Source organism: Pseudomonas acericola (SeqCode), from assembly GCF_053456465.1.
Window position 1 is genome coordinate 115,344 of record NZ_JBRFJB010000011.1, and the last position, 45,471, is coordinate 160,814.

The window sequence follows — 45,471 nt, forward strand, 5'->3', positions numbered from 1 at the left end:
CAGTCGCCAATGTGGCGACTGGCCAGCGCACCCGCCAAGCCTTGTCTACACTCCACTGCACCTACGGAGAGTAAGCGCTAAAGGAGTGCTCGATGTCTCCCCGACTTCGTTCCAGGCAGCGTGGTGCGATTGGCTTGACGGCGGCCCTGACCCTCGGGTTGGCGCTGGTCTTCCTGTTGTTGGTCATCGACAGCGGGCGGCTGTACCTGGAGAAGCGCAAGTTGCAAGGCATTGCCGATATGGCCGCGCTGGAAGCGGTGCAGCGCAATGGCAACTGCATCCCCGCCACCAACACCGCGCCGGTCTATGCGGGCGCCAGCGCCACGCGCAACGGCTATGTCATCCCCCCCGGCAATGCCCTGAACGTGAACTGCGGCACGCTGACCACCAACGCCAGCAATCTGCGCGTGTTCAGTGCCGATGCGACCAAGACCGACGCCATCCAGGTGGTCGCCTCGCGCCCGGTGTTGACCAGTGTCGCCGGCGGCGTGTGGTCGCTGTTCAATGGCAACGCCTACAACCTGACGACGCAGTTGACGGCCAAGGCGGTTGCCGCGCCGAAGATCCTGCCGCCGCAGGCGCAGTTGACGATCAAATCAACGGTGCTGACGGTTGATAGCACCAACTCGGCCGCGCTGGACCTATTGTTCGGCAAATTGCTGGGCGGCAGCTTGTCGCTGGGGGTTGTTGGCTATCAGGGGTTGGTGGGTAGCGATATCAACCTGCTCAGCTACCTGAACCAGCTGGCGTTGAACGTGAACGTGCAAGCGGGCAATTACGACGAGTTGCTGGCCAAGAATCTCAAGATCGGCCAACTGATCGATGCCGCCGTCACGGTGTTGCAGGCCGGTGGGAGCACCGCCTCAGTGGCCGCGGCGACAGCGCTGGGCAAGATCAGCGCATTGGTGGGGACCGCCGACGTGACCTTGGGCACCCTCCTGCAATTGCAGACAGGGGCGGTGTCGTCGGGGCTCAACACCACGGTGAATGCGTTCCAGTTGGCGCAAGCCTTCGTGCAACTGGCCAACAAGATGAACGGTGTGGTGGCCGACATTCCGGTGACGATCCCGGGGGTCAATGTGAACGTCAAGGTCAAAGTCATTCAGCCACCGCAGCTGTCGTCGATTGGCGACCCCACGTACGCCAAGAATAAAACCGATGCGACCACCCGCATCTATGTGCGCACCGCGCAGGTCAGCGTGGGCCTGACGGTGACCTTGCCGGTGCTTGGAACACCTTTGGTCAATACGGCCTTGAACGGCTTGGTCAGCCCGCTTTCCGACGTGCTGAACAATTTGCTCAGCCTGAACCTGGCTGGGACGCTCAGTTCAGTCTTCTGCGCTATTGGCGGCACCCCTTGTCAGAGCACTGACTTGAAGCTGCTGTCGTCCGCGACCAACCCATCGGTGCCCAGTGTGGATGTGATCCTCGAACTGGGTAGCGCTGAAAGCTATGTCACTGGGTTCACCTGCGCCAGCGACGCGACCAAAACACTGACCACCCAAACCAACACGTCGCTGGTGACGATCAAGATAGGCCAGAGCCCTACGCTCATTAATTCGTTGGGCGCGAGCCCGCCATTGTCCCCGGTGCCACCGCTGCCGGTGCTCGACATCGGTGCGATTACCTGTCTCAAACCGCTGCTGGGGCTTGGCCCAACGACCTGTGATCAAAGCTCTCGCAAGCCGTTTTATGGCGGAGGGATAGGCGTTCTTATCGACCCAAGCGTGGGGACACAACCTGTGTCCGGTGCCGCCTACACCTTCCCCCAGCCACCGGAGATCAAGCAGCCACCGCAGTATCATCCGCTGTTGACCACCAACCTGGTGGCGTCCATCGGCACAGCGTTGAAAACCGGGTTGAAATTCCAGGTCTACCAACCCACAGGGTTCAACCTGCTGGGTAACCTGTTGGTCACCGGTGGCACGTTGCTCAATGACTTGACCACGACGCTGGGCGGGGTGATTGGCAACGTGCTCAGCCCGATTGTCGATCCATTGGCCAATGGTTTGCTCATGACTCTGGGCATCAATCTGAACCAGGTCGAAGTCGGCGCCAACCTCAGTTGCAAGCCCCACGGCCAGGCGGCACTGGTGAACTAGGCCAGCGGCAACTCCACGCAGAACTGCGCGCCGTGCTCGCCGTTGCTGACGCTCAGGCGTCCGCCCATGTTCTCCACAATGCCGTAGCTCACCGACAAGCCCAGCCCGGTGCCCACGCCAATCGGCTTGGTGGTGAAGAACGGCTCGAAGATCCGCTCCAGCAAACGCGGGTCGATGCCGCCACCGTTGTCTTCGACCCAGATGCGCACGTGGCTGGCGTCATGCTCGCTGTGCACGGCGATCCAGGGGCGCAGCTGCGGCTGTTTTTCCCGTTGGCTGAGCAGCGCGTCGCGGGCGTTGACCATCAGGTTGATCAGCACCTGTTCCAGCTGATCGACGTAACCTTTGACCTGCACCGTGAAGCCCGCCGGGGTCAGGCGCACATCCACGCCCTTGCCGCGCAGGCCTTCGCTGAGCAGGGACAAGGTGCCTTCCACCGCCTGTGCCGGGTCGAAGGGTTGTTGCTCGATTTCCGAGCGCCGGCCGAACACGCGCATATGGTCCACCACCCGCGCAGCACGCTGCACCTGGGTGTCGATGCGCTGGAGTTTTTCGCTCAGGTAATCGATCTGCACCTCGCCACTGCTCAGGCGCTTGAGCACATTGGCGATGGCCATGCGCATTACGTTCAGCGGCTGGTTGATCTCGTGGGCCAGGCCCGTGGCCATTTCGCCGAGCGTGGCCATTTTCGCGCTTTGCGTCAGTTGCTGCTGGGAGCGGCGCACTTCGGTGTTGTCGCGGCCCACGGCCTGCACTTCCACCAGCGTGCCGTTTTCATCGAAGACGCCACGGTCCGACCACACCCACCAGGCATGCGCGCGCCCCGGCAGTTGCAGGCTGATTTCGGCGGTGCTGACCGGGAACTCCGGGGTCAGTTGGCCGATGCGCTGCACGAAGCTTGCGCGTTGCTCATCCGACAACCAATCCGCCAGGTTCAGCCCGGGCAATTGTTCGGGTTGGCACTCCAGGTAATTGGCCAGCGGGGTGTTGCCGAAGGTCAGGGTCAAGTCCGGGCGGTAGCGGCAAATCATCGCCGGCGAATCCTCCACGAGGATGCGGTAGCGCTCCTCGCTTTGCTTGACCTGCTCGGTTGCCAGGGTCGCCTCGGTGACGTCCAGCCACAGGCCCACGGCTTCCACCGGCAGGCCGAGGTCGTCTCGCAGCAACTTGGCTTCGTCGAGCAACCAGTGATAGTTGCCGAGTTTGTCCTGGACCCGATAGCGACTGCGCACGCTGCCTTCGCGCAGCAATTGGCGGGTGCGTTCGAAGTACAGGTCGCGGTCGTCGGGGTGCAGCCATTCGATCAGGCTGGCCGGGGTGCATTCGGCCAGGGTGCGACCAAGCAAGGGCAGCAGGCTGTCGCTGAAAAACAGCGGTTGCAGGGTGCCTTCGACATAGCGCTGCACGTAGATGATCGCGGGCGCGCTGGCGATCAGGTTGTCCAATCGCGCATGGGCGGCGGCGGCTTGTTGCTGCTGGTTCTTGATGTCGCTGATGTCCAGCATGAAGCCGATCAGCCGGCGGTTGTTGCCCATGCCCAGCGCCTGGCCCTGCACGCGATACCACACCGGGTTTTGTGCCGCGTCGAGGCGGTGCAGGCGCACGCTGGTGGACAGCGGTTTGCTCAGGGTCTGCAAGTCTTGCAGGCGGCTGGCGAGTTCCTGGCGGTCGGCGGGGTGGAACAGCAGCAGCCAGTCGGCCACGGCCAGGCGTGTGGCCGGGGCGTCAGGGTCGAGATGTTGCTGCAGTTGCGGGGCCAGCTGGATGTCTTCGCTGTGGTTGGGCAACTCCCACCAACCGGTGCCGAGCAAACTTTGCAGGGCTTCCAGGCGATCCAGTTGTTGTTGATGGCGCTGTTCGCGCAGCCGGCTGAGCAGGGGCGCGGCGAGGGCGGCGGCCAGTTGCAGCCAGTCGCGCGCAAAGGTGTCCTCGGCCTGGAAGAAGCCACACAGCAGCCACGCGGCGACACCATGATCATCGCGATAGGGCACCAGGAAACCTTCGGCATTGCCGAAAATTCCTTGCAGGCGTGGATGCTCGCTGTGGCCGTGGTTGCGGGTCAGGTGCACGGGTGCGGTGCCACCGAGGCTATCCAGGGCGCCGCCGAGGAGCTGGCCGTCGCGCCACAGCAGCGGGGCGTCAAAGGCGCGGTACTGGCTGTGGACTTGCCAGCCCTGGTCGTGTTCGTCGAGCAGGGCGATGGCGACGCAGGGCACCTGGAAGTGCTGGGCGATGCTTTGCAGGTTGTCCTGCACCACCTCCGGCAGGCGGGTCAGGCTGCACACGCGCAGGCGTTCGCTGATCTGCGCGCTGAGCAACTGGTGGCGCTCGCGGGTGTCGGCGTGCTGGCGGTGGGCGAGCAGGTCGCCGATATCCAGCAGCTGCAAGCGCCAGCCATCGCCGTGGGGTTGCAGCCAGCCACGGGTGTGCAGGGGGCTGGCGGCAAACCCGTGGAAGTCCAGGTCAAGGATCTGCCCCTGCCAGTCGGCGGGGCGGCCTTCGATGACCACGCCACTGTGGGCACACAGGTAGTCCAGCAATGGGACGGGTTGTTGCGTGGTGGTGTGTTTGACCAGGCGATGGCGCAGGGCGCCGTGGATGTGCAGGACGCGGCCAAGCGGGTCCAGGTCGATCTGCAAATCGGCGCCGGCGCTCACCAGGGCCGGCGGTACAGGGACCTCGGGCGGCCGGCCGAGGAGGCGATCGAAGAACTTTTCCCCCGAGGTCAAAATTGCAGGCTCGCTTGGGCTGTGAGCGTGGTTGGCAGGTTGGGCACGGTGCCAAAGCCCGGCAGCACAAGGAACGGCAGCACGTTTTTGAGGTTACTGGAGGGGTAGTTGATCTGTACGGTCAGCAGGTTGGCCGTGAAGCTCGTGGTGATGTAGGCCGGCACGAAGTTGAACGCAGGTGGCAGCCACTGCAATTGGGCCTGGGCACCCGCCACGGCGCGGGCTTGCACGGCGGCGGCGTAACCGGGGGTGGTGGGGTCCAGCGCGACGCTGCGCCGAACGCCTTCGGCGGTTGCCTGGTTGAACGACTGCAACAGCAGTAACGGCAGGCTATAGCTGACCAGGCCATAGAACACGGCGAAAAAGATCATGAACACCAGCGCGAATTCAATCGCGGCGGCACCTTTCTGTTTTCTAGGAAGGCCCTTTCTCATGACTGCGTCTACCCTGACTACCACTACCTGATATCAGCATAGAATCATTCAGCAAAAAGGGATTTTTTTTACGTGATTCAGAGCCTCTTTCTGTTCGCCTGGCTGGCGCTGTGCGCGGTGCAAGATATCCGCCAACGCCAGATCGCCAACTCCCTGACGCTCGGCGCTTTCCTGCTGGCCCTGGCCTATCTGCTGTGGAGCGGCACCACCTGGCTGGGCGCTACGCCGGCCGAGGGAGGCTGGGCGTTTGCCCTCGCGGTTCTGTTCACCTTGCCTGGTTATGCGTTGGGGCGCTTGGGCGCTGCGGACGTAAAACTGCTGGCGGCCCTCGCGCTGGCGACCAATTGTGAGTACTTGCTAGGCACCTTTATCGGTGCCGGGTTGGCCAGTGCCACCTGGTTGCTGCTGGCGCCAAAAGTGTGGCCGCTGATGAATCAAGGGGTTAGGGACACACTTCACTACCTGGGCCCCGAGCAGTCAAAAAAACAACCCTTCGCTCCGTTTTTACTGGTCGGATTTACCCTGGCTTGGCTTTGGATCCCTTTAGTCGCGACGTAGGTTAGCGCTATGTACATAGTAGGAAAGTGCGTCTACGTTTATAGCTATGGTGTGCGAAATAGACGCTGTTGGCACGGATTGATCAGACTTTGGCTTGCCCAGGCATGGAGTAGCGCGTGAACAAGCTTACCCCGCAAATGAAAGTGCTCGTGGTCGACGATCAGCCCTTGATCGTGGAAGAGTTGTGCGAATTCCTCGAAAGCAACGGTTACCGTTGCGTGCCTTGCCATTCCAGCCCTCAAGCCGTTGCACGGTTTAGTGAAGACGCCGAGATCGGCCTGGTGCTGTGCGATCTGCACATGCCGGACATGGACGGCATCGAGCTGGTCCAGGAACTGCAACGCATCGCCGGCAAACAGCGCGCCTTCGAGGCGATCATGCTGACCGGTCGCGCCGACAAACAGGACGTGATCAAGGCATTGCGTGCCGGGATTGCCGATTACTATCAAAAACCGATCAACCTCGACGAACTGCTCGAAGGCCTGCAACGCCAGGAGACGGCGTTGCGTGAGCGGCAAAAGGGTGTGGAGCTGGGGCAACTGAATCAGAAGCTGCAGTTTCTGTCGGCCTCCATCGATGACCTGTACCACGACCTCGACAAAGTGCGCAGCAGCCCGCAGTCAACCGGCCACGATGCGCCGGACGACCTGGCCGACGCCGACAGCACGGAAATGCCTGCCATTTTCAAACAGCTGTCGCCGCGCCAATTGGACGTGGCGCGCCTGGTCGGCAAAGGCCAGACCAACTATCAGATCGCCTGTGAGCTGGGCATCACCGAGAACACGGTCAAACTCTACGTGTCCCAGGTGCTGCGCCTGACCCATATGCACAACCGCACGCAACTGGCGCTGGCGCTGTCACCGAGCAATTCGTCGATACGCCAGCGCGTGACTGCCCACTAGTTACTGCTGCCCTTCGCGGCACCGCCCTGTTTCTGGTCGAAGTATTCGGGAATGGGGTGTTTGTAACTTTCGATCAAACGTTGCATGGCCTGCTCGCGCTCAGCCGGGGAGGCTTTTTGCGGTGTGGTCGTCGCCAACTGCCCTTTGATCTGCAATTGCAGCCAGCCTTCGGTCTGCCGCTGGTACACCGATGACGGCCCGGGCTCGATCGCCAGCGCGGTCAGGGGCAGGGTGGCCAAGAGCAGATGGGCGAGGGGTTTGAGTTTCATCGGGACACTCCCTTATTGGACGGTCGCCACTTGACCCTTGGCGCGGGTTGCCAAGCCCTTGAGCTGCTCGGCGCGGGTCTGGGCCTGGTTGAACTGCTCGGGGCTCAAGTTGAAGCGGCTGACGAACTGCGACGCCTGTTTCCAGTTGTTCTGGTAGATCAGCAAGGTGACCATGTTCACCGCCGCCAGTGAGTTGCTCTGGTTGAGTTCCATTGCCGTGAGGAATTCGAAGCGGGCGTCTTCCATGCGCAGCTGGTTGAGGTAGACCACCCCCAGGTCGTTGCGGATTTTTTCATCGGTGGGCGACAGTTTGGCGGCCCGTTGCAAGTGCTCCAGGGCTTGGCCGTTATCGCCCCTGGCCACCGCCAGTTGGCCCAGGCCATGTTCGCCCTCGGCGGCCAGGCAGGTGCCCAGCAGGCTACGGTACATCGGCTCGGCCTCGCTGCGCCCGAGCAGCCGGTACACCTTGGCCTTGCGCAGGCGTACCTGGGGCAGGTTGTCCGCCAGGTTTTGCAGGTTGGCCAGGCTGGCGTGCAGCTTGCCGTCATTGGCCAGGTCATCGGCGAGGTTCAGTGACAACTCCTGGTCCGAACTGGGCTTGGAGCAACTGCTGGCGCCAGCGACGCCGGACCAGGGCGTCTGGCCCATGTTCGCGCAACCGCTCATCAACAACACGCTGCAGGCGGCAATCAGTAATTTCATGGTGCGTCCTCTCAAGGCCCCATGGCCTTGGAAATGGCGATAAACCCAGGGCCGGCCAACACAATCAGCAGCGCGGGAAACAGAAAAACCATCATCACGACCGACATCTTGGCCGACATCTTGGAAATGTATTCCTGCATGCGGGTCAGGCGCCGGTCATCCAGCAGTTGCTTGAGTGCCTGCAGCGATTTCATCGCGCCGCCGCCCTGATACAACAGCTGTTGCAGGATCGCGCAGGTGTCGCTGAACTCATCCACGCTGAGCATCAGACTGGTCTTGGTGAGCTCTTCGCCCAGCTCCAGGCCCGAGTCCACCCGTGCCAGCACCAGGCGCAGTTCCGAGGTCAGTACCGGCAGCAACTGCTGGGCTTCGTTGGACATGACCCGCAGGGTTTGCTCCACGGCCATGCCCGACTCGAACAGGATGCGCAGCAGCGGGATAAAGGTCGAAACTTCCTGGGATATTTGTTCCTGGCGCCGCTTGGCCATGGACGCCAGCACGCGCTTGGGCAGCAGGTAGCCGGTGGCAAAGCCCAGGAACGGCGCGGGCCAGGCATGGGCGACATCCGGGAAAAACAGGCTTTGCAGCAGGATTGTCAGCCCGAGGAACAGGATTGGCGCGCCTACCTGGCAGGCGGCAAACAGTGAGCGTTGGCTGGCTTTTCTCCAGCCGATGCGGTTGAGCAGGACCTGGGTTTCGTTGTCCAGGCTGATGGTGCGTTGGCCGATCCGCGTGTTGCCCAGTTGGCGCAGCAAGTACCGGACTTTGTCGTCGCGCTGGGTGTCGCCCTGGAGTCGTTGGGTCACCAGGCGTTGCTGGCGGCGCTGGCCGATCAGGTTGACGGCCACCAGGGCGAGTGCGGCGAGAAACAGCGCAACACTGATCAGCACGGCCATCTCAGATGCTCCTCAGCATGCGCCACAGCGCCACGCAACCGATGATCTGCATGCTGAAGGCGCCGATCAGCAGCAACTGGCCGCTGCCATCGGCCCACATGCCCACCAGGTACGTCGGGTTGGTCAGCAGGAAGTAGCCGGCCACGCTGACCGGCAGCAGCGCCAGCACCACGGCGGTGACGCGGGTTTCGCCGGTCATGGCGCGCAGTTGGCGCGCGCCCTGGTCACGCTCGCGGATCATTTTGATCAGGTTTTCCAGCAGCTCGCTGGCGTTGCCGCCATAGCGATGGTTGACCTTCAAGCCGAGGGCAAACAGGCGCAGCTCATCCTGTTCATACAGCTCGGCGAAGTCGTGCGCCGCTTCCGGCAGGCTGACCCCCAGCAACACGTTGCGCTTGATGCGGCCCATGGCAGTCTGCAACGGGTCTTCGCTGGCATCGATGGCGCCGAGCACCGCATCGGCCAGGGTGCGTCCGGACTTGAGGCTGCGTACGGCGTGGTCGAGCAATTGCGGCAGTTGTTCGATCATGCGGCGCAACCGCCGTTGATAACGTAGCGAGATGTAGAAGCGCAGCACCAGCGGCGGCGTCAGCAGCATCACCAGCAACCCCAGCCATTCGAAGGCGAGCAAGCCCAGCACCGCGCCCAGCGCCCACAGGGTCAGCCACAGGCCCAGGCGCTCGGTCGGCTTGCCCAGGCCGGCGCGCATGAAGGTGCGTTCCAGGCTGGTCAGTACCGGATTGTTCTCCGGGCTGTCGGGCTGCCCGTGGGCCAGGCGTTCCAGCACGCGGTCGGTCTGCGCCTGACGCACGCCACGGCGCATCAGTTGCAGGCCGAGCAACAGCATGGCCAGGGACATCAGCGCGAGCAGGATCGGAGCAAGCATGGGCGGCACCTCCTACTGCGGCAGGTGGCTTTCGCGGCGAAGTTTGTCGCCGGCGGGGTTGATGGCTTCGCGCAAAAAACCGTAGCCGGTGCGTTTGTCGAGGCGGAACAGGGTATTGGTGACATACACGTCATCGCGCACGCCGACCACTTCCACCACCTCGGTGACGCAGCGGCGGCCGTCGGGCATGCGCGACAATTGGATGATCACATCGAGGGCCGCACAGATCATCTGTCGCAGGGTTTTTTCCGCGACCGTGCGCCCGGTCAGGCCCACCAGGGTCTCCAGCCGCAGCAGCGCATCCTGGGCGTTGTTGGCGTGTACGGTGCTCATGGAGCCGTCGTGGCCGGTGTTCATCGCGGTGAGCACGTCGAGCACCTCCACGCCACGGATCTCGCCGAGGATGATGCGGTCGGGGCGCATCCGCAGGGCGTTGCGGATCAGGTCGCTGGCCTTCACTTCACCGTGCCCCTCGGCATTCGGCGGGCGGGTTTCCAGGCGCACCACGTGGGGGTGGCCCAGTTGCAACTCGGCCACGTCTTCGATGGTGACCAGGCGTTCGTGGGGGTTGATCAGTTGGCTGAGAATGTTCAGCAGCGTGGTTTTACCGGTGCCGGTACCGCCGCTGATCAGGATGTTGCAGCGCTTGCCCACGGCCTCCTGGAAGAACTCGAAGATCGGTTGGTCGATGGTCTGCATGGCCACCAGGTCGCTGCTCTTGAGCATGTCCTTGCGGAATTTCCGAATCGACAGGCACGGCCCGTCGAGGGCAATCGGCGGGATGATCGCGTTGACCCGGCTGCCATCGGGCAAGCGCGCATCGACCATCGGCGAGGATTCGTCCAGGCGCCGCCCCAAGGGCGCGAGGATGCGTTGCATGACGCGCTCCACATGGTGGTCGTCGATAAAACGCAGGTCACTTTGATGCAGCAAGCCATCGCGCTCGACGAACACCCGGTGCGGGCCGTTGACCAGGATTTCCGTCACGGAGGCATCGCGCAGCAGTACTTCCAGCGGGCCGAAGCCGGTGAGTTCGTCGACGATCTCTTCGGCCAGGCGCTCCATCTCATAGCGGGAAATCGCCAGGTGCATGCGGGTGATGTATTCGTTGACCTTGTCGATCACAAACTGCGCGAGGGACTGGCGTGTGCCTTCCAGCAGGTTTTTCCCCGACTCCTCGATGGCGTCGATGATGTAGCGGTGCAGCACCAGCTTGAGGCCGTCGTGATCGGTATTGCCGACCGCGCCGCGCGCGCCCGCACCGGGCACACCGAACAGCTTTTCGCCGCTCACTTGGGCCCCCACAGGCGGGTGAGCCAGTTGGCGGTGGGTTTCTCAAGGCCTTCGGAACGTTTGGCCAGGCGCTCGCCGAGTACCCGCAAGCCTTGGGTCAAGGGTTCGCGCGGGGCCAGGGTGAACAGGCTCTGGCCCTGGTTCTTCGCGTTCAGGCGCAGTTCTGCGGCCAGGGGCAACACGGCGATGACTTCCAGGCCAAAGGTTTTGCCCAGGGCTTCGGCCTCGGGTGCGGCGCCTTTGATGTAGCGGTCGATCAGTAACCGGCCGTGTTCCAGTTTCATGCCTTTTTCGCGCCAGCGATTGAGCACTGCCAGGTTGCGCCGGCAGTCCAGCACGCTTTGGTCGGTGCACCACAAAAGCTTGTCGCAATGGCTGACAAAGGTGCGCAGGGCTTCGCTGTCGGGTTGCCCGGTGAGGTTCACCACGATGTGCTGGAAGTGCTGGCGCAAGGCGCTGAGCAACATGTACAGCTCGGCGGCGCTGGTGTGTTCCAGGGGCTCGTCGCTGTCGGTGTAGGCGAGGATGCGCAAGCCCGCTTCGGTGGCGGTGAAGGCGCTGTTGATCAGGGTGGCGTCGAGGCGGCGCAGGTGACGCAAGGCGTCGCCAAAGTGAAACGAGCTTTCCAGGCCCAGCAGCGCCAGGCTGTCGCCCCGGGGCAGGCCGAGGTCGAGGACCAGGGTTTGCTGGCCGCTTTTCTGCACCACGTGCGCCAGGTGCCCGGCCAACATGGCGCCGTCGGTGCCGCACTGGGTGCCATACAACACGGTAAGGCCGCCCAAGTGGCTGGTGTGAGCCACGGCCGGCAGGCGTTTGCTCAGGCGGCGCACCAGCCCCGCGACTTCGCTGGAGCGCGAGCCGTAGGCGACAAAATCCCGCGCGCCGGCGCGCATCGCATTCAGCACAAGCTGATTGTCCATGCCGTCGCCCAGGGCCACGATCGCCAGCATCGGCTTGGCCTCCAGGGCGCCTTCGATCAGCGCGCACTGGTTGGTGACGTTTTCGCGGTCGAGGCCGATGAACACCAGGTTGGCGAAGGTCACGTCCACCAAGGCGAGCAGCTCGTCGAGGCTGCCGCTGCCGGCGCTGACCACTTGGCCCAGAGGCGCGAGGGCACCTTGCAGCCATTCCAGGTCGGTGCTGTTGCGGGTGATTGCCAGGAAGGTCTGGCTCAGGCTTTCGCTCATTGGGAGAGTCCTGTGCGTCGGTCGAAGTTGCCGTTTTCGAGGAAGAACAGGCGGTACCAGTTCGGGTCGTAGCTGCGCAGGTTTTCCCCCGGCAGGGACGGCAGTTGCGCATTGGCGGCGAGGGGTTGGACCAGGTGCGGCGTGACGATCATCAGCAGCTCTTTTTCTTCGCGGCTGATGTTGGAGTCACGAAAGAACGCGCCGAGGATCGGGATGTCGCCCAGGCCGGGAAACTTGGCGATGGTGGAGCGGTTGTTGGTGCTGATCAGGCCGCTGATCACGAAGCTCTCGCCATCGGCCAGGGACACGCTGGTGTCGGTGCGGCGCACGGTGAGCGCGGGCACCTGGATGCCCTGGATCGCGATGGCGTTGCTGTAGTCCAGCTCGCTGACTTCCGGCGCGACCTTGAGGGTGATGCGGTTGCGGTCGATCACTGTGGGGGTGAGGGTCAGGCGAATGCCGAACTCCTTGTACTCGATGGTGATGGTGTCGCTGCCGGCGCTGGGCACCGGGATCGGCACTTCGCCGCCAGCAAGGAAGGTCGCGCTCTGGCCGCTCAGGGCCACCAGGCTGGGACGCGCCAGGGTGTAGGCGAAGCCGCTGCTTTCCAGGGCGTTGATCATCGCCTTGACGCGGCCGCCGCCAAAGCCGACGTTGAAGTTATCGGTGCTTACCGGCAGTTTGAACACGCTCTCTGAGGGGGACAGGATGTTCGGGCTGCTGAGGAAAAAGTTGGTGCCAACCCCGAGAAACTTGGTGCTCGCTTCCTTGAGCTTGGTGCGGCTGACTTCGACAAAACGGATATCGGTCTGCACCTGGCTGGGCAGCGACGGGTCTTCCGACGGCGACAACGACAGGCTGGTCAAGGCGGAGGTGGCCTTGCCCTTGACGAACACCATGCTCTGGCGCGGGCTGGGCGAACAGGCCGTCCAGATCATCAGGCTGGTGGCGCCGGACGAGACGCCGGTGAGCAGGAAGGCCTGGTTGCCGTTGACGTGGACGTCGGCGATTTTCGGGTCGCCGACCGCCAGCCGGGTAATGGCCACCGGGGACTGGATAGCCTGTTGCAGGCCTTCACCGACCTCAAGCGTCGCCGGCAACTGCCCCAGACTGGCGCAATTGCCCGGTGCCGCCTGTGCCGCGCCGACGGGCAGGGCGAGGGTGACAAGGGCGCAGAACACTCGCGAAAACTTCGGCATGGAACGACTGCTCATTCAAGGCATCCTTAGCGCTATCAGGGCGTTTGTTGAGTGACCTGGTTACCGCGTATCACCTCGACACCCGAACGACGCGGGGCGGCATTTTTAGTGGCTGTCGGGTTGAAGTTGCTGATCGGCGGCGCGGTTTGCGCCAGTTGGTTGAACTGGTAGAGGTCGCGCTTGGCGTTGTCCAGGTTCTGCGCAGAGTCGCTGTCGCCAGCCCAGTAGTGGCTCAGGCGCTGTTCGTCGGCGCTGCGCACGGCCAGGCGCAGGCTGCCGGCTTGCACGGCGAGGACCAGGCGGCTCATCAACTGCTCGGGGACTGCCAGCAACACCGTGCGCGCGGTGGCACGGCCTTGTTGCTGCTTGGCTTTGTCTTCGGCGGTGATGGCCACCGGAGAGCCGGGCATGCCGTCGTTGGTCAGGCCCAGTTGATCGCCCACCCCCAGCAGGCGTAGCGCCGGCACGACGGTTTGTGCGGAGGGTTGCGGGTTGCCGTTCTCCGAGCGCAGATACAGCATCACATCGACATAGTCGCCAGGGTTCAATTGGCCACCGGCGCCGGTCACTTCATCCACCGCAACCGCCAGTGCTCGCTCATCGGCGCGGATCATGCGCGACAGGTTGCCACCGGCATTGAAGCTTTCTTCGGTCAGCCAGGTGCCGGCTTGCAGGGCGCGCCATGGCGTGCGGCCGACGGCCTGGTCCAGTGAGGTGAGGCTGCCGGCGGGGACGGTCTTGAGCTTCTCCACCGTCAGGTCGGCGGCGGTGAGGGCGACGAAGGGCGGCACGTCATGGGCCAGCACGACCACGGGTTGGCGGGTCGGGTCTTCGATGGCAGCGACAGGGGCGTTATTAATGACAGGTGGCGCGACGGCGGCAACCGGCTCCGGGCGGCTGAGAACCAGGCCCCAGTACCCGGCAATCAACGCTCCCAGCAACAGTACCCCGGCCAGAATCATGCTGATACGACTGCTCATGAAGGCTCTCCCTTTCCTACTGCCAGACCTTTCGACGGGTCCATCCAGCGACTACGCAATCAGTTCGTTCTGGGTATTCAACTATTTCGCTATTGGAAGGTAGTTCAGCTAGGACGAAATGCCATTACTGCATGGAAATATTGTGTATCGCGGCGCAAACATTGGTGCTTTGGCGCCAAGGTTCTGACTAATACTTTGTGATTAGTCGCTTATTACACTTGTTGGGAGTGAATTTGCCGACAATGCTCTAGTGGCATAGCGAGATCATGTTGCAAGCCCGCTACATCCGCGCTCTCAGCGCAAAGGAGAAGTCATATGTTCCTTGATGCCATTCGTAAAGTGTTTATCAAAATCCAGATTCTGTCTTACGGAAGAGAGGGGGCCTCCGGTATTGAATATGCGATTGTCGCGGCGATGTGTGCGGCGGTGATCGGGGCGTTCATGTCGCCGATCAGCACTAAAGTGAAGTCCATTTTTACCTCGATTCAAACCGGTATCGGCACTTGATTTTTTAGCGAAACGCTTTCTCCTCTTTTGACGGAGCTCTACATGCAAATCGAAGAAAGCATTCGTTTTATCTACTTCAAAATGCTGGTAATGGTGAGCGCCAGGGACGGCGCCTCGGGCATTGAATACGCCATTGTGGCGGCGATGTGCGCGGCAGTGATCGGGATCTTCATGACTCCGATAAGTGACCGTGTGAAGGTGCTGTTCAACCTGATCGAAGCGAGCATTGCATCGACTTGATCAATCCCGCGACACGACTAACCTGAGTAGATTCTTAGTGTCTGGATCTTTCGCCATGAGTCCCTCTGCGCCTGCTTCACGGCAACAACTTCTCCTGGTGGACGACGAAGAGGACGCCCTGATTGAACTGGCCGAATCCCTCTCCAATGAGGGATTTGTGTGTTTTACCGCCACCTCCGTGACCGACGCGTTGCAGGAATTGACCCTCAACCCGGATATCGCACTGATCATCACCGACCTGCGCATGCCTGAAGAAAGCGGTATCTCCCTGATCAAGCGCCTGCGCGAACACACGTCTCGCCAGCATCTGCCGGTGATCGTGATGTCGGGCCATGCCGAGATGGATGACGTCAGCGACATGCTGCGCTTGCAGGTGTTGGACCTGTTTCGCAAGCCGATCTACCTGGTGCGGTTGATCGATACTCTCAACAGTTTGTTTCCCCTGCAGAAGCGCCAGTTCTAGCGGCCAGTTGGGCTCACTGTGGGAGCTTGCTTTTGTGGGAGCTGGCTTGCCTGCGATAGCTATGTGTTAGGCGCTGAGGCTTTTTGGTCGGAGTACATATCCGTTATTGAGGTAACGGCTGATTAGGGTTCCGCCCTTACGGCGGGTCACTTTTGGAAAAGAGCCCCAAAAGTAACCAAAAGGGCTCTTGCCCCACCACTCGGCACCTCGCCTAGGCTCGGTGTGCCCGAACGCAGGCTTGAATCCGTGGGCCGCCGTCATGGGCCATCCTTGGCCCAGGACGGCTAACCCGGCGTCCTGCCGGGTTACCCACGGATTCAAGCCTGCGTTCGGCCAGCGTGGTTAACGGGGCGCCTAAGATCAAGATCAAAAGCTGAAAAGCCAGAGCCAGAGCCAGAGCTTCGAGTTTTGTCAGGTCCAGTCGTTGTGTCGATACATATGGCTATCGCAGGCAAGCCAGCTCCCACAGAGGTCCTCCTACACACATCGGCCTGATCAGAGTTGGTAACTGAAACTCAGCGTATACCGCGGCCGCCGGTCAAAGCTGTCCAGCGCGACGTCCGACAGCGGTTTGGCCGCCTCCAGCGCGATGTTGTAGTACTGGCTGTCGCCAAAGCGCAGGCCCACGGCGGCGGATGACAGGTCGTTGCCCCTGATCGGCAGTACGTTGAACCAGGTCTTGGCGCGGTCGAACACCACGTACGGTTGCAGGATGCGCACCCAGTCGCCGGCACGGTTGTAGCTGTAGTTGATCTCGTAGGCCAGCCCCCAGCCCTTGTCGCCCGAGCCCTGATCGTCGGGGTAGCCACGGGCGAAATTCTGCCCGCCGAAGGTGGCGCGTTCGCTGTCGGGCAGGGTGTCGTCACTCCAGTAGAACGCCCCGGAAAGCACGCCCTGGAAGTTGCTGCCGAACAGCTTGTTGCTTTGCACGCCGGACAGGCGCAGGCGGAAGAAATCCAGGTCGGGTTTTACCCCGTCGAAGTCGCTGTGGGTCTTGGCGCCCATGCCATTGATGCCTTGATACAGGCCGGCGCTGAGGATGCGCAGTTGGTCGGTGTCGGCCTTGCGCCAATCGCCTTCGAAGGCCAGGGCGCGCAGATTGGTTTCCAAGTCGAAGCGGTTGGGGAAACCCACCAGTTGATAGCGGGTTTTCTGATCGACGCCATAAATGCGTGTGCCGAGGCTCAACGACTCGGTCGGCGAGGCAATCACGGGGTGGCTCACGCCAATGGAGAAGCGGTCGATGGCCTGGTGCGGCTTGAGTTGGAAGCCGCCGTCCAGCCGCACGTTGGTACCTGGGTCGGCGCGGTAGCGTTCGCCTGACAGCACCAGCTGGGTGCCCTCGGCGTTGACGAACTGGCTGTAGGCGGCGCGGTAGTAGTGTTCCTTGTCGTTGCCCGGCGGCGCCAGGGCGCTGACGGTCAACTGTTCACCCATCGACGTCTGCGAGTTGCTGGTGGCGCTGACCAGCGCTTGCAGGCCGCCACGGCTGGCCTGGTTGAGGCTCATGCTGGTGGTGAAGGGCTTGCGGCCGGCGGTGATCTGCATGTGCGTGCCGCCATCGGTGGTGCGCGGTGGCGGCACTTGCGCCTGCAAGGTCACGCCGGGAATCGCGCCCATCAGCGTGGTGTAGCGCTCGAAGGTCTTGCGGGTCAGCGGGCGTTCGGCCTTGAGCTTTTCGGCGAGTTTGTCCACGTAGGACGACACCGAGCCGATATCGCCTTGCAGCTGGTAATCGCGCACATAACCCTCCACCAGCACCACGTGGACCAGGCCACCCTCGAAACTTTGTTCCGGCAGGAAGGCATAGGACAGCAGGTAGCCGTCTGTTTGGTAGCGCTTTGTGATGCTGCGGGTGGCCTCGATCAGTTGGGCGATGTTGGTTTCATGGCCAATCAGCGGTTCGAAGGCCTGCCCCAGTTCCTTGAGCGGGTAGACCGTGCCGCCGTCGATCTGCAGTTTGCTGATGGTCACTTTGGTGTCCATCAGCAGCGGCTGGGCTTCGCTGGTCGCCGGCGTTGGCAACTGGGTTTGCGGGGTGTTTGGCCGGTAGGCGTCGGCGGGCAGGTTGGGCACGGGCAGGTTGCGGATGGTGTCGTTGCTATTGAGGAAGCTGGGTAGGGTTTCGGCGTGGGCGTAAGCACTGAGGGTAAGCAACAACAGCGGCGTCAAAGCGCGCATAGGACACTCCATGGTCAAAACTGCAGCAGCGTTTCGCAGATTCCCGCCGGCTCTGGGGCGCGGTTCGGGTGCCTTTCATTGGCGCATAAAAAAGACGAGAGACTTATTGGGTCTCTCGTCTCAACCAAGCGTAGGCGCTGTAGGGGAGGCCGTCTAATCGGCCAGGTGCAATTCTATTTTTTGCCGGTCAGGCCACCGAGCAAGCCGCCCAGGCCGCCGCCGCTGGTGCTGGCCCCGGCACTGGCGCTGGCGCCGGCAGATGCGCTGCCGCCCAGGCTCAGGCCGCCGCCGAGCAAACCACCACCGCTACCGCTGGTACCCCCGGTGACCAGGCCGCCCACCGAGGTCACGGTGCTACCGACTGCGCTCACAGTGCCGCCCAGGGCATTGGTAACCGGGTTGGCATTGGTGCCGGTGATTTTGCCGCCCAGGCCGCTGACGGCGCCGCCGACGTTGGTCACCAGGCCGTTGACCGGAGCCCCCAGGCCAGTGCTGTTGCCGACGTTTTGGGTGAGGCTGGTGACGCCACTGGTGACTGGGTTAAGCGCGCTGCCCAGGCTGGTGGTGAGTGCCGCGACCGGCGCACCGGCTGCGGCGTTTGGTACGCCATTACCGCCCAGCAGAGTGCCGAGGGATGCCACGGTACCGCCAACACTGCCACCGGTGACGCCCGCCGCGCTGACCACGCCGTTGGTGTTGCCTGCATTCAGGCCGTTGCCGGCGCCCGCAATCACGCCACCGATGAGTTCCGGCAGGCCGAGGTTGCCAGTGCCAATGCCGCCGCCGGAACCGCTGCCGGTGCCAGTGGTTGGGTTGACATAGCCGCCGGCGCTGCCGACCACAGTGCCCACGCCGTTCAGTACGCCGCCCACGGCGCCGGTCACAGGGTTGCCGGTGCCGCCAGCGCCGGCAACTTTGTCGCCAAGGCCATCAACGGTACTGCCGACTTTGTTCAGCAGGCCGCCAACCGGGCCGCCGACGCCGGTTGTGCTGCCCACTTGGCCGGTGGTTTTTTCTACGAGAGAAACCACTGGCACCAGCACTTTGGCGCCCACGGTGTTGGTGAGCGAACCCAATGGGCCGGTGGTGCTGGCGGTGCTCAGGGTGTCACCGAGCATGGTCACGACGTTGCCGACTTTATCGACTACACCGCCGACTACAGGTGCGGCGCCACTCACCACCGGCACTTTGCCGAGCAAGGTCGCGACATTGCCGCCGGTGGTGCTCACGCCATCACCCAGGTCGGCAACGGCGTTGCCGACGCCCGAAAGGGTGGTGCCCACGGCATTGCTGTTGGTGCCGATGGTGCCCAGCCCGTCCGACAGGCCGGTGCCGATGCTGCCGACGGCGTTGCCGGTCGCTGTGACCAGGCCGCCAGCCGTGGCGCCGACAATCGGCAAGCTGCCCAGGGTGGTGCCGAGGCTGCCGACCGTCGTACCTACGCCAGTCACGGTGGTACCCAGGGTGTCCACGACAGTCGCGGTGACCAGTGGGGTAGTGGTGCCGCCACCGGTGCCACCGCCTGTACCGCCGCCCGTTCCACCACCGGTGCCGCCGCCAGTACCACCGCCGGTACCGCCACCTGTGCCACCACCGGTTCCGCCGCCAGTACCGCCACCGGTACCACCGCCCGTGCCGCCGGTGCCGGCCGTTGTATCGTCAGTGGAAGATGAACCACCGCTGTGATGCCCGCCACCACCGCTGCTGCAGCCGCCGAGCGTCAATGCTACTGCCAGGGCCAGCGCGGTACTTGCTTTCCAAAACACGACTTGAGTTTTCATGATTGAGATCCCTGCACCTGTACAACCTTAGTTGTCTTCAAACACTCGCCATTTCTATGGAGGGCGATGCGTTTGTCCGTAGGGCTATAACAGGCCAGGGGGCACTTTCTGACAATGCTCAACTTGGTATTAACGATTTATATACGGTCGTAAAGTCTCTGCTTAGGGACTAATGCCAAGGATATAAAAGTTAGATGTATCAAGATGTATATGTGTTTTGAATCAAGGGCTTGAACGAAATAGCGGACCTTATAAGGTCCGCTATAACTTAGGGTGTATATATACAATTAAGCAGTTTGTTTCAGGCGATCGGCTGCCATTTTCCTACCATATGTTCAATACCGCCCGCGCCGCTCAAGCATAATTCACCCGCCGAACCGGCGGCGCTGGCAAACAACGTCACTTCACTGGGCAGGCGCACGGGTTTCCTGAACTCGACGCTGATCTCAACATTGGCGGCTGGCAAGTGTTCGCCCAAGGCGGCGAGGGTGTGGGCCTTGTTCCACAGCCCGTGGGCGATGGCCTGGGGAAAGCCGAACAGCTTGGCGGTCAGGGCGCTGAGGTGGATCGGGTTGTAGTCGCCGCTGACCCGCGCATAACGCCGGCCGATATCGGCGGGTGCTTGCCAGCGCGTCAGCTCGCTGACGTGGGTGGGGCTCGGTTGCGCCGCGTCCGTGGTTTCGCCGTCGAGCTTTACGCCTCGGCAGAGCATGCGGCTTTCGGCTTCCCACAGCAGGCCGAGGGCATCGCTGACGGTGGTCACCAACTCGAAGGTCGCGCCCTTGGGATGCGGCTTGAGATCATGTGCGTGGACGCTGAGGGTCAGCTCGCTGACGCCGCCCAAGGGCCGGTGGATACGGATGGTATTGCTCAGGTGAATCAGCCCCAGCAGCGGGAAGGGGAAGCTGTTGTCGGTGAGCAGCTGCATCTGCAAGCCGAACGCGAGGATATGCGGATAAGTCGCTGGCAATATCGGGCTGTCGGCAAACCCGCAGACCTTGCGGTACTTGGCGACAGCGTTGGGGTTGACGGTCACCCGGCAGCGCAGCCCACGCTCGGGCAACGTGCTGCCGGTGATCTTGCGTTTGAGTGCCGCGCGCCAATACAGCGGCGGTAGCGACGGGGTGCTGTCCAACGTTTGCCAGTCCATGCCTACGCTCCCAAGAGACTTTGCCCACACACCCGCAGCGCCTGGCCACTGATGGCACCGCTGCCCGGCTGGCCCAGCCAGGCCACGGCTTCGGCCACGTCTTGCGGCAAACCACCCTGGCCCAGCGAGCTCATGCGTCGCCCTGCTTCACGCAAGGCAAAGGGGATATGCGCGGTCATCTGCGTTTCGATAAACCCCGGCGCCACGGCGTTGATGCTGATGCCACGCCCTTTGAGCAGTGGCGCCCAGGCTTGGGCGAGGCCGATCAACCCGGCCTTGCTCGCGGCGTAGTTGGTTTGCCCACGGTTGCCGGCGATGCCACTGATGGACGCCAGCAACACCACGCGGGCGTTGTCGTGCAGGGTGCCGCTGTCGATCAGCGCCTTGGTCAGCACTTGCGGGGCATTGAGGTTCACCGCTAGCACCGCGTCCCAAAAATCCGGGGTCATGTTGGCCAGGGTTTTGTCGCGTGTGATGCCGGCGTTGTGCACGAGGATGTCGAGGCCATCGGGCAGGTGGTCGATCAACTGCTGGGCGGCGTCGGCGGCGCAGATGTCCAGCGCCACGCTGCGCGCACCCAGGCGGGCGGCGAGGGCTTCGAGGTCGGCCTTGGCCTGGGGCACGTCGAGCAGGGTGACTTCCGCACCGTCGCGGGCCAGGGTTTCGGCGATGGATGCACCGATGCCACGGGCGGCGCCGGTGACCAGCGCCTTGCGCCCGGCGAGGGGGCGAGTCCAGTCTTCGACCTGCGTTGCGCACGCCTCCAGGCGAATCACCTGCCCGGAGATGTAGGCACTTTTGGGCGAGAGGAAGAAGCGCAGCGCGCCCTCCAACTGGTCCTCGGCACCGTCGCCGACATAGAGCAATTGCAGGACGCCGCCATTGCGCAGTTCCTTGGCCAGGGAGCGGCTGAAACCGTCGAGGGCACGTTGGGCGCTGGCGGCAAACGGGTCGTCGAGGCTTTCCGGCGCACGGCCGAGGATCACCAGGTGCGCGCTGTGATCGAGGTTTTTCAGCAGCGGCTGGAAGAATTCGCGCAGTTGCTTGAGTTGGTCGGTGTGCTGCAAGTCGCTGGCGTCGAACACCACGGCCTTGAGCTTGGGACCGTGGCCGGGAATCCACGTCGGCGCTTCGCCGCCATAGGTGTAGGTCGCGTCTGTCAGCTTATGGGCGAACGCCTGCACCTTCGCTGCCAGCGCGCCACCACCCAGCAGCAGCGCCCCTTCCACCGGGCGCAGGCGTCCGGCTTGCCAGCGTTCCAGGCGTACCGGTGACGGCAAGCCAAGGGCGGCGACCAGGCGATGGCCGAGGCTTGAGTTGGCGAAGTCGATATAACGGTCAGACATGGAACGCTCTCCGAAAGCTGGGGTTCAAAGGGTTGACCACCCCGGGGCGGTAGTCGTTCGATCAGCCTAGGCTAGGCTGAATGATTCCACCCACAACCTTCAGGGAGCTTTCCATGACTCAATTGCGCCGCGTAGCGATCATCGGCGGTAACCGCATTCCCTTCGCCCGCTCCAATGGCCCTTACGCCACGGCGAGCAACCAGGCGATGCTGACGGCGGCGCTCGAAGGCCTGATCGAACGCTACAACCTGCATGGCCTGCGCCTCGGCGAAGTGGCGGCGGGCGCGGTGCTCAAGCATTCCCGTGACTTCAACCTGACCCGCGAATGCGTGCTCGGCTCGCGACTGTCGCCGCAAACCCCGGCCTATGACATCCAGCAGGCGTGTGGCACTGGGCTGGAGGCCGCGTTGCTGGTGGCCAACAAGATCGCCCTCGGCCAGATCGAGTGCGGGATTGCTGGCGGTGTGGACACCACGTCCGACGCGCCGATCGGCGTGAATGAAGGGCTGCGCAAGATTTTGCTGCAAGCCAACCGCAGCAAATCCATGGCCGACAAGCTGAAAGTCCTGCTGCAACTGCGCCCCCATCACCTCAAGCCGGAACTGCCGCGCAATGGCGAACCACGCACAGGGTTGTCCATGGGCCAACACTGCGAACTGATGGCACAGACCTGGCAGATTCCCCGCGCCGAACAGGATCAGTTGGCCCTGGAAAGCCATCAGAAAATGGCGGCGGCTTACGCCGAAGGTTGGCACAACGATTTGCTCACGCCGTTCCTCGGCCTGACCCGTGACAACAACCTGCGCCCCGACCTGACCCTGGAGAAACTCGCGGCGCTCAAGCCGGCATTCGAACGCAGCGAAAAGGGCACGCTCACTGCGGGCAACTCCACACCGCTCACCGATGGTGCGTCGTTGGTGCTGTTGGGCAGCGAGGCCTGGGCGAAAGAGCGCGGTTTGCCGATCCTCGCGTATTTGCGTGACGGTGAAGCGGCGGCGGTGGATTTCGTCAACGGTGCCGAAGGCCTGCTGATGGCGCCGGTGTATGCGGTTCCGCGCTTGTTGGCGAGGAATGGTCTGACGCTGCAAGACTTCGATTACTACGAGATCCACGAAGCCTTCGCGGCCCAGGTGTTGTGTACGCTCAAGGCGTGGGAGGATGCGGACTACTGCAAGACGCGCCTCGGGCTGGATGCACCACTGGGGAGCATCGACCGCAGCCGGTTGAATGTGAAGGGCAGCTCGCTGGCGGCCGGGCACCCGTTTGCGGCCACAGGCGGACGTATCGTCGCCAACCTGGCCAAGTTGCTGGATGCGGCAGGCAAGGGGCGCGGGCTGATTTCCATCTGTGCAGCGGGCGGGCAGGGAGTCACCGCGATCATTGAACGGTGAAACTGGCCCATTGGATGCATTCTTAAGTGATCAACGGTCGGTAGCCCCTCCCACCGGCGAGCCGATTGCCGTATAACGAGTGCCATACGCGTATTTGGTAATAAAGGACCCACAATAAAAGCTGATGAAGACTCCTAAACGCATTGAACCCCTGATCGAAGACGGTCTGGTCGACGAAGTGCTGCGCCCACTCATGAGTGGTAAAGAAGCAGCTGTTTATGTGGTGCGCTGCGGCAACGAATTGCGTTGCGCCAAGGTTTACAAGGAGGCGAACAAACGAAGTTTTCGTCAAGCGTCCGAATACCAGGAGGGCCGCAAGGTCCGCAACAGTCGTCAAGCCCGGGCCATGGCCAAGGGTTCCAAGTTCGGTAAGAAAGAAACCGAAGACGCCTGGCAGAACGCTGAAGTGGCGGCGTTGTTCCGCCTGGCCGGTGCGGGCGTTCGCGTGCCCCAGCCGTTCGACTTCCTCGAAGGCGTGCTGTTGATGGAACTGGTGGCCGACGAGTACGGCGATGCGGCGCCGCGTCTGAACGACGTGGTGCTGGAGCCGGACCAGGCGCGTGAATACCACGCTTTCCTGATCTCGCAGATCGTGCTGATGCTGTGTACCGGCCTGGTGCACGGCGACTTGTCCGAGTTCAACGTACTGCTCACGCCGACCGGCCCGGTGATCATCGACCTGCCCCAGGCGGTGGATGCGGCGGGCAACAACCACGCGTTCAGCATGCTGGAGCGGGATGTGGGCAACATGGCCTCGTACTTCGGGCGCTTTGCCCCGGAGTTGAAGAAGACCAAGTACGCCAAGGAAATGTGGGCGTTGTACGAAGCCGGCACCTTGCACCCGGCCAGCGTCTTGACTGGCGAGTTCGATGAGCCGGAAGAGTTGGCGGATGTCGGCGGCGTGATCCGCGAGATTGAAGCGGCGCGGCTGGATGAAGAGCGTCGGCAGGCGATTCGGGCGGCGGATGATGCACCGCAGAGCAAAGTGCCGGACGAGCCACCGCCGCCGCCTTGGATGCAGTAACTCCCTGTGGGAGCTAGCTTGTGTGGGAGCTGGCTTGCCTGCGATAGCATCACCTCGCTGTAACTGATGTACCGAGGTGTCTGCATCGCAGGCAAGCCAGCTCCCACACAGACCAGCTCCCACAGTTGTTTTTGTGTACTCCGTTCAGGTGCAGCAACCGCCCGAAGCCAACTCCTTGAGAATCGGACAATCCGGCCGGTGATCGCCCTGGCAGTGCTCCACCAGGTCCTGCAACGTATCGCGCAGTTGCCCCAACTCCAGAATCTTCTGATTCAACTCATCGATATGCTGGCGCGCCAACGCCTTCACATCGGCGCTGGCCCGTTGCCGGTCCTGCCACAGGGTCAGCAGCTTGCCGACCTCTTCCAGTGAAAACCCCAGGTCCCGCGAGCGTTTGATAAACGCCAGGGTGTGCAGGTCGTCGGCACCGTACACGCGGTAGCCGCTGTCGGTGCGGTGGGCGGCTTTGAGCAGGCCGATGGATTCGTAGTAGCGAATCATCTTGGCGCTGAGCCCGCTCTGGCGTGCGGCTTGGCCGATGTTCATGGGCGATGGTCCTCGAGGTCCTTGGGTTTCCAGGTTTTCAGCAGCAGGGCATTGCTCACCACGCTGACACTCGACAGCGCCATCGCCGCGCCGGCCAGCACCGGGTTGAGCAGGCCGAACGCCGCCAGGGGAATGCCGATCAAGTTATACACAAAGGCCCAGAACAAATTCTGGCGGATTTTTGCATAGGTCTTGCGGCTAATCTCCAGCGCCGCCGGTACCAGGCGTGGGTCGCCGCGCATCAGGGTGATGCCGGCCGCGTGCATGGCCACGTCGGTGCCGCCGCCCATGGCGATGCCGATGTCGGCGGCGGCGAGGGCTGGGGCGTCGTTGATGCCGTCGCCGACCATCGCCACCACGCCGGTTTTTTTCAACTCGGCGACGGTGGCGGCTTTGTCGGCGGGTAACACTTCGGCGTGCACGTCGTCGATGCCCAATGCCTCTGCCACCACGCGCGCACTGCCACGGTTGTCGCCGGTGAGCAGGTGGCTGCTGATGTGCTGCGCCTTGAGCAGGTGTACCGCTTCGAGCGCGCCGGGCTTGAGCGTGTCGCCAAAGGCAAACAGCCCCAGCACGCGGGGTTGCGCGCCTTGCTCGATCAACCATGACAAGGTGCGGCCTTCGGCCTCCCAGGCCTTGGCGGCGTCGGCCAGGTCGCCGGCGTTCAAGCCGCTTTCTTCCAGCAGGCGGCGATTGCCCAGGGCCAACTGCCGGCCATCGAGGGTACCGGCGATGCCGCGCCCGGTCAGGGATTGGCTGGCGGTCACGTCCGCCACTGGCAGATCTTGTTCATTGCACGCATCCAGCACGGCCTTGGCCAGCGGGTGTTCGCTGCCGCGTTGCAGCGCGCCGGCCTGTTGCAACAGCAGGGCTTCGTTGCCATCCACGGCGGCGAGGTGGGCGATTTTCGGCGCGCCGGAGGTGAGCGTGCCGGTCTTGTCGAACACCACCGCGCTGACTTCATGGGCGCGTTCCAGGGCTTCGGCGTCCTTGATCAAGATGCCATGGCGCGCGGCCACGCCGGTGCCGGCCATGATTGCAGTCGGTGTGGCCAGGCCGAGGGCGCACGGGCAGGCAATCACCAGCACGGCCACCGCGTTGATGATCGCGGTTTCCAGCGACGCGCCGTACAGCCACCAGCCCACCAACGTGACCAACGCCAGCACCAGCACGGCAGGCACGAATACTTGGCTGACTTTATCCACCAGTTTCTGGATCGGTGCCTTGGCGGCCTGGGCGTCTTCCACCAGGCGGATGATCCGCGCCAGCACGCTTTCGGCGCCCAAGGCGGTGGTGCGCACCAGCAGGCGGCCTTCGCCGTTGATGGCGCCGCCGGTGACCTTGTCCCCCGGCTGTTTGGGCACCGGCAGGCTTTCGCCGCTGATCAGCGCTTCGTCGGCGTGGCTCTGGCCGTCGACCACCTCACCGTCCACCGGGAAGCGTTCGCCGGGTTTGACCAGCACCAGGTCATCAAGGGTCAGGGCACTAATGGCGACGTCTTCTTCACGGCCGTCGCTCACCCGAATCGCACGCTCCGGGCGCAGGGCTTCGAGGGCGCGGATGGCGCTGGCAGTTTGGCGTTTGGCGCGGCTTTCGAGGTATTTGCCCAGCAGCACCAGGGCGATTACCACCGCCGAGGCTTCGAAATACAGGTGCGGCGCCATGCCGGGGTGGGCGGTGAGCCATTCATAAATGCTCAGGCCATAACCGGCGCTGGTGCCGATGGCCACCAGCAGGTCCATATTGCCGGCGCCGGCGCGCACGGCTTTCCAGGCGGCTATATAGAAGCGCGCACCGAAGATGAACTGCACCGGGGTGGCGAGGGCGAACTGCACCCAGGCGGGCAGCATCCAGTGCACGCCGAAGGGCTCCACCAGCATCGGCAGCACCAGCGGCAGCGCCAAGGCAATCGCAAACACCAGCGACCAGCGCTCGCGATGCAGGCGCTGGGCTTGATCGACCTCGGTGGCGGTTTCACTCTGCGGCAGGCTGGCGGTGTAGCCGGCTTTATCGACGGCGGCAATCAATACGCCGGGGTCCATCTGGCCCGCGACTTCGACGTGGGCGCGTTCATTGGCCAGGTTGACGCTGACGCTTTGCACCCCCGGCACCTTGCCCAGCGCGCGTTCGACGCGGCCGGCACAGCTGGCGCAGGTCATGCCGCTGATGGGCAGGTCAAAGGTGGTCGATCCATTCATGGGGCAGTCCTCCAGGAGAAGTTGCCCCTAGGATCAACCTTGACCTGTGGGGAAGGTCAAGTGCGGGACGCGGAGCGTCCTAAGAGGCATTCCCACGCGGAGCGTGGGAACGATCGGTGGCGGTGGTCAGTATTCCAATGCGGCAGGCTTGAGGTACATGCCGTCCGGGCCTTGGGCGATGCGCAACTTGCGCACGTCGCCGGCCTTCAGGGTGATGTTCTGCGCCGGTGGTGCGAGCAGGCCCGGCAGGCAGCCTGGCGCCTGGCCGGGCAGCAACTTGAGGCGCAGCGACAGGTTGCCCGCCGGCAAGTTGAATGAGGTGGCTTGCTCCTGGAACAGCCGCCCGGCCAGTTGATCATTGAGGTACAGGCCGATCTCGCAGTTGGTCGGCACTTCCAGGCGTTCCCGGGAAATGATCAACACCGCGTAGTCTTCTGCGGCACTGGCCATCGGTGCGGCGGCAGACAAGCTCATCAGGCCGGCAAGGGCAAAAAACGACCAGCGCATGGCGAATGCTCCGTGGTTCAAATCAAAGATGACTCAAGCTTGGCCGACCGCGCGAGCGAATACCAGCCCGGCCGATATTTTAGGCGCTTGACCTTGCCATGATGGCAAGGTCGAGACTGCCTCCACCCTCAATCAAGGAGTCATGTCATGCAAGTATTCAGCGTTGAAGGAATGACCTGCGGCCATTGCGTCAAGTCGGTCACCCAGGCGGTGCAGAGCCAGGACCCGGCGGCCAGTGTGAAGGTCGATCTGGCGGCCAAGGAAGTCGGCGTGGAGAGTCGTTTGTCGGCCGAGCAAATCATCAGTGCGATCACCGAAGAAGGCTACAGCGCCAAGCTCGCCTGATTTTTCAATAGTTAGCGAGCTATCGTAATGTTCAAGGCCCCCAAGCGCGGCTAGACTGTCGGGCTGCCGACTCACTTGGGTGCCTTCATGAACCTGCGCATTATCCTGATCCTGGGCGCCTTGAGCGCCTTCGCGCCGTTGGCGATCGATTTTTACCTGCCGGGCTTCCCCGCCATGGCGATCGCTTTTGGCACCGACGAAAAACATGTCCAGCAAACCCTGGCGGTGTATTTCATCGGCCTGGCCATTGGCCAATTGATCTACGGCCCGCTGGCCGACCGCTTTGGCCGGCGTGTTCCGCTGCTCAGTGGCGTCACGCTGTTTACCTTGGCGTCCTTCGCCTGCGCCTATGCGCCTTCCCTGGATTGGCTGATCGCCGCGCGTTTCGTCCAGGCCCTGGGCGGTTGTGCGGGTATGGTCATTTCCCGCGCGGTGGTCAGCGACAAATGTGATGCGGTGGGTTCGGCCAAAGTGTTCTCCCAACTGATGCTGGTCACCGGGCTGGCGCCGATCCTCGCGCCGCTGGCGGGTGGGGTGATGGTTGGCGTGTGGGGCTGGCAGTCGATCTTCCTCGCGCTGACTTTTTTCAGCGTGATGGCGGCAGTAGCCGTTGCCGTCGGCCTGCCGGAAACCTTTCCGGCCCATCAGCCGCGCCAGCCGTTGTCCGGCTCGCTGCGCCGCTACCTGTCGCTGCTGTCGGACCGGGTGTACCTCGGTTATGCACTCACCGGCGGTATTGCGATTGGCGGGATGTTTGCCTACATCGCCGGTTCACCTTTCGTATTTATCAAACTGTATGGCGTGCCCGCCGAGCATTACGGCTGGGTCTTCGGCTCCAACGCCGCCGGTTTTATCCTCATCGCCCAAGTGAACGCGCGCTTGCTGGCTAAACGCGGCCCGGCGTTCCTGCTGTCGCGCAGCGTGTGGGTGTACCTGGCGGCCGCCCTGTCGTTGCTGGCGATCAGTGCCTTGCACACCGATGCGCTGTGGCCGCTGCTGGTGCCGCTGTTTATCTGTATCGCCAGTCTGGGCTGCATTCTGCCCAACACCTCGGCGTGCGCCATGAGCGGGCAAGGGGCGCGGGCGGGCAGTGCGTCGGCGTTGCTCGGTTGCATTCAGTTTGGTGTGGCAGCGGGCGCGGCGTCGTTGGTCGGCCTGTTGCACGATGGCACGGCGATGCCGATGGCCATGGTCATCAGCTTGTGCGGCGTGTTGGCGGTGACGGTGGCCGTATCGACCCAGCGCCTGCAACGGGCTCGGGCCGCGCAAGCGCAGGTCTGAGGTGCAGGTCAGCCAGCGGCGGAACGTTGCTGGCTGAGCGGGATGGGGTGGGGCGCCTGGATACGGGCTTGCAGGGTCTCGGCAAAGGCGCGGGCCTCGGCCTCACTGTGGAAGGTGATGGCCTTGGAATCCAGGCGCACCTCCCATTGGGATTTTGCTAACGCTTTTATCAGGATCTTCATTGCTGACTTCCTCACGTAAAAGAATCGTGGCAAAGGCGGCCAATATAAACCCGAATACCCGCGCAAATATGACAAAGGTCAACTCTCGGACTAATGGTCTCGTCCATTACTCACAGCAGTAACGGACGACACCTACAGACCTCTGTCAGAACCCTTCCAGCACGATCTTGCCCTTGGCCTTGCCGCTTTCCAGCAGCGCATGGGCGCGGCGCAGGTTGGCCGCATTGATCACACCAAAGTGCTCGCCCACCGTGGTTTCCAGGGTGCCGGCGTCGATCAGTTCGGCCACGCGGTTGAGCAGGTGGTGCTGCTCGATCATGTCCGGGGTCTCGAACATCGAACGGGTGTACATGAACTCCCAATGCAGCGACAGGCTCTTGCGCTTGAGCTTGCTGACGTCCAGCGCCTTGGGATCGTCGATCAGCGCCAGCTTGCCTTGGGGTTGCAGGGCTTCGACCAATTGGTCCAGGTGCTGGTCGGTCTGGGTCAGGCTGGCGACGTGGGTCACGTGGGTGACACCGGCGCGTTTCAGTTCTTCACTCAACGGTTGGCTGTGGTCAATCACCAGATCGGCGCCCAGTGCCTTGGCCCAGGCCTGGGTTTCCGGGCGCGAAGCGGTGCCGATGACCCGCAACGCCGTGAGCTGGCTGGCCAATTGGGTCAGGATCGAACCCACGCCACCGGCGGCGCCGACGATCAGCAGGCTCTGGCCCTGGTCCTCTTTACCTTCACGCACTTGCAGGCGCTCGAAGAGCAATTCCCACGCAGTGATAGCGGTCAGCGGCAGTGCTGCGGCTTCGGCGAAACCCAGGCTTTTTGGCATATGGCCGACGATGCGCTCATCCACCGTGTGCCACTCGCTGTTGCCGCCCGGGCGTACGAGGGAGCCGGCGTAGAACACCTTGTCGCCGGCCTTGAACAGCGTGACGTCACTGCCCACGGCCTTGACCACACCGGCCACGTCCCATCCCAGCACCTTGGCGGCACCGTTTTCCGGGGCGACGTTCTGGCGCACCTTGGTGTCCACTGGGTTGACCGAGATGGCTTTGACTTCCACCAGCAGGTCACGCGGGCCGGCGACCGGCTCGGGCAGTTCGATGTCTTGCAGGGCCAGGGGATCGTTGATCGGCAGCGAGGCGTAGTAGGCGATGGCTTTCATGGGAAGCTCCGGGAATGGGATGGGCAGATGATTGGCTATTTCCCCGCGAGATAAAAGCGGCTAAAACAGAGGTCTGTTTCAATATAATTTTGATAATTGGCGGGGATCATGCTGCGTTTTGATGATTTGCAGTTGTTTGTGCGCGCGGCGGACCTGGGCAGTCTGTCGGCGGCGGCGCGGGTCATGGACTTGTCACCGGCGGTTGCCAGCGCCGCGTTGAAGCGTATTGAGCAACAACTCGGCGCGCGCTTGCTGGCCCGTTCCACCCGCAGCCTGCGCCTGACCGCCGAAGGCGAGGGCTTCCTGGAATATGCCCGCGCCGCCTTGGGTTCACTGGACGAGGGGCGCCGGCTATTGGCCAGTGGCCAGGATCATGTCAGTGGCGTGCTGCAACTGTCGGCGCCGTCGGACTTCGGCCGCAACCATCTGCTGGCATGGCTGGATGAATTCCAACGTGAACACCCGCAACTGACCGTGCGCTTGCTGCTGGGCGACCGCATTGCCGACCTGTTTCGCCAGCCGGTGGACATCGCCCTGCGCTACGGCGAACCCGAAGACTCCAGCCTGATCGCGTTACCGGTGGCGCCGCAGAATGTGCGTGTGCTGTGCGCCTCGCCCAGCTACCTCGCGCAGTACGGTGAACCCCGGCACCTTGAGCAATTGGCCCAGCACAATTGCCTGCTGTATATGCTCGGCAGTCGCGTGCATGACCATTGGAGCTTTCACGACGGCAAGCGCGACATCAGCCTGACGGTGAGCGGCGATCGCTTCAGTGACGATGCCGACGTCGTGCGGCGCTGGGCGGTGGCGGGTGTGGGGATTGCCTACAAGTCCTGGCTGGATGTCAGCACCGATGTGCTGGCCGGCCGCTTGCGGGTGATTCTGCCGGAGCTGCGTGGCGAGCGAACGCCGCTGAATCTGCTCTGTGCCCACCGCGCCCAACTGAGCAAACCCGTCAACCTGCTGCGCGAAATGCTCGTGGCGCGTTGTGCGACGTTGACCGCGCAATGGCCGGAGCGATTGGCCTCTCGGCAATAGCCTCTAGAAAGCGAGGAAGTTTCACTCAAATCCTGTCGCTATCCGCGCTGTCAGACGGCGCGGAACCGGCTGCCTGCGCCCCTATACTTTGACGCCCAGCACAGCAGAAAAGTGGTTCAACAGGGAGTGAATACATGGAAGCAGCACCTTGCATCAGTCACATTGCCAGCCTGCTCGCCGAGCCCAAGCGCACCGCCATGCTCTGGGCGTTGATGGACGGCTCGGCGAAGTCTTCGGAGGAATTGGCGGCGCTGGCCGGTCTGTCGCCTGCCTCGGCCGTTGCACACCTGGCGCGGCTGACCGGTGGTGGCCTGTTGCGCAGCGAGAACCGTCGCGGCCAACGCTTGTTTCGCGTGGCGGCGCCCGATGTCAGCGCCGCCATCGATGCGTTGGCCAACACCACCATGGCCAGCGCCGCGCGCAGTCGCCCGGATGCTTCGCCACCGGCATTGATAGCGCCGCTGTTGTTGCGCCATGCACGGCTGTGTAATGGCCATCTCGGCGGCGAACTGGCGGCGGGGTTGTATCAGCGGATGTTGGCCGCAGGCTGGATTGAACGCCATGAGCAACGCACGGATGTCACGGTCAAGGGCGCGCAGCACATGGCGGGCCTGGGCATTTATACCCAGGCGCTGGCATCGCCGGTGGTGTGCGACTGTTTCGATTGGAGCCAGCAGTTGCCGCACTTGGGTGGGGCGTTGGGCGCGGGGTTGCTGCAATTGTTCCTGCAATCGAACTGGGTCAGCCTGACCAAAGAGTCCCAGGGGCTGCAAGTCAACGACAGTGGGACGGCAGAAATCAACCGATTGGCCGCTCCGTAGGCGCGATCGTCGTTCAGAGTTTCAATCAGGTCGCATCCAGCAATAACCCCGTAAAACCATGCCGCACACTCACCGCGGGGACTTTTCACACAGGGGGTGCGGCATGGGTATGCAAGGCTATAGCGCAGCGGAACGGCTGGAACGGTTGCCCATCAGCGGCTACCACCGGGTTATTTTCATCATCATCGCCCTGGCGTTTTTCTTCGACTCCATGGACCTGGCGATGATGACCTTCCTTTTAGGCTCGATCAAAGCCGAGTTCGGTTTGAGTACGGCCCAGGCCGGGCTGCTGGCCAGTTCGAGTTTTTTCGGCATGGTGGTGGGGGCGTCGCTGTCCGGGATGCTCGCCGACCGCTTCGGGCGCAAGCCGGTGTTCCAGTGGAGCATCGTGTTGTGGGGCATCGCCAGTTACCTGTGCTCCACGGCGCAGACGGTGGAGACGCTGACGCTGTTTCGCATCCTGCTGGGCATTGGCATGGGCATGGAGTTTCCCATCGCGCAGTCGATGCTCTCGGAGTTGATTCCGGCCAAACGGCGTGGGCGTTACATCGCCTTGATGGACGGTTTCTGGCCGCTGGGCTTTGTGGCAGCGGGGGTGCTGTCGTACTTCTTGCTGCCGGTGATTGGCTGGCGCGACATCTTCCTGGTGTTGGCGGTGCCGGCGGTATTTGTACTGGCGATCCGCTTCTTTATCCCGGAGTCACCGCGCTGGCTGGAGCAGGCCGGCCGGCATGACGCGGCAGACAAGGTGTTGCAGGGCATCGAGCAGAAAGTGCGCGACTCCCTGGGCAGCACGCAACTGCCGGAACCGATCCGCCTGCCACGGGTGGAGAGCACGCCGGGCACGTTCTTCTCGGCGTTTCAGCAGTTGTGGTCGGCGCAGTATCGCCAACGCACGATGATGATCTGGAGCGTGTGGTTCTTTGCCTTGCTCGGCTTTTACGGGCTGACGTCATGGTTGAGTGCGCTGTTGCAGCAGTCGGGTTTTGCGGTCACCCAGTCGGTGTATTACACGGTGATCATTTCCCTCGGCGGGATCCCTGGCTTCCTGATGGCGGCCTGGCTGGTGGAACGCTGGGGACGTAAACCGGTGTGCGTGGTGACGCTGCTGGGCGGCGGGGTGATGGCGTTTCTGTATGGGCAAAGCGCGGTGTTTGGCGGCAATGTGGGCTTGCTGATCACGTCGGGCTTGTTGATGCAGTTCTTTCTGTTTGGCATGTGGGCGGTGTTGTACACCTACACGCCGGAGCTGTATCCCACGTCGGCGCGGGCGACCGGGTCCGGGTTTGCCTCGGCGATTGGCCGGGTGGGTTCGTTGCTGGGGCCGATGGTGACCGGGTTGGTGTTTCCGATGACGGGGCAGGGCGGTGTGTTTGCCTTGGGCGCGCTGTGCTTTGCGGTGGCGGCGCTGGTGGTGTGGGTGTTTGGGATGGAGACGAAGGGGAAGACGCTGGAAGAGTTGAGCGAAATCTAACCAGCAACACAAAACCCATGTGGGAGCTGGCTTGTGTGGGAGCTGGCTTGCCTGCGATAGCATCACCTCGGTGTCACTGATATACCGAGGTGCCTGCATCGCAGGCAAGCCAGCTCCCACAGTTTTATCCGCGTTTAGTCAATTACGGCTTTACCAACCGCGCATCCAGGCTGTTCTGCGCCAGGCGTTTGGCCTGGTCCTGGGTCATGCCCAGCGAGGTGTGCAGCGCGTGGAAGTTCTCGGTGACATAACCGCCGAAGTACGCCGGGTCATCGGAGTTCACCGTGACCTTCACGCCACGCTCAAGCATGTCGAGGATGTTGTGCTGGGCCATGTCGTCGAACACACACAGTTTGGTGTTGGACAGCGGGCACACGGTCAGCGGGATCTGCTCATCAATGATGCGCTGCATCAGGCGCTCGTCTTCGATGGCGCGCACGCCGTGGTCGATACGCTGGATTTTCAGCAGGTCGAGGGCTTCCCAGATGTACTCGGGCGGGCCTTCTTCGCCGGCGTGGGCGACGGTGAGGAAGCCCTCGTGGCGGGCACGGTCGAACACGCGCTGGAACTTGCTCGGCGGGTGACCCATCTCCGAGCTGTCCAGGCCCACGGCCACGAACGCGTCACGGAACGGCAGAGCCATGTCGAGGGTTTTCTCGGCTTCGGCTTCGCTCAGGTGGCGCAGGAAGCTGAGGATCAAACCGCTGGTGATGCCCAGTTGCTGTTCGCCATCTTTGAGTGCGGCGGCGATGCCGTTGAGCACCACTTCGAACGGGATGCCACGGTCGGTGTGGGTTTGCGGGTCGAAGAACGGTTCGGTGTGGATCACGTTCTGTTCTTTGCAGCGCAGCAGGTAGGCCCAGGTCAGGTCGTAGAAATCCTGGGACGTGCGCAGCACATCGGCGCCCTTGTAGTACAGGTCGAGAAACTCTTGCAGGTTGTTGAAGGCGTAGGCCTTGCGCAGGGTTTCGACGTCGTTCCACGGCAGCGCAATCTTGTTGCGTTCGGCCAGGGCAAACAGCAGCTCAGGCTCCAGCGAACCCTCCAGGTGCAGGTGCAGTTCAGCCTTGGGCAGGGCGTTGAGCCAATCGTACATTTTCTAAATTCTCATCAGGTGCAATGGCGGCATTCTACAGGCCATGGCTGAAATAATTGGCAAAACCTGACCAGCAGGATTGTTTTTGTTGCATTCGCGCAAGGGCCGCGTGAACTAAGGTGTAACGAAACGTTAGCAGCGTGCCGTAGTCTGTACCCCATCAATGACTGATTTGCCGTACAAAAAGGCCCGGAATGCTCACATCCCTCAAGCAAGAAAAATTCATGCTGCTGGCGCTGCTTGCCGCCATCGCCGCCTACCCGTTGGAGCACTGGATGCTCAACAGCGGCCAGGGCGTGGCGCTGCTCGGCGGGGTGGTGCTGATCGCGTTTATCGTGATCGCCTCGATGCGCGTGGCGCACCACGCCGAGCAGCTCGCGGAAAAGGTCGGCGACCCCTACGGCACCATGATCCTGACCCTCGCCGCCGTGCTGGTGGAAGTGGTGATCCTGGCGATCATGATGAGTAACGAGCCGTCGCCAACGTTGGTGCGCGACACGATTTATTCCGCCGTGATGCTCGACATCAACGGCATCCTCGGCCTGGCGGCGCTGATGGGTGGCATCAAGCACGGTGAACAGTCCTACAACGACGATTCGGCGCGCAGCTACAGCGTGATGATCCTTACCGCCATGGGCGTGTCGATGGTGGTGCCGGAATTTATCCCCGAGGCCGACTGGAAAATTTACTCGGCCTTCACCATTGGCGCGATGGTGGTGCTTTACACCCTGTTCCTGCGCATGCAGGTGGGGCCGCACAGTTATTTCTTCAGCTACAACTACCCAGAGAAACGCGGCAAGAAACCGTCGGAAGAAGCGCCGTCGATCAACCTGGCGTTTTCCATCGGCACCTTGGTGTTTGGCGTGATTGTGATTGGCGCGTTGGCCGAAGTGATGTCGAAAACCCTGGACCTGGGCCTGGAAGGCACGGGCGCGCCGCCGGTGATCACAGCGATTGTGGTGGCGGCGATTTCGGCGGCGCCGGAGATCTTGACGGCGTTGCGCGCAGCCTTGGCCAACCGCATGCAGTCGGTGGTCAACATTGCGTTGGGGGCATCGCTATCGACGGTGATTCTCACGGTGCCGGTGATGGAGGCGATGGCGCTCTATACCGGGCAGCCGTTCCAGATGGCGATGACGCCGGTGCAGACGGTGATGGTGTTTATCACGCTGATTGTCAGTGCGATCAACCTCAACGATGGTGAGACCAATGCCATTGAGGGGATGACGCATTTTGTGTTGTTTGCGACGTTTATCATGTTGTCGCTGTTGGGCCTCTAAACACCGCAAACTTCTGTGGGAGTGGGCTTATGTGGGAGCGGGCTTGCCCGCGATAGCAGTGGTTCAGTCACTTCAGTGTTGACTGTTGGACCGCTATCGCAGGCAAGCCAGCTCCCACATTTTGATCGGCGTCCGGATCAGGTTCCGGCGATTAGCTGGCGGGCGGCTTGGGTGTGATCGGCGATCAGACCCTTCAGGTCCAGGCCTTCCACTTGACCGTCAATCACCCGCCATTTACCCGCCACCATCACCCGGTCCGCCCGGTCGGCGCCGCACAACAGCAGCGCTGAAATCGGATCATGGCTGCCGGAGAAGCGCAGCTCATCGAGCTTGAACAGCGCCAGATCGGCCTGTTTGCCTACGGCCAATTCGCCGATGTCCGTACGCCCCAGCAACTGCGCCGAACCTTTGGTCGCCCAGCCCAGCACGCCTTCAGGGGTGATTCTTTCCGCACCGTAACGCAGGCGCTGGATATACAGGGCCTGGCGCGCCTCGAGGATCATGTTCGACGCATCGTTGGAGGCCGAGCCGTCCACGCCCAGGCCGATCGGTGCGCCGGCGGCGAGCAGGTCAAGGGTCGGGCAGATGCCGGACGCCAGGCGCATGTTCGAGCTTGGGCAATGGCAGATGCCGGTGCCGGCGGCGCCGAGGCGTTCGATTTCGTCCGGGTTGAAGTGAATGCCGTGGGCCAGCCAGGTGCGCGGGCCGAGCCAGCCGACGCTGTCGAGGTAGTCCACGGTTCGTAGGCCAAAACGTTGCAGGCAGAAGTCTTCTTCGTCGAGGGTTTCCGCCAGGTGGGTGTGTAGGCGCACGTCGAGGCTGTCAGCCAATTCGGCGCTGGCGCGCATGATTTCCGGGGTGACGGAAAACGGCGAGCACGGCGCCAGGGCGATCTGGATTTGTGCGCCGTCGTCGCGCTGGTGGTACTCGCGGATCAGGCGCTGGCTGTCGTCGAGGATCACTTGGCCTTGTTGCACGGTTTGTTGCGGCGGCAGGCCGCCATCGGCTTCGCCCAAACTCATGGAACCGCGGGTGAGCATGGCGCGCATGCCCAGTTCACGCACGCTTTGCACTTGCACGTCGATGGCGTTTTCCAGGCCGTCGGGGAACAGGTAGTGGTGGTCGGCCGCGGTGGTGCAGCCCGACAGCAGCAATTCGGCCAGCGCAACCTTGGTGGCGAGGGCGAGTTTTTCCGGGGTGAGGCGGGCCCAGACCGGGTACAGGGTTTTCAGCCACGGGAACAATGGCTGGTTAACCACCGGCGCCCAGGCGCGGGTCAGGGTTTGATAGAAGTGGTGGTGGGTGTTGATCAGGCCCGGCAGGATCACATGTTCGCGGGCATCGAAGGTTTGTGCGCAGGGCTGGGCGGGTGTTTGGCCCAGGGCCAGCACTTCGCTGATCACACCGTCTTGCAGCACCAGGCCGCCACGGGCGTCGAGGCCATTGGCAGTGAAAATCGCGAGGGGGTTTTTTAACCAAATACGGGTCGCAGGCATTGGCCGGCTCCTCTGAATGATGGGTTCAGGTTTGCCAGCTCAGTGTTGCCCTGTCTGCTGATCCAGGGTCGCCGGTGAAGGCGAGGGCTTAGATTACGTGTAGTTCAAGATCTCGTCCACATGTAGGAAAGTGGACGAGACTGCTGTGGGAATTACCAGGCAATGGTGTCGCCTTTGTAGTCGATGAAGTGATGGCCGCCTTTTCCGGTGTAGGCATTTACCTGATCCACCAGGCCACGCACGCTGGTGTCGACGTCGATGTGGGCGTTTTCGCCGCCCATGTCGGTCTTCACCCAGCCCGGGTGCAGCGACAGCACGGTGAGTTTTTGCCCGCCCAGTTGGGTGACGAAGCTGTTGGTCATGGAGTTGAGCGCGGCCTTGCTGGCCTTGTACAGCGCCAGGTCGGAGCCGTCGGGAATGGTCACGCTGCCCAGCACCGAACTCATGAAGGCCAGCACACCGCTGTCTTGCCGGATCTGCCCGACAAAGCGCTGGGCCAGGTTGATCGGTGCCACGGCATTGGTGAAGAACAGTTGGCCGACTTCCGCCAGGGTGGCGTGGCCAGGCTCCTGGTTGGCGGGGCCTTTGACGCCGGCGTTGACGAACAGCAGGTCAAAGGTGCGGTCCTTGAGGCGCTGGCTTAGGGCAATCACGGCTTGCTGATCGTCCATGTCGAGTTTCTCGATCTGTACCGGGCCCACGGCTTTGAGGGCGTCAGCCTTGCTCGGGTCACGCACGGTGGCGGTTACGTCCCAGCCGTCCTGGAGCAGTTGCTTGACCAGGCCAAGGCCCAGCCCGCGCGAGGCGCCGATGATCAGTGCGGTTTTTGGCGTAGACATGAAAAGCTTCCTTTGGAGTCGCGGTTCAGGGAGTTCAGCGTTGGAGCAGGATACGCCCACGGCTGAGGTCGGCGAGTTGAATTTGCAGGGTATCGATATGCGCTTCGCCCACGGCGAGTTGTAGCTCGACGCCGTTGGCGGTGAAGGATTCTTCCACGACCAGCCCGCCCAGTTCGGCGACGCGCAGTTTCACCAGGTTCAATTCCGCGAATCCGCAGGCGCAACTCAGCGGCACGCGGCTGATCAGCTCAATGCGTTCGGCGTTTTGCAGGCATTTGTTCGCACCGCCGCCATACGCGCGGGCGAGGCCACCGGTGCCCAGCTGGATGCCGCCGTACCAGCGGATCACCAGCACCGCGACCTGATCGAAACCTTGCGCTTCGATAGCGGCGAGGATCGGTCGGCCAGCGGTGCCACCGGGTTCGCCGTCGTCATTGCTGCGGTATTGATCGGCGAGTTTCCACGCCCAGCAGTTGTGCGTGGCGTTCACGTCGCTGTGTTGCGCGAAAAACGCCTGGGCGTCCTGCGGGCTGGTGATCGGCGCGGCGAGGGTGATAAAGCGGCTTTTGCGGATTTCTTCATGAAATTCGCAAAGGCCGGTGAGCGTGAAAGGCATAAGTCGCTTCGTTTATAGGGCGGGCTTGACGCCACAGCCTTTGAGAATGATGTGGATCAGGTTGGTGCCGGCGTCTTCCATGTCCTGCTTGGTCAGCTTGGTTCGACCGGTGACGCGGCAGATCTGCGTGGCGAAGTCAGCGTAGTGCTGGGTGCTGCCCCATAGCAGGAAGATCAGGTGCACCGGGTCTACCGGGTCCATCTTGCCGGCGTCGATCCAGGCCTGGAACACGGCGGCGCGGCCGCTGAACCAGGCGCGGTAGTCCTGGCTGAAATATTCGGTGAGGCATTCGCCGCCACTGATGATCTCCATGGCGAAGATCCGCGAAGCCTGGGGTTGGCGCCGCGAGAACTCCATTTTGGTACGGATGTAGCGGCTCAGGGCCACGGCCGGGTCATCCTCGGCGGTCAGCGTGTTGAAGGTGCTGTCCCACAGTTCGAGGATATTGCTGAGCACCGCGATATACAGGCCCAGCTTGTTGGTGAAGTAGTAGTGCAAGTTGGCCTTGGGCAGCCCGGCACTGGCAGCAATGGTGTTCATGCTGGTGCCTTTGTAGCCATGGCGCGCGAATTCGTCTTCAGCTGCCTGCAGAATCGCTTGTTCGTTCTTTTGCCGAATGCGGCTGGCGGGTTTTCCGGCGGGGTTGCTGTGGGCAGGAACTTCGAGGCTCATGGAGGTTTCCGTGCAGATCGATAGAGACGACGTGTGCACAGATAACCCACCCTCAAGCCTCAGACAAGTCCTGATGCAATAAAACCGTCAGAGCGATTCCACGGTGTCGCTTTCCGGCGCGTGGTTTGCGGCAAGGTTGTCGGCCTTGGCTTCCGGTAATAACAGGCACAACACAATGGCGGTCAGGCCGCCGCTGGTGATGGCCGAGTCGAACAGGTTCTGCACCAGGGTCGGCATCAGGTGCAGCAGGTTCGGTTGGGCGGCGATGCCCAGGCCGACGCCGAACGAGGTAGCGATGATCAGCATGCTGCGCCGGTCCAGCGGCGCCTGCGCAAGGATGCGTACGCCGGCGGCGGCCACGCTGCCGAACATCACCAGGGTCGCGCCGCCCAAGACCGGTTTGGGGATTTGCTGGAGCACCGCGCCGATCAGCGGAAACAAGCCGAGGCAAAACAGTACCACGCCGATGTATAAGCCAACGTAACGGCTGGCCACGCCAGTGAGTTGGATCACGCCGTTGTTCTGCGCGAAGGTGGTGTTGGGGAAGGCGCTGAAGGTGGCGGCGATCATGCAACTGACGCCATCACCGAGGACGCCGCCCTTGAGCCGGCTTATATAAGAAGGGCCGCTGATGGGCTGGCGGGCGATCATGCAGTTGGCGGTGAGGTCGCCGACGGTTTCGATGCTGCTGATCAGATAAATCAGCGCGATGGGTAGGAAAGCGCTCCAGTCGAAGTTGAATCCAAAGCGGAATGGGATCGGCAGGCTGACCAGGGGCAGGTCGGGCAAGGCTTGGGGCACGAGTTTGCCGCTGAACCAGGCTGCGAGGCTGCCGAGGGCGAGGCCGATGATGATGGCCGAGAGTCGCACCCATGGTGTGTTGGAGCGGTTGAGCAGGATGATCGTCAACACCACGAACACGCCCAGAGCCAGGTTGGTGGGGGCGCCGAAGTCGGCGGCGTTGAAACCGCCGCCCAGATCCGTGATGCCGACCTTGATCAAGCTGATGCCGATCAGGGTAATGACAATCCCCGTTACCAAAGGCGTGATTACCCGGCGCAGTTGGCCGATGAAACGGCTGAGCACGATCTGCACCATGGCGCCGAAAAAGCACACGCCGAAGATCATCGCCATGATGTCCTCCGGGCTGCCGCCGCGTTGTTTCACCAGGAAACCCGCCGACAGCACCGCACCGAGAAACGCAAAACTGGTGCCTTGCAGACAGATCATCCCCGCGCCTATGCCAAACGGCCTACGTGCCTGGATGAAGGTGCCGACGCCGGAAACCATCAACGCCATGCTGATCAGGTAGGGCAAATGCGCGGTCAGGCCCAGGGTGGAGCCGATGATCAGCGGCGGGGTAATGATGCCGACGAACGCGGCCAGCACATGTTGCAGTGCGGCGAGGAAGGCCGGGGCGGGTTTCGGGCGGTCGTTGAGGCCGTAGATCAGGTCGCTGCTGGAGGATTCTGGTGGCATGGCGGGCAAGCTCAGGGTCTATGTCCTCTGGTTCTTGCAAAAAGCTGTCCAACTGCTCAGCTTTTGGTTTGGGCCCGAGTTAGCGGGTCGCGGCCAGGCTCTCCAGGAAGCTTTCCAGCACCAAATGAGGGCGACGGCCTTTGCGCGTGACCGATGCCAGGCTTAAATCGTAAAAACGTGTAGCCGGTTTCAGCGCACGCAGTCGGCCTTGTTGCACCCACAGGCTGGCGTAGTGATCAGGCAGGTAGCCGATGTAGCGGCCGGTGAGGATCAGGAAGGCCATGCCTTCGCGGTCCGAGGCGCTGGCGGTGCAGTTGAGTGCCTGATAGTGGGCCTGGATATCGGCGGGCAGACGGAAGGTGGGGGCGATGGCGTCCTGGCTGTCGATGCGTGCGTCGTCCAGTTGTTTGTTGTCGGCGTAGAACAACGGGTGGCCGACCGCGCAATAAAGCAGCGAGCGTTCGCTGTACAGCGGCTGGTATTCCAGCCCCGACAAGGCACTGGCCTGGGGCACCACGCCGACGTGCAGGCGGCCGTCGAGTACGCCCTGCTCGACTTCGTTGGGGGCGATCATGCGGATCTGGATTTGCACGTCCGGTCCGCGCTCCTTCAACTGCGCCAGGGCGTGGGTGATGCGCATGTGGGGCAGGGTGACGAGGTTGTCGGTGAGGCCGATGATCAACTCGCCGCGCAGATGCTGGTGCAGGCCGTTGACCTCGGTGCGAAAGCTTTCCAAGGCACTTAATAGTTGCAGTGCCGATTGGTAGACCTCGCGGCCTTCTTCGGTGAGGGAGAAACCGGCGCGGCCGCGTTGGCACAGTCTTAATCCGAGGCGTTGCTCGAGATCGCTCATTTGCTGGCTGATGGCGGAGCGGCCGATGCCGAGCACCGTCTCTGCCGCCGAGAAGCCGCCGCATTCCACCACGCTGCGAAAAATGCGCAACAAGCGGATATCGAAGTCGCTGACTTGGGCCAGGGGATCGGTGCGACGGCTGCTCATAGTTTAGTGAAGGCCTGACTGAAGGTTAGAAGAGTTGAATTTCACCGACTTTATCGCCGTGGCAATTTAGCTGCAACAACGCTTTTTCAATCCCGACGCTGCCTTTTGCCCTGCGAGGTTTTGCTGATGAACATGCCCGAAAACGCCCCATCGTCCCTGGCCAGCCAATTGAAGCTGGACGCGCACTGGATGCCGTACACCGCCAATCGCAACTTCCAGCGTGATCCGCGCTTGATCGTGGGCGCGGAAGGTAGCTGGTTGATCGATGACAAGGGGCGCAAGGTCTACGACTCGTTGTCGGGCCTGTGGACCTGCGGCGCCGGGCATACGCGCAAGGAAATCCAGGAAGCGGTGGCCAAGCAGCTGGGCACCTTGGACTACTCGCCGGGCTTCCAATACGGTCATCCGTTGTCCTTTCAATTGGCAGAAAAGATTACCGACCTGACCCCAGGCAACCTGAACCACGTGTTCTTCACCGACTCCGGCTCCGAGTGCGCCGATACCGCGGTGAAGATGGTGCGTGGGTACTGGCGCCTGAAGGGCCAGGCCACCAAGACCAAGATGATCGGCCGCGCCCGTGGTTATCACGGTGTGAACATCGCCGGTACCAGCCTGGGCGGTGTGAACGGTAACCGTAAGATTTTTGGTCAGGCGATGATGGATGTTGACCATCTGCCCCACACCTTGCTGGCGAGCAATGCCTTCTCCCGTGGCATGCCGGAGCTGGGTGGTATCGCGCTGGCCGATGAGTTGCTCAAGCTGATCGAGTTGCACGATGCGTCGAACATCGCTGCGGTGTTCGTCGAGCCGATGGCCGGTTCTGCTGGCGTGCTGGTGCCGCCGCAGGGTTATCTCAAGCGTCTGCGTGAGATCTGCGACCAACACAACATCCTGTTGGTGTTCGATGAAGTGATCACCGGTTTCGGCCGCACTGGCTCGATGTTTGGTGCCGACAGCTTCGGCGTGACCCCGGACCTGATGTGCATCGCCAAGCAAGTCACCAACGGCGCGATCCCGATGGGCGCGGTGATTGCCAGCAGTGAGATCTACCAGACGTTCATGAACCAGGCGACGCCGGAGTACGCGGTGGAATTCCCCCACGGCTACACCTACTCGGCGCACCCGGTCGCGTGCGCCGCTGGCCTGGCGGCGTTGGACCTGTTGCAGAAGGAAAATCTGGTGCAGAGCGTAGCCGAAGTCGCGCCGCACTTTGAGAATGCGCTGCACGGGTTGAAGGGCAGCAAGAACGTGATCGACATCCGTAACTACGGCCTGGCCGGTGCGATCCAGATTGCCCCGCGTGACGGTGATGCCATCGTGCGTCCATTCGAGGCCGGCATGGCCTTGTGGAAAGCCGGTTTCTACGTGCGCTTTGGCGGTGACACCCTGCAGTTCGGGCCAACGTTCAACAGCAAGCCGCAGGACCTGGATCGCCTGTTCGATGCGGTCGGCGAAGTGCTGAACAAGATCGACTGATTTCTCCTTCTATATAGAACAATTTTTCAGGAGCCCCGCATGAGCCTTATCCAGCACTTGATCAACGGTGAGTTGGTCAATGACAGCGGCCGTAGTGCCGACGTGTACAACCCGTCCACTGGCCAGGTGATCCACCAGGTGCCGTTGGCCAGTCGTGAAACCATTCAACAGGCGATCGACTCGGCCAAGGCCGCATTCCCGGCTTGGCGCAATACGCCGCCGGCCAAGCGTGCCCAGGTGATGTTCCGTTTCAAGCAATTGCTGGAGCAGAACGAAGCGCGTATCTCGCAGTTGATCAGCGAAGAGCATGGCAAGACGCTGGAAGACGCTGCGGGTGAGTTGAAGCGTGGGATCGAGAACGTCGAGTATGCGTGCTCGGCGCCGGAGATTCTGAAGGGCGAATACAGCCGTAATGTAGGACCGAACATTGATGCGTGGTCGGACTTCCAGCCGTTGGGCGTGGTGGCCGGTATTACGCCGTTCAACTTCCCGGCGATGGTGCCGCTGTGGATGTACCCGCTGGCGATCGTGTGCGGTAACTGTTTCATCTTGAAACCTTCGGAGCGCGATCCCAGTTCGACGCTGCTGATCGCACAACTGTTGCAGGAAGCCGGTCTGCCGAAAGGTGTGTTGAGCGTGGTGCACGGTGACAAGGGCGCGGTGGATGCGCTGATCGAAGCGCCGGAAGTGAAGGCGCTGAGTTTTGTGGGCTCGACACCGATTGCCGAATACATTTATTCCGAAGCGACCAAGCGCGGCAAACGTGTGCAGGCGCTGGGTGGGGCGAAGAACCATGCGGTGCTGATGCCGGATGCCGATCTGGATAACGCGGTCAGTGCCTTGATGGGCGCGGCGTACGGTTCGTGTGGCGAGCGTTGCATGGCGATCTCGGTGGCCGTGTGTGTGGGCGACCAGGTGGCCGATGCGTTGATCGCCAAGCTGGTGCCGCAGGTCAAGGCGCTGAAGATTGGCGCGGGTACGTCGTGCGGTCTGGATATGGGGCCGCTGGTGACGGGGCAGGCGCGGGATAAGGTCAGTGGCTATATAGAAGACGGTGTTTCTTCGGGCGCGAAGTTGGTGGTTGATGGCCGTGGTCTGAGTGTCGCCGGTCACGAAGAGGGCTTCTTCCTGGGTGGTAGCTTGTTTGACCATGTGACGCCTGAGATGCGTATCTACAAAGAAGAGATCTTTGGGCCGGTACTGTGCGTGGTTCGGGTGGATAGCCTGGAAGCGGCAATGCAACTGATCAACGATCATGAATATGGCAACGGCACCTGCATCTTTACCCGTGACGGGGAAGCGGCGCGTCTGTTCTGTGATGAGATTGAAGTGGGCATGGTGGGGGTTAACGTTCCGCTGCCGGTGCCGGTGGCGTATCACAGCTTTGGTGGCTGGAAGCGCTCACTGTTTGGCGACTTGCATGCCTATGGGCCGGATGGCGTGCGTTTCTATACCCGTCGCAAGGCGATTACCCAGCGTTGGCCGCAACGGGCCAGCCATGAAGCGTCGCAGTTTGCTTTCCCTAGCTTGTAACGTCGGCTGAAAGCCGGCCCCTCGGGGCCGGCTTTCGCGTTTTTGGGGTGTTTCTGACTTATATGACAGAAATATGAAGAAAGGCATTGACGGCAGATTCCAGATGTCTATAATTCGCCCCACTTCCGGCGCAGTCGAAACGGAAAACTCCTTGGTAAACAATGAGTTATGTAGGTTTCGGCAGTGGGTTGCTTCAGTTTATCGAAGTGATCA

At 62.4% G+C, this 45,471-nt stretch carries 42 protein-coding genes; 16 read left to right on the top strand and 26 right to left on the bottom strand.

Features of this window, described 5'->3' with window-relative positions; genetic code table 11:
- Window positions 1–92 precede the first annotated feature (92 nt).
- The gene (locus tag ACU688_RS26370) at window positions 93–2,102 is read left to right on the top strand and encodes a pilus assembly protein TadG-related protein (protein ID WP_448186994.1); all 2,010 of its coding nucleotides are present in this window, start codon (window positions 93–95) and stop codon (window positions 2,100–2,102) included.
- Here the strand turns inward: ACU688_RS26370 and ACU688_RS26375 are convergent.
- Window positions 2,099–4,831: an ATP-binding protein gene (locus tag ACU688_RS26375; protein ID WP_448186995.1), complete on the bottom strand. Its 2,733-nt coding sequence runs from the start codon at window positions 4,829–4,831 to the stop codon at window positions 2,099–2,101. The two genes, ACU688_RS26370 and ACU688_RS26375, sit on opposite strands and share 4 nt — an antisense overlap.
- Window positions 4,828–5,265, bottom strand: a complete 438-nt coding sequence (locus ACU688_RS26380; RefSeq protein ID WP_448186996.1) for a TadE/TadG family type IV pilus assembly protein — start codon at window positions 5,263–5,265, stop codon at window positions 4,828–4,830. The genes ACU688_RS26375 and ACU688_RS26380 overlap by 4 nt, the downstream gene beginning before the upstream one ends.
- 72 nt (window positions 5,266–5,337) lie before the next feature.
- Between ACU688_RS26380 and ACU688_RS26385 the strand changes: the two genes are divergently transcribed.
- Together ACU688_RS26385 and ACU688_RS26390 are read left to right on the top strand one after the other, a co-directional pair.
- Window positions 5,338–5,823, top strand: a complete 486-nt coding sequence (locus ACU688_RS26385) for a prepilin peptidase (protein WP_448186997.1) — start codon at window positions 5,338–5,340, stop codon at window positions 5,821–5,823.
- Window positions 5,824–5,939: 116 nt separating this feature from the next.
- Window positions 5,940–6,725, top strand: coding sequence for a response regulator (locus tag ACU688_RS26390; protein WP_448186998.1), 786 nt, complete (start codon window positions 5,940–5,942; stop codon window positions 6,723–6,725).
- On the opposite strand, the gene ACU688_RS26395 is transcribed toward ACU688_RS26390, so the two are convergent.
- From ACU688_RS26395 to cpaB, 8 genes are read right to left on the bottom strand one after another with little or no spacing between them, the layout of a single operon-like run.
- Window positions 6,722–6,994 carry a DUF3613 domain-containing protein gene (locus ACU688_RS26395; protein ID WP_448186999.1) on the bottom strand — a complete coding sequence of 91 codons (273 nt, stop codon included), beginning with the start codon at window positions 6,992–6,994 and terminating at the stop codon, window positions 6,722–6,724. The two genes, ACU688_RS26390 and ACU688_RS26395, sit on opposite strands and share 4 nt — an antisense overlap.
- A gap of 12 nt (window positions 6,995–7,006) precedes the next feature.
- Complete coding sequence (locus ACU688_RS26400; RefSeq protein ID WP_448187000.1) at window positions 7,007–7,696, bottom strand: tetratricopeptide repeat protein; 690 nt, start codon at window positions 7,694–7,696, stop codon at window positions 7,007–7,009.
- Window positions 7,697–7,707: 11 nt separating this feature from the next.
- A complete protein-coding gene (locus ACU688_RS26405) occupies window positions 7,708–8,592 on the bottom strand; it encodes a type II secretion system F family protein (protein ID WP_448187001.1) in 885 nt (294 codons plus the stop codon).
- A gap of 1 nt (window position 8,593) precedes the next feature.
- Complete coding sequence (locus tag ACU688_RS26410) at window positions 8,594–9,478, bottom strand: type II secretion system F family protein (protein WP_448187002.1); 885 nt, start codon at window positions 9,476–9,478, stop codon at window positions 8,594–8,596.
- A 12-nt stretch (window positions 9,479–9,490) separates the two neighbouring features.
- The gene (locus tag ACU688_RS26415) at window positions 9,491–10,771 is read right to left on the bottom strand and encodes a TadA family conjugal transfer-associated ATPase (protein ID WP_448187003.1); all 1,281 of its coding nucleotides are present in this window, start codon (window positions 10,769–10,771) and stop codon (window positions 9,491–9,493) included.
- Window positions 10,768–11,958: a CpaE/TadZ family protein gene (locus tag ACU688_RS26420; RefSeq protein WP_448187004.1), complete on the bottom strand. Its 1,191-nt coding sequence runs from the start codon at window positions 11,956–11,958 to the stop codon at window positions 10,768–10,770. Before ACU688_RS26420 ends, ACU688_RS26415 begins: the two co-directional genes overlap by 4 nt.
- Entirely contained in the window at window positions 11,955–13,172 is a 1,218-nt protein-coding gene (locus tag ACU688_RS26425) for a type II and III secretion system protein family protein (protein WP_448187005.1), read from the bottom strand. Before ACU688_RS26425 ends, ACU688_RS26420 begins: the two co-directional genes overlap by 4 nt.
- A gap of 20 nt (window positions 13,173–13,192) precedes the next feature.
- Window positions 13,193–14,137, bottom strand: coding sequence for a Flp pilus assembly protein CpaB (gene cpaB, locus ACU688_RS26430; RefSeq protein WP_448187006.1), 945 nt, complete (start codon window positions 14,135–14,137; stop codon window positions 13,193–13,195).
- A gap of 315 nt (window positions 14,138–14,452) precedes the next feature.
- Between cpaB and ACU688_RS26435 the strand changes: the two genes are divergently transcribed.
- Genes ACU688_RS26435 through ACU688_RS26445 form a run of 3 tightly spaced genes read left to right on the top strand, consistent with a single transcriptional unit; the run spans window position 14,453 to window position 15,347 of the window.
- Complete coding sequence (locus ACU688_RS26435; protein WP_124525654.1) at window positions 14,453–14,644, top strand: Flp family type IVb pilin; 192 nt, start codon at window positions 14,453–14,455, stop codon at window positions 14,642–14,644.
- A 42-nt stretch (window positions 14,645–14,686) separates the two neighbouring features.
- Window positions 14,687–14,884: a Flp family type IVb pilin gene (locus ACU688_RS26440; protein ID WP_448187007.1), complete on the top strand. Its 198-nt coding sequence runs from the start codon at window positions 14,687–14,689 to the stop codon at window positions 14,882–14,884.
- Between the two features lie 55 nt (window positions 14,885–14,939).
- Complete coding sequence (locus ACU688_RS26445) at window positions 14,940–15,347, top strand: response regulator (protein ID WP_207043724.1); 408 nt, start codon at window positions 14,940–14,942, stop codon at window positions 15,345–15,347.
- Window positions 15,348–15,842: 495 nt separating this feature from the next.
- On the opposite strand, the gene ACU688_RS26450 is transcribed toward ACU688_RS26445, so the two are convergent.
- The 4 genes from ACU688_RS26450 to ACU688_RS26465 all read right to left on the bottom strand — a co-directional run bounded on the left by ACU688_RS26450 (window position 15,843) and on the right by ACU688_RS26465 (window position 21,805).
- Complete coding sequence (locus ACU688_RS26450) at window positions 15,843–17,528, bottom strand: ShlB/FhaC/HecB family hemolysin secretion/activation protein (protein WP_448187008.1); 1,686 nt, start codon at window positions 17,526–17,528, stop codon at window positions 15,843–15,845.
- A 173-nt stretch (window positions 17,529–17,701) separates the two neighbouring features.
- Complete coding sequence (locus tag ACU688_RS26455; RefSeq protein ID WP_448187009.1) at window positions 17,702–19,309, bottom strand: collagen-like triple helix repeat-containing protein; 1,608 nt, start codon at window positions 19,307–19,309, stop codon at window positions 17,702–17,704.
- A 301-nt stretch (window positions 19,310–19,610) separates the two neighbouring features.
- A complete protein-coding gene (locus ACU688_RS26460; protein WP_448187010.1) occupies window positions 19,611–20,459 on the bottom strand; it encodes a MaoC family dehydratase in 849 nt (282 codons plus the stop codon).
- A 2-nt stretch (window positions 20,460–20,461) separates the two neighbouring features.
- Entirely contained in the window at window positions 20,462–21,805 is a 1,344-nt protein-coding gene (locus ACU688_RS26465; protein ID WP_448187011.1) for a 3-oxoacyl-ACP reductase, read from the bottom strand.
- Window positions 21,806–21,918: 113 nt separating this feature from the next.
- Here ACU688_RS26465 and ACU688_RS26470 point away from each other — a divergent pair, with 113 nt between their 5' ends.
- Both ACU688_RS26470 and ACU688_RS26475 read left to right on the top strand, forming a co-directional pair.
- On the top strand, window positions 21,919–23,196 hold the full coding sequence (locus ACU688_RS26470) for an acetyl-CoA C-acetyltransferase (protein ID WP_448187012.1): 1,278 nt from the start codon (window positions 21,919–21,921) through the stop codon (window positions 23,194–23,196).
- Window positions 23,197–23,320: 124 nt separating this feature from the next.
- Window positions 23,321–24,220 carry a PA4780 family RIO1-like protein kinase gene (locus tag ACU688_RS26475; RefSeq protein ID WP_017735277.1) on the top strand — a complete coding sequence of 300 codons (900 nt, stop codon included), beginning with the start codon at window positions 23,321–23,323 and terminating at the stop codon, window positions 24,218–24,220.
- 144 nt (window positions 24,221–24,364) lie between these two features.
- On the opposite strand, the gene cueR is transcribed toward ACU688_RS26475, so the two are convergent.
- From cueR to ACU688_RS26490, 3 genes are all read right to left on the bottom strand, one after another.
- Window positions 24,365–24,766, bottom strand: a complete 402-nt coding sequence (gene cueR, locus ACU688_RS26480; RefSeq protein WP_448187013.1) for a Cu(I)-responsive transcriptional regulator — start codon at window positions 24,764–24,766, stop codon at window positions 24,365–24,367.
- The gene (locus tag ACU688_RS26485; protein WP_448187014.1) at window positions 24,763–26,964 is read right to left on the bottom strand and encodes a heavy metal translocating P-type ATPase; all 2,202 of its coding nucleotides are present in this window, start codon (window positions 26,962–26,964) and stop codon (window positions 24,763–24,765) included. Before ACU688_RS26485 ends, cueR begins: the two co-directional genes overlap by 4 nt.
- Window positions 26,965–27,090: 126 nt before the next feature.
- Window positions 27,091–27,471 (bottom strand): hypothetical protein, encoded by a 381-nt coding sequence (locus tag ACU688_RS26490; protein ID WP_448187015.1) that lies wholly within the window; start codon window positions 27,469–27,471, stop codon window positions 27,091–27,093.
- Between the two features lie 147 nt (window positions 27,472–27,618).
- Between ACU688_RS26490 and ACU688_RS26495 the strand changes: the two genes are divergently transcribed.
- Window positions 27,619–27,816, top strand: a complete 198-nt coding sequence (locus tag ACU688_RS26495; RefSeq protein WP_017735273.1) for a heavy-metal-associated domain-containing protein — start codon at window positions 27,619–27,621, stop codon at window positions 27,814–27,816.
- Between the two features lie 87 nt (window positions 27,817–27,903).
- Window positions 27,904–29,097 (top strand): multidrug effflux MFS transporter, encoded by a 1,194-nt coding sequence (locus ACU688_RS26500; RefSeq protein ID WP_124528154.1) that lies wholly within the window; start codon window positions 27,904–27,906, stop codon window positions 29,095–29,097.
- Between the two features lie 8 nt (window positions 29,098–29,105).
- Here the strand turns inward: ACU688_RS26500 and ACU688_RS26505 are convergent, their stop codons facing one another.
- Together ACU688_RS26505 and ACU688_RS26510 are read right to left on the bottom strand one after the other, a co-directional pair.
- Window positions 29,106–29,279, bottom strand: a complete 174-nt coding sequence (locus ACU688_RS26505; protein WP_448187016.1) for a hypothetical protein — start codon at window positions 29,277–29,279, stop codon at window positions 29,106–29,108.
- A 145-nt stretch (window positions 29,280–29,424) separates the two neighbouring features.
- The gene (locus ACU688_RS26510) at window positions 29,425–30,438 is read right to left on the bottom strand and encodes a zinc-binding alcohol dehydrogenase family protein (RefSeq protein WP_448187017.1); all 1,014 of its coding nucleotides are present in this window, start codon (window positions 30,436–30,438) and stop codon (window positions 29,425–29,427) included.
- A 108-nt stretch (window positions 30,439–30,546) separates the two neighbouring features.
- On the opposite strand from ACU688_RS26510, the gene vimR reads away from it, so the two are divergent.
- The 3 genes from vimR to ACU688_RS26525 all read left to right on the top strand — a co-directional run bounded on the left by vimR (window position 30,547) and on the right by ACU688_RS26525 (window position 33,771).
- Window positions 30,547–31,476: a transcription regulator VimR gene (gene vimR / locus ACU688_RS26515; RefSeq protein ID WP_448187018.1), complete on the top strand. Its 930-nt coding sequence runs from the start codon at window positions 30,547–30,549 to the stop codon at window positions 31,474–31,476.
- Between the two features lie 134 nt (window positions 31,477–31,610).
- Window positions 31,611–32,297, top strand: a complete 687-nt coding sequence (locus ACU688_RS26520; protein WP_448187019.1) for an ArsR/SmtB family transcription factor — start codon at window positions 31,611–31,613, stop codon at window positions 32,295–32,297.
- Between the two features lie 103 nt (window positions 32,298–32,400).
- A complete protein-coding gene (locus ACU688_RS26525) occupies window positions 32,401–33,771 on the top strand; it encodes an MFS transporter (protein ID WP_448187020.1) in 1,371 nt (456 codons plus the stop codon).
- 142 nt (window positions 33,772–33,913) lie between these two features.
- Here the strand turns inward: ACU688_RS26525 and ACU688_RS26530 are convergent, their stop codons facing one another.
- A complete protein-coding gene (locus ACU688_RS26530) occupies window positions 33,914–34,867 on the bottom strand; it encodes an adenosine deaminase (protein ID WP_017735266.1) in 954 nt (317 codons plus the stop codon).
- Window positions 34,868–35,061: 194 nt separating this feature from the next.
- Here ACU688_RS26530 and ACU688_RS26535 point away from each other — a divergent pair, with 194 nt between their 5' ends.
- Window positions 35,062–36,147, top strand: a complete 1,086-nt coding sequence (locus tag ACU688_RS26535) for a calcium:cation antiporter (RefSeq protein ID WP_257783071.1) — start codon at window positions 35,062–35,064, stop codon at window positions 36,145–36,147.
- Between the two features lie 137 nt (window positions 36,148–36,284).
- Here ACU688_RS26535 and ACU688_RS26540 read toward each other — a convergent pair whose 3' ends face one another.
- From ACU688_RS26540 to ACU688_RS26565, 6 genes are all read right to left on the bottom strand, one after another.
- Window positions 36,285–37,643 (bottom strand): 8-oxoguanine deaminase, encoded by a 1,359-nt coding sequence (locus ACU688_RS26540; RefSeq protein ID WP_448187021.1) that lies wholly within the window; start codon window positions 37,641–37,643, stop codon window positions 36,285–36,287.
- A gap of 152 nt (window positions 37,644–37,795) precedes the next feature.
- Entirely contained in the window at window positions 37,796–38,482 is a 687-nt protein-coding gene (locus ACU688_RS26545) for an SDR family oxidoreductase (RefSeq protein ID WP_448187022.1), read from the bottom strand.
- 34 nt (window positions 38,483–38,516) lie between these two features.
- Window positions 38,517–39,098, bottom strand: a complete 582-nt coding sequence (locus tag ACU688_RS26550) for an IMPACT family protein (RefSeq protein ID WP_448187023.1) — start codon at window positions 39,096–39,098, stop codon at window positions 38,517–38,519.
- A 12-nt stretch (window positions 39,099–39,110) separates the two neighbouring features.
- Complete coding sequence (locus tag ACU688_RS26555; protein WP_017735261.1) at window positions 39,111–39,770, bottom strand: TetR/AcrR family transcriptional regulator; 660 nt, start codon at window positions 39,768–39,770, stop codon at window positions 39,111–39,113.
- Between the two features lie 87 nt (window positions 39,771–39,857).
- Window positions 39,858–41,249, bottom strand: coding sequence for a uracil-xanthine permease family protein (locus ACU688_RS26560; protein ID WP_448187024.1), 1,392 nt, complete (start codon window positions 41,247–41,249; stop codon window positions 39,858–39,860).
- 79 nt (window positions 41,250–41,328) lie between these two features.
- Window positions 41,329–42,249 carry a LysR family transcriptional regulator gene (locus tag ACU688_RS26565; RefSeq protein ID WP_448187025.1) on the bottom strand — a complete coding sequence of 307 codons (921 nt, stop codon included), beginning with the start codon at window positions 42,247–42,249 and terminating at the stop codon, window positions 41,329–41,331.
- 126 nt (window positions 42,250–42,375) lie between these two features.
- On the opposite strand from ACU688_RS26565, the gene aptA reads away from it, so the two are divergent.
- Together aptA and ACU688_RS26575 are read left to right on the top strand one after the other, a co-directional pair.
- A complete protein-coding gene (gene aptA, locus ACU688_RS26570; protein WP_124528144.1) occupies window positions 42,376–43,725 on the top strand; it encodes an omega-aminotransferase AptA in 1,350 nt (449 codons plus the stop codon).
- A 39-nt stretch (window positions 43,726–43,764) separates the two neighbouring features.
- Complete coding sequence (locus ACU688_RS26575; protein ID WP_034103145.1) at window positions 43,765–45,258, top strand: CoA-acylating methylmalonate-semialdehyde dehydrogenase; 1,494 nt, start codon at window positions 43,765–43,767, stop codon at window positions 45,256–45,258.
- The last annotated feature ends 213 nt before the right edge of the window (window positions 45,259–45,471 follow it).

Coding starts and splice junctions, on each gene's coding strand:
- ACU688_RS26370 (WP_448186994.1), top strand. CDS start 93: ATGTCTCCCCGACTTCGTTCCAGGCAGCGTGGTGCGATTGGCTTGACG.
- ACU688_RS26380 (WP_448186996.1), bottom strand. CDS start 5,265: ATGAGAAAGGGCCTTCCTAGAAAACAGAAAGGTGCCGCCGCGATTGAA.
- ACU688_RS26395 (WP_448186999.1), bottom strand. CDS start 6,994: ATGAAACTCAAACCCCTCGCCCATCTGCTCTTGGCCACCCTGCCCCTG.
- ACU688_RS26400 (WP_448187000.1), bottom strand. CDS start 7,696: ATGAAATTACTGATTGCCGCCTGCAGCGTGTTGTTGATGAGCGGTTGC.
- ACU688_RS26405 (WP_448187001.1), bottom strand. CDS start 8,592: ATGGCCGTGCTGATCAGTGTTGCGCTGTTTCTCGCCGCACTCGCCCTG.
- ACU688_RS26410 (WP_448187002.1), bottom strand. CDS start 9,478: ATGCTTGCTCCGATCCTGCTCGCGCTGATGTCCCTGGCCATGCTGTTG.
- ACU688_RS26420 (WP_448187004.1), bottom strand. CDS start 11,958: ATGAGCGAAAGCCTGAGCCAGACCTTCCTGGCAATCACCCGCAACAGC.
- ACU688_RS26425 (WP_448187005.1), bottom strand. CDS start 13,172: ATGAGCAGTCGTTCCATGCCGAAGTTTTCGCGAGTGTTCTGCGCCCTT.
- cpaB (WP_448187006.1), bottom strand. CDS start 14,137: ATGAGCAGTCGTATCAGCATGATTCTGGCCGGGGTACTGTTGCTGGGA.
- ACU688_RS26435 (WP_124525654.1), top strand. CDS start 14,453: ATGTTCCTTGATGCCATTCGTAAAGTGTTTATCAAAATCCAGATTCTG.
- ACU688_RS26440 (WP_448187007.1), top strand. CDS start 14,687: ATGCAAATCGAAGAAAGCATTCGTTTTATCTACTTCAAAATGCTGGTA.
- ACU688_RS26445 (WP_207043724.1), top strand. CDS start 14,940: ATGAGTCCCTCTGCGCCTGCTTCACGGCAACAACTTCTCCTGGTGGAC.
- ACU688_RS26450 (WP_448187008.1), bottom strand. CDS start 17,528: ATGCGCGCTTTGACGCCGCTGTTGTTGCTTACCCTCAGTGCTTACGCC.
- ACU688_RS26455 (WP_448187009.1), bottom strand. CDS start 19,309: ATGAAAACTCAAGTCGTGTTTTGGAAAGCAAGTACCGCGCTGGCCCTG.
- ACU688_RS26460 (WP_448187010.1), bottom strand. CDS start 20,459: ATGGACTGGCAAACGTTGGACAGCACCCCGTCGCTACCGCCGCTGTAT.
- ACU688_RS26465 (WP_448187011.1), bottom strand. CDS start 21,805: ATGTCTGACCGTTATATCGACTTCGCCAACTCAAGCCTCGGCCATCGC.
- ACU688_RS26470 (WP_448187012.1), top strand. CDS start 21,919: ATGACTCAATTGCGCCGCGTAGCGATCATCGGCGGTAACCGCATTCCC.
- ACU688_RS26475 (WP_017735277.1), top strand. CDS start 23,321: ATGAAGACTCCTAAACGCATTGAACCCCTGATCGAAGACGGTCTGGTC.
- cueR (WP_448187013.1), bottom strand. CDS start 24,766: ATGAACATCGGCCAAGCCGCACGCCAGAGCGGGCTCAGCGCCAAGATG.
- ACU688_RS26485 (WP_448187014.1), bottom strand. CDS start 26,964: ATGAATGGATCGACCACCTTTGACCTGCCCATCAGCGGCATGACCTGC.
- ACU688_RS26490 (WP_448187015.1), bottom strand. CDS start 27,471: ATGCGCTGGTCGTTTTTTGCCCTTGCCGGCCTGATGAGCTTGTCTGCC.
- ACU688_RS26495 (WP_017735273.1), top strand. CDS start 27,619: ATGCAAGTATTCAGCGTTGAAGGAATGACCTGCGGCCATTGCGTCAAG.
- ACU688_RS26500 (WP_124528154.1), top strand. CDS start 27,904: ATGAACCTGCGCATTATCCTGATCCTGGGCGCCTTGAGCGCCTTCGCG.
- ACU688_RS26505 (WP_448187016.1), bottom strand. CDS start 29,279: ATGAAGATCCTGATAAAAGCGTTAGCAAAATCCCAATGGGAGGTGCGC.
- ACU688_RS26510 (WP_448187017.1), bottom strand. CDS start 30,438: ATGAAAGCCATCGCCTACTACGCCTCGCTGCCGATCAACGATCCCCTG.
- vimR (WP_448187018.1), top strand. CDS start 30,547: ATGCTGCGTTTTGATGATTTGCAGTTGTTTGTGCGCGCGGCGGACCTG.
- ACU688_RS26520 (WP_448187019.1), top strand. CDS start 31,611: ATGGAAGCAGCACCTTGCATCAGTCACATTGCCAGCCTGCTCGCCGAG.
- ACU688_RS26525 (WP_448187020.1), top strand. CDS start 32,401: ATGGGTATGCAAGGCTATAGCGCAGCGGAACGGCTGGAACGGTTGCCC.
- ACU688_RS26530 (WP_017735266.1), bottom strand. CDS start 34,867: ATGTACGATTGGCTCAACGCCCTGCCCAAGGCTGAACTGCACCTGCAC.
- ACU688_RS26535 (WP_257783071.1), top strand. CDS start 35,062: ATGCTCACATCCCTCAAGCAAGAAAAATTCATGCTGCTGGCGCTGCTT.
- ACU688_RS26540 (WP_448187021.1), bottom strand. CDS start 37,643: ATGCCTGCGACCCGTATTTGGTTAAAAAACCCCCTCGCGATTTTCACT.
- ACU688_RS26545 (WP_448187022.1), bottom strand. CDS start 38,482: ATGTCTACGCCAAAAACCGCACTGATCATCGGCGCCTCGCGCGGGCTG.
- ACU688_RS26550 (WP_448187023.1), bottom strand. CDS start 39,098: ATGCCTTTCACGCTCACCGGCCTTTGCGAATTTCATGAAGAAATCCGC.
- ACU688_RS26555 (WP_017735261.1), bottom strand. CDS start 39,770: ATGAGCCTCGAAGTTCCTGCCCACAGCAACCCCGCCGGAAAACCCGCC.
- ACU688_RS26560 (WP_448187024.1), bottom strand. CDS start 41,249: ATGCCACCAGAATCCTCCAGCAGCGACCTGATCTACGGCCTCAACGAC.
- ACU688_RS26565 (WP_448187025.1), bottom strand. CDS start 42,249: ATGAGCAGCCGTCGCACCGATCCCCTGGCCCAAGTCAGCGACTTCGAT.
- aptA (WP_124528144.1), top strand. CDS start 42,376: ATGAACATGCCCGAAAACGCCCCATCGTCCCTGGCCAGCCAATTGAAG.
- ACU688_RS26575 (WP_034103145.1), top strand. CDS start 43,765: ATGAGCCTTATCCAGCACTTGATCAACGGTGAGTTGGTCAATGACAGC.